Origin of the sequence: Bradyrhizobium liaoningense, assembly GCF_018130785.1 — a bacterium.
GTDB classification, from domain to species: Bacteria; Pseudomonadota; Alphaproteobacteria; order Rhizobiales; family Xanthobacteraceae; genus Bradyrhizobium; species Bradyrhizobium liaoningense_A.
On record NZ_JAFCJT010000001.1, the window covers coordinates 399,346 to 456,309 of the forward strand.

Below are 56,964 nucleotides of genomic sequence, written 5' to 3' on the forward strand. Positions count from 1 at the left end.
CCATCGGGCCGATATGATCCAGCGTCGCCGCAAGCTCGAATGCGCCGTAGCGGCTGACGCGTCCCCAAGTCGGCTTGAGCCCGGTGACGCCGTTAGCCGCGGACGGAAAGCGGATTGATCCGCCCGTATCGGTGCCGAGCGAGCCGAAGCAGAGGCCCGCCGCAGTAGCAACGCCAGAGCCGCTCGAGGATGCGCCAGACCAGAGATCCGCGTTCCACGGGTTCTTCGGCGGGTCGATCTTCGGGTGATGATCGGCGTAGGCGCCCTCGGTTTGCTGCAACTTGCCGAGGATGATGGCGCCGGCATCTTTCAACCGCGCGACGACGGTCGCATCCTCGGCGGGGCGGAAATCGCGATGAATCGTCATGCCGTGCGCCGCCGGTGCGCCCTTGGCCCAGCAGAGGTCCTTGACCGCAACCGGAACGCCATGCAGCGGTCCCTTGACCTTGCCCGATGCGATTTCCTTCTCGGCCGCGGCCGCTTGTGCCAGGGCCGAGTCCGCCATCAGATAGGCGTAGCTCTTGAGTTCTACGTCGAGCTGTTCGATCCGCCCGAGCATCGCCTTGGTAACTTCGACCGGCGACAGCTTTTTGGCTTGAATCTGCTGTCCGACCTCGACGAGCCCGAGATAATGAAGATCTGTCATCGCCATCGTCTCCCCACGTTTTGGCCGACGCAAGCGCAGGCATGGCAATGGTCGCGCGCGCCATCGGCTTGGCGACGCGGACGCATCGCCAATTTTCTTAGCGGCAAAACGAAAAAAGCCACCCGTCCCTCGCGAATGAGGTGACGAATGGCTCAAATGCCGCGTCTATGATCTATCGCATCGGATCCGGAATCGAACGAAGCACTTTGTGCAGAGACCAGGACGTCATCGGCCAGATCAACGCACGCAGGGTTCGAGTGGAAGCCCGTAGTACAAAATTCTAAGGATGTGCGTAGCACCTTGTCAACGAGGCCGGTTGCACAAATTTCGCAATGTGCATGCGCAGCAAATCAGCAACCCCTCTTGCACCAACATCAGTCATGATGGTTTCCTGACGCGTCGCGTCGCCGAAAGCCATAGATGACAAAGCCGTCCGTTCCCGTTGGTATCATCTGTTCGCAGTCCGGGCCCTATCAGGCCATGGGCCGCGAGATCCTCAAGAGCGCCATGATGGCGGTCGACGAGATCAACAACCAAGCCGAGTTCGACTTCTCGATCGCCGCTCATGTCCGCGATCCTCGCGGCATCATCTCGGAATACCACACGGTCTGCGACGATCTCATCCGCAATGTCGGCGTCGAGCACATCATCGGCTGCTATACCTCGGCATCGCGCAAGCAGGTCTTGCCGATCGTGGAGCGTACCGATCGCCTGCTTTGGTATCCTGCGCGCTACGAGGGCTTCGAGTGCTCCGACAACGTCATCTATGTCGGAGCATCGCCCAATCACAACGTCCTGCCGCTCGTCCGTTACGTGCTCGACAATCTGTCGCGCGAGATTTTCTGCGTCGGCTCCAACTACGTTTGGACATGGGAGACCAATCGCGTCACCCGCGAATTGGTGAGTGCAGCAGAAGGCCACATCCTGGCCGAACGGCTGCTCGAACTCGGCGAAAGCGCCGTCGGGCATATCGTCGACGAGATCATCCGCCGCAAGCCGCCGATCGTGTTCAACACGTTGGTCGGAAGCTCGAGCTACGACTTCATCCGCGCCTTCCGCGCTGCCGCCGAAACTGCGAGCCTCGACATTCCGATGTTGAGCTGCAGCTTGTGCGAACCGGAACTCGCAATCGTCGGACCGGCCTCGGCGGGCTGCATTACATCATCGGCCTACTTCGAAAGCATACAACTGTCCGAGAACCGTGCATTCGTCGCACGTTGGAAAGCGCGCTACGGCGAGGACAGCAGCCCCTCCGTCGACGGACAATCTGCCTATGTCGCCGTCTATCTGCTGGCCCGCGCGCTGCAGCGGGCCGGCACGTCTGACATCGGCGAGGTCAGGCGCGCCGCGGCCGGTTATCGCTACAATTCGCCGCAAGGACCGGTCTGGATCGACGGCAGCAACAATCATTGCGTCCTTACGCCGCGACTGGCAGTCTCCAATGCACGGGGACAGTTTGACATCTTCTGGGAAGCCGACGCGCCCGTTAAGCCTGATCCTTACCTGACGCAGCTCGACGTCGCCGCCCCCACCTTCAGGGAGACCTCAAAGGGGGGCACATCGCCGAATGCGCCGCATTTGCGGGTGGTGAAATGAGCAAGCTGTCTTCATTCTCGCTGCGCGGACGCAAAGCACTCGTCGCCATCAAGGACGAACGCGACGCATCGATCGTGCGACGCCAGTTTGAACGTCTCGGGATCGACAGCACTGCATGGGCGCCCGGCCAGGCGATTGACTTCGCGCCTGACGTGACATTGATCGACGATGAACTTCTTCCGCTTGAAGCCCCGTTCCTGGGGCACTGTCCGGTCATCGCTCTGCTCGGCACGGAGACGCCGAGCCGCTTGAAGCTCGTCTTCGACCTCGATCCGGCGTCGTTCTTGGTCAAGCCGCTACGCTCGGCCGGCATCTATGCGGCAGTCGTCATGGCATTCGAGCGAAACGAACGCACCAACGACTTGAAGCAGCAGATCCTCAAACTGGAGCAGCGTCTGCGATCCCGCCGCATCGTGCTTGCCGCCGTTCTTCAGGTGATGCACTCGCATGCGCTCGCCGAGCCCGCCGCTTTTGCGTTGATCCGCAGAGCCGCCATGGAACAGCGCAAGACGATCGAAGAGCTATCGGCGGAGATTGCAGCGAAGGGCATTCCCCCACGCGCAGCTACGAACACCTTGTAGGCAGCTGATCGAACACCCAGTCCGGTCTCTGCAGACTGCACAAGACCTGAGCGGAGTCCATTCACGAGCTTGCCGGTCGAAATAGTGCCCTCTCCCGAACGGGGCGCGTCAGGGAGAGCCTGTTTCGGCCGATGGCAGACTGATGATCCGCGGCGGGCCGACCTCGCGGGACAATGGGGCGCCGAGCACAAGTGAGAGCCGATACGAGGCGTCGGTCAACCGGGACGCCAGTGCCTGGAGGTCGGCCTGACGGATCCGTTCGATGGGGCCGCTCACGGTCATGGCGCCCACCAGCGCTCCGTCGTGGCCGAAAACGGCGGTGGAGAGCGAGGCCGTCACAGCGTCGTAGATTCCGGAACTGACGAAGACCTGCACGCCGTCATCCGTGCGGTCTGCCCAGCGCGCCGTCCGCAGCACTTGTCCCGTCGAGGTCAAATCGAGTGGCGCGAGATTTGTGGGCCGCGCGACGTCGCGCACGAGCTGCGGCGAATCCACCCGAAACAGACAGAGCCGATTATCGCGTTCACGCACGTGGAACGCACTGCTCTCCAACGTCTCCTGGCTTAGCCGCTGAAGGACCGGCAGCACGTGCTGTTCGAGATTGAAATTGGCCCGATAGGTGGTGCCGAGCTGGAATGTCTTTGCGCCGAGCGCGTAGCGGCCGTCGCTGAGGCGGACGACGTAGCCGGCTTCATCCAGCGACACCAGCGAGCGCATCACGGTCGGTTTCGCCAAGCCCGTGATCTTGGCGATGTCGGCCAGGCTCCGCGACCCGGCTCCAGCGAAGGTATCCAGGATCGCCAACGCCCGTTGCACGGCGGCGACCCCTTGCGTCTTGGGCATCGAAAATCCCTGTCCTGCCGATTTTCGGTTGACCTCGGCTCGTCACCGTTACACTATGCGTAACGGCGTTCCATTTTCAATGGGGTTGATATGGCCGTAGGGTTCAGGATCCTTTCCCGCAAGCGTGTTGTCGCAGGCGAATGGGTCGAACGGGCTCGCGCCCTTCCGGTCGCCAACATCAGCGATGTGATGTCGCGCATGGCCGCGGGCGGCGCCACGCTCCGGCCGATGCATGCGGCTGGCGGCATGGCCGGTCCCGCTTTGACCGTGAAGACGCGCCCCGGCGACAATCTGATGGTCCACAAGGCGCTCGATATCGCGGTTGCCGGCGACGTCATCGTGGTCGATGCGGGCGGCGACCTCAGCAACGCAATCTTCGGCGAGATGATGCTCGCGCAGGCCGCCCGGCGCGGCGTCGCAGGCATCGTTATCCATGGCGCGATCCGCGATGCCGCTGCGATCCGGGCAAACCCCCTTCCCGTTTTCGCGGCGGGGGTCACCCATCGCGGTCCGTACAAGGACGGTCCGGGCGAGATCAACGGACCGATCGCGATCGGTGGCATGGTCATCCAGTCCGGCGACTTGGTGCTGGGCGACGACGACGGCGTGCTGGCCGTCGCCATCGACGATTGCCGAGCGGTGATCGAGGCAGCCGAAGCCAAGCAGGCTGCCGAGACCAAGCAAATGGCGGCGATCGAAGCCGGTACGCTCGATCGTAGCTGGGTCGACGCCTCGCTCTGCCGTCTCGGCTGCGAGATGCCAGAGGTCTAGCGATGGCCGGGCGCACGATCTCCGAAAAGATCCTCGCTCGAAAATCCGGGCAGGATGCGCACGCCGGGGACCTGGTGGTCTGCGAGGTCGATTGCGCGCTCGGCACCGACGGTTCGGTTCCGATGGCGCTCGACTATTTCAAGGCGATGGGCGGAGAGAACGTGCGCGATGCCGCCCGATTGGTCTTTGCGCTCGACCATTACGTGCCGCCGACAAGCCCGCAGACGATCGCGCTGCACCGCGTGATGCGGGACTTCGCCAAGCGGTTCAGCGTCACGCTGCATGAAGCTGGCGAAGGAATCGGTCACCAGCTCATCGTGGAGACGGGCCGCGCTCTGCCGGGTGGTCTGGTCGTCGGAGCCGACAGCCATGCCGTGACATACGGGGCACTGAATTGCTTTGCGACCGGGATCGGCTCGTCCGATCTCGCCGCGGTCATGCTGTGTGGCCGGATCTGGCTGCGCGTGCCGGATTCGATCCGCGTCGTCCTGACCGGACAACTGCCGGGCGGCGTCTATGCGAAGGACATCGCACTGGCCCTCGCGGGCATGCTCGGCGCCGACGGTGCCGCCTATCAGGCACTCGAATTCGCGGGACCGGGTGTCGCCACCCTCACGCTGGAGGACCGCCTCGTCCTGAGCAATCTTGCAGTCGAGATGGGCGCGAAGACCGGCATCTTCCCGGCCGATGCTGAAACCGTCGCCTATCTGCAGGACCGCACCGGCCAGGCTTTCGAACCGGTCGCAGCGGATCCGGATGCGCACTACAGCCAGACCGTGGAGATCGCGCTCGACGCTCTCACGCCGCGGATCGCGTTGCCGCATCTGGTGGATCAGGTCGTGGCGCTCGAGGATGCCGCCGGCACGCCGGTACAGATGGTCTATCTCGGCACCTGCACGGGCGGCAGGTTACGCGACTTCCATCAGGCTCTAGCCGTGCTCGAGGCGGGTGGAGGCGTTGCACCCGGCGTGCAGCTCGTGGTCACGCCGGCATCGCGCGAGGTCCGCGACGCCATGACGGCCGATGGCACACTCGACGCCCTGGTCGGCTTCGGCGCCACCGTGGTCGAGCCGGGCTGCGGCTCCTGCTGCGGGACCTGCGGGGTGATCCCCGGAGACGGGGTTTCGGTGATCTCGACCGCCAACCGCAACTTCAAGGGCCGCATGGGCAACGCCAAGGCATCGATCTACCTCGCCTCCCCGGCTGCTTGCGCGGCCGCCGCGACGCGCGGTGCCGTAACCGATCCTCGCGAGGTGTCGCGATGACAGCTCTGCGAGGTCGCGCGCGACTGTTCGGCGACGACGTCAACACCGACTCCATCATCAGTTCGACCCGCAAGCGTGAGAGCCTCGACCCCGCCGTTCTCAGGCAATTCCTGTTCGAGCATGTCGACCCGACCTTTGCAGCCTCTGTGCAGCCCGGAGACATCCTGGTGGCGGGCAAGAATTTCGGTTGCGGCTCGGCGATGGAGGTTGCGGTCACGACCGTGCTCGGGGCCGGCATTCCGGCGGTGATGGCGCGGAGCTTCTCGCGCACCTACTACCGCAACGCGATCAACAACGGCCTGCTGCCGCTTGTCTGCGAAACCGACGGGATTCGCGAGGGCGACATCCTGATCTCCGACGGCACCGGCGCGATCCGCAACGAACGCAGCGGTGAGACGCTCATCCCGGAGCCGCTGCCGCCGATCATGCTGGCGATCCTGCGCGCGGGCGGCCTTGTTCCCTACATGCGTCAGAACGGTGACTTCAAGCTATGACGATCACAGACACTCCGAGCGCCATTGCTTCGACGGGATACCGTCTTCGGCTGCCCGGTCCAACCGAAGTGCCCGAGCGGGTGCGGCAGGCGATGGCTCGGGTGATGGTCAACCATCGCGGACCCGAATGCCGGACTGCAATCGGCGAGGCGGAGGAGATGATCCGCCCGATTCTGGGCACGACGAACCGCGTCCTGTTTTTTGCGAGCTCCGGGACCGGCGTTATGGAGGCTGCGCTCGTCAACGTGGCCGGACCGGGCCATCGGATCCTCGTAGTCGAGCATGGTCAATTCGGTGAGCGTTTCACCACGATCGCCAAGGCCATGAACATCACCGTCGACACGGCCGCGATCGAATGGGGCCAGGCGATCGATGTCGCCGCGGTGGAAGCCCGATTGCGCGAGCACTCCTATCGCGCCGTCGTCGTCGTGCACAATGAAAGCTCGACCGGGATCGTGGCCGATCTCGCGGCGCTCGGCGCACTGGTGCGCGACCGGCCAACGCTGCTCATCGCAGACTCCGTCAGCGGTCTCGGCGGCATCGCGATGCGGCAGGACGAATGGGGCGTCGACATCGTTGTCTCGGCCTCGCAAAAGGCCTTGATGTGCCCGCCCGGCCTCGCACTTGCCAGCGTCAGCGCCAAGGCGTGGCGCGTGATCGGGCAGGACGAGCAGCGATCGGCCTTCTATTGGGATTTCCGTCGCGCGCTGAAATCCGCGGAGCAGAACGAGACCGCGTTCACGGCACCGGTGAGCCTCATCTATGGCCTGCGTGAGGCCTTGACGATGATGCACGAGGAAGGCTTCGCCAATGTGCTCGCGCGCCACAAGAAGCTCTCCGCCGCGCTGCGCGCCGGCGGCGCAGCGCTCGGACTCGCAGATTTTTGCCACGATGAGCCACGCTCGAACACGGTCGTGGTTTTCAAGGTCCCCGACGGGCTCGAAGGCGGTGCCATCGTGCGGCAGCTCTACCAGGATCACCGCACGGTCATCGCAGGCGCCCGCAACCGTCTCTCCGGCCGTGTCATCCGATTTGGCACGATGGGTGCTTTGAGCGCGGGGACCATTCTGACCGACCTTCTGCATCTCGAGGACGCACTCACGAAGTTCGGCCTGCCGATCGAACCCGGCGCCGGGCTCAAGGCGGCCACCGAGTACCTCGCCGCAACCGCATGAGCAATCGCTGAACCCACGAGGGCGAACCACGATGAGATCTCCTGCCTCCATCCTCGCCCGAGTCGTGACGCTCGCGGCATCGCTGTTTGCAGCCGGGCTGGCCTCGGCCCAGCAGAGCGTCGTGCTCTATTCGGCCAACGACGACACCGTGAACAAGCTTGTAGCCGAAGGCTTCGCCAAGGCGACCGGGATCAAGGTCGATGTGGTCTCGACTGGATCAGGTGTGCTGGTGCGCCGCGTCGCGTCCGAGGCCGCCAATCCGCAGGGCGACGTGATCTGGGGCGTCAGTGCGACGCTGTTGCGGCTCGCGAGCCCGCACCTTCAGGCTTACGCGGCGAAGGGCCGCGAAGCCGTGCCGGCGCAATTTCGCGATCCAAACGACCTTTGGCTGGGCACCAACATCCAGGTCGTTGTGATCGGCCAGAACACCAAGGCGATCGACAAGGCCGGCGGGCCCAAAGCCTGGGCGGACCTCCTCGATCCGAAATGGAAAGGCAAGCTCGCCTTTACCGACCCTGCCAATTCCGGATTCTCATACGCGGCCGCGACCACGCTCCTCTCGCTGTGGGGCGCGGACGACGCAGCCTGGACCAAGATGGACGGGCTGCTTGCGAATGCGAAGGTGCTCAACCGCTCGACCCAGGTCTTCGACGGGATTGGCAGCGGCGAATATCCGCTTGGCATCACGCTCGAATATGCCGGCTTCCTGTGGGCCCATAACGGTGCGCCGGTGAGCGTCGCCTATCCGGCCGAGGGCACCTATGCGGGCGTCGAGGGCGCGGCCATCCTGAAAGGCGGACCGAACCCCGAGTCTGCCAAACGGCTGGTCGACTATCTGGCCAGCAAGGAAGTCCAGGAGATGTTGCTGAAGGCGACGTTCCGGCGCCCTGCCCGTCAGGATATCGAGCTCGAGGCGGTCGCACCCGGGATGCTGCCGTTCTCGGCGATCAAGGTGCTACCCTATGACGACGGCAAATGGGAAGCGGCCCGTCGCGACACCCTCGCGCGGCTGAAGACCACGATCCAGAACACGCGCTGATCCGATGACCGCGATCCGGATTGAAAACCTGACCCGCACCTTCGGCGCGGTGCGGGCCGTGGACGACATCTCGCTCGACATCAGGCATGGCGAGCTGTTCACGCTGCTTGGGCCGTCAGGCTGCGGAAAGACGACGTTGCTGCGCATGATCGCAGGCTTCGTCGATGTCGAATCCGGCTCCATTTGCTTCGACGGTCGGCGCATCGATGCTCTGCCCGCGCATCGCCGCGACACCGGCATGGTGTTTCAGAACTACGCGATCTTCCCGAACCACACCGTCGCCGAAAACGTGGCCTACGGGCTGAGGGCCAGGAAGGTTCCGGCTGCCGAGATCGCATCGCGCGTCGACAAGGCGCTCGAGCGGGTACGCCTTGCAGGTTACGGTCCGCGGTCACCACACCAGCTCTCCGGCGGTCAGCTGCAACGCGTGGCGATCGCCCGCGCGCTCGTGATCGAGCCCGCCGTGCTCCTGTTCGACGAGCCGCTGTCCAACCTCGACGCGCAGTTGCGCACCGAAATGCGGATCGAGGTCCGACAGCTGCAGCAGGCGCTCGGCCTGACTGCGATCTACGTGACGCATGATCAGGAGGAGGCACTCGCCATCTCCGACCGCATCGCGGTCTTGCGTCGCGGCAAGATCGAGCAAGTGGACACGCCGGAGCGCATCTATCGGATGCCGCAGACTGCCTTCGTCGCCGAATTCCTCGGCTCGACCAATATGGTGCCGGGCATCGCAGGAGCTTTCGACGGCCGTAACACGCCTGTCGCAGCAGCCGGAACGGAATTCACGGTCAGAGGCGAGGTCGCAGCGCCGGGCGCGCCGGTGTTGCTGTCGGTCAGGCCGGAGGCCCTGCGGCTGCGAGATGGTTCCGGTGGCTCGCTTGTGCATGCGCGTCTGGCGCTTCGTGAATTTCTCGGCCCGGTACAACGCCTCCACGCAACCCTGCCGGACGGCACCCAGATTCGGATCTCGGCGCTCGGCGGCCAGGCGCTCGATCTCTTGCCCGGCGCGCCGCTCTCCCTTGCCTACGATCCTGCCCAGATCACGGCGTATCCTGCGCCATGAAACGCTTCGCCACCATCGTGACGCTGGCGGCCCTGGTGCTGCTCGCGGTGTTTCTGCTCTACCCGCTGGCGCTCGTCCTGGATGCAAGCTTTCGGATCGACGGCACGGGCGGCCTGACACTTGGGAACTACGCAGCGATTGTGAAGAGCCGCTACTATCTCGGCAGCATCGGCAACAGTCTTTTCTGCGCCGCGCTCGCGACGGCCTTCGCATGCGCGATCGGCATCCCGCTCGCCTTCTGCCTTGCCCGGATCGACATACCGGGCCGCGCGCTGCTGCTGACGCTTGCGTCCTTGCCGCTGGTCCTGCCCTCGTTCGTCAGCGCCTACGCCCTCGTGCTGCTGTTCGGCCATGCTGGCGTCGTCACCACCACTCTGCGCGGGATCGGCATTCCGATCGGATCGATCTACGGCGTGCCCGGCATCGTCATCGTGTTCACGTTGACGCTCTATCCATACGTCGTCATGCCCGTGCTGGCCGGATTCCAGGCAGTCGACGCCTCGATGGAAGAGGCAGCCCGCAATCTCGGCGGCTCACGGCCCTATGTGATCCGCACCGTGCTGCTGCCCATCGTGATGCCGGCGATCCTTGCGGGCGGATTATTGGTGTTCATTGAGGCACTGGAGAATTTCGGCGTGCCAGCGGTGCTGGCTGAGGACCGGCCGTTCCTGGCCGTCGACATCTTCAAGCTGTTCGCCGGCGAATCTGATGCCAACCCGGCCGCGGCGGGCGCACTCAGCGTGCTCCTGATCGCCTGCACGGCGATCGCGCTGCTCGTTCAGCGGCACTACCTCGGCAAGCGCCGGTTTTCGACCAATGCCCGCAGCGCGCCCGCGAAGCTGCCTCTGACGCCCGGACTGCGGCTCACGGCCACGATCGTGAGTTGGGGCATTGTGATTGCCTCGCTGCTGCCGTTCACGGCCGTGTTGATGATCTCCCTCCTGCGCTTTCGCGGCCCTGTCCTGACCTGGGAGTTCGGATTGGGCAATTACGCCACCCTATTGTCCGGCTCCTATCGGCCGCTGCTCAACACGCTGACGCTCGCCAGCATCGCGGCCGTCGCCACCATGCTGATCGGCGCTCCGATCGGCTATGTCGTGGCCCGGCACCGCTCGCGCCTGTCGGGATTGCTCGATTTCGTCGGCATGGTGCCGTTTGCGGTCTCGGGCACGATCCTGGCGATCGGGCTCATCATCGCGTTCAACAGCGGTCCCTTGATTCTGACCGGCGGCTGGCTGATCCTGGTCATCGCCTATGTCGTCCGCAAGCTCCCCTTCGCGATCCGGTCGTCCTCGGCAATCGTGCACCAGCTCGATCCCTCGCTCGAGGAAGCCTCGATCAATCTCGGGGTCACGCCAAGCAAAACCTTCGCGACCCTGACCGTGCCGTTGATGGCCAGCGGCCTTGTCGGCGGGCTGGTGCTGGTCTGGATCACTGCGGCATCCGAGTTGAGCGCGACCATTGTGCTCTATGCCAGCGGCTGGGTCACCACGACCGTCGTGATGTACCATGCCATCGAGGGCACCGGCGCGGGTCTAGCGGCCGCCGCGGCCGCGGTGCTTATCCTCGTCACCGCGATCCCGTTGCTCCTGATCAATCGGCGCATCAACAAGCAGGAATCAACCGTGATATGACGGCAGGACAGGACGTATGAACGACGCAGCCCCGACGCTCCCGAATTTCCGCAGCGACAATGTCGCGCCGGTCAGCCCCGAGATTCTGCGAGCGATCGCCGAGGCCAATCGCGGCCCGGCCGCCGCTTATGGCGACGACGATTATTCGAGATTGTTGAATGCGCGCTTCTCGGAGCTGTTCGAGACCGCGGTCACCGTGTTCCCGGTCTCGACCGGTACGGCGGCCAACGCCTTGTCACTCGCAAGCTGCGCGCGGCCCTATGGCGCCATCTATTGTCACGAAGAGGCGCATATCCACACCGCGGAAGGCGGCGCGACCGAAGCCTTCACAGGCGGCGCGAAGCTCGTCGCCATGTCCGGCCGAAACTTTCGGATCGAGCCGTCGAGCCTGAGCGAAGCGCTGGGCCGGGCGGCCTGGGGAGTCCGCAACCGCTCCCAGCCCGATGCCGTGTCGATCACCCAGGCCAGCGAGTATGGAACAATCTATCCCCTCGCCGAGATCGCCGAAATCGGAGCAGTCGCCCACGACAGGAATCTGTCGCTGCACATGGATGGCGCCCGGTTCGCCAACGCGCTGGCGCGGCTCGATTGCAGCCCGGCCGACATGACATGGCGCGCTGGCGTCGACATCCTGTCCTTCGGGGCGACCAAGAACGGGGCGATGTCGGCGGATGCGATCGTGGTGTTCGACCAGGATCTCGTCGAATCCCTGTCCTATCGGCTTCGCCGCGCCGGCCAGACCTCGTCGAAGATGCGCTTTGCGTCGGCACAGCTGCTCGCCTACGTCGAGGATCGCCTGTACCTGCGGCTCGCGGCGAAGGCCAATGCCGTGGCCGCGCGTCTTGGAGCGGGTCTCGCTGCGCTGCCCGACGTTCAGCTCATTGCGCCAGTGGAAGCCAATCTGGTTTTCATCAACCTGCCCGCTTTGGCCATCAACCGTCTTGCAGCGAGCGGGCTGCAATTCGCGCGACGGGGCCAGGACGTAATCCGGTTCGTGGCTCGCTTTGACAGCACCGAACAGGAAGCCGACGATGTCATCGCGCTCGTCCATCGCGCAATTGCAGGAGGCTGAGAGCGATCATTCCTTAACCGGATCATTCTGCAGATAGTTGCCCCGCCCACCGTCACCCGCGCGCCTACAGTCTTCCAATTTTCGATTGCAGCTCCTGCGCAACAAGAGCATCGCCTGGCAAGGGACACACGCTCAACCAACTGCCACGCCCGTTAGCTGTACTGATCTTCTTTGATCTCCCGGTGCACACGTCGCGCACACGCCGCCTTCTAACCGCTTGAAAAACTTGAACTCTCGGTCCAATCCATTATCGGGACAGCGAAAAAGCGAAAGTCTCCTAATTTCAATAGCTTACCCTACACTCTTAATAGGATGAAGCATGAAGCTGCTGCACTCCAAACTAGCCGAAATTTGCGCATTTTGTACCCGTTTGCCCCCTCGATGCATGGAGTGCACACGGCCATGGCCAGCTTCACTCAATTGCCCTCCGGGAACTGGCCCGTCCAGGTCCGCCGCAAGAACCGCTATGTGTCAGAGACCGTTCGCCGTCGCAAGGACGGCGAAGATTGGGCGCTCGACCGAGAACCACTCGGTTAGGCGCGAACAAGGCCGCAACGCGGATTTCCTTTGAAGTCGCCCAGCGCGCGGAGCCGAAGGTCGTCACCAACTGGCTTCGCCGCGCACGCCTCACCGAGTTGACGATCGCAGATAGAGCGCCAGCTGCTTCAAATTTGTCGGTGTTCGGCAAGCCGCAATCGTCCGACATCACCCGGACGATGCCGCGTTCATCCGGCATGTAGGGCCCCCTTTGCCCGAAGACAACGTTTGTTCGCAGCCGGACATTCTGTATGATCGTTCGCGAGCCTGTTTGCCTGGAGGATCGCGATGAAGGCTTTCATGCTGGCCTGCGTTGCAACGATTGCGATCGCAGCAGTTGCAGTTGCAGTGCTGAACAGCGTACAGCAACCCGTCGCACAAGCCTTTGCTACGACGGGCGTGCGTCTGTAAATCAAGTCGGGGTTTCGACGGGGCTACTCCGCCGGGGAAGCGGCGCGGCGGCGTTGCGGCTGTGAGTCACCAGGACCGGTTCGTGCCGTCTGCTCATCCATCCACAGGCTGTGGTGCTCGCGCGCCCAGTTGACGTCCACTTCACCTGAACCCATCGCCTCGAAGGCACCTTCCATGCCGATCGTGCCGATATAGATGTGCGCGAGCATCGCGGCGATGAACAGCACCCCAACGATGGAGTGAACGATCTGGGCCATCTGCATCCCCTCGATCCCCGTCCCGTAGAACGGAAACATGAGCACGTAGCCCGTCCCGGCCACAAGTCCGCCACCGATCACGACGATCCAGTAGATCGCCTTCTGGCCGGCGTTGAATCGATAGGCCGGCGGATGATCATGACCGATCAATCCGCCTCCCCGCTTGGTCCACTCCACATCGACCTTGTTCGGGATATTGCCGCCGATCCACATCAGGAAAATCAGAACGACGCCGATGGTGAACGGGAAGCTCAGGTAGTTGTGGGCATACTTCGCCCATTGCGACCATTCGGAAAAGGCCTCAAAGCCGATCAGCGGCAACAGCAGCGGTCGCCCGAAGGTGATGTTCAGACCGGAGACCGCCAGAATGATAAAGCAGGTCGCAGTCATCCAGTGCACGAAACGCTCAAAGGTGTTGAAGCGCACGATGGTGCGGCCGGATCGTCCGCTTTCCAGCCGAACCATGCCGACGGCAAGATAGAAGACGACCAGCACCGCCAGCATTCCGACGATAGCGACACCGCCGATCCAACGCAGCAAGACGTTGCGGAATTCACGCCACTCGCGGCCTTGCGGCTGGACAAGCACGCTGGAACGCTGGTCGGGGATGCTGACGCGGCCCTGGATCCGGTCCAACTCTTGGAGCAACTGCCGTTCATTGACCGCGTCCGCGGTCGGGTTGATCTGCTGGCCCATTGACGGCGTAGGTGTCGCCGCGATCAACAGAAGCAATGCCCACGCGCCGATAGCGAGGCGAATGAACCTTCCAAATGACGGCATAAGTTCCTCCCGGCATTCGAGCCGCGCGGATCGCGGCCTCCTTCAGGACTCGATCGTCTCGCGATAAGCGGTCTTCCAGCCCCATGCCCCCGAGCCATAGCCACGCTTCAACACGCGTTCCTTGTAGATGCTGGCGATGATCTCGCCATCACCGGCGAGCAGCGACTTGGTCGAGCACATTTCGGCGCACAGGGGCAGCTTGCCTTCGGCGAGACGGTTCGCGCCGTACTTTTCGTATTCCTCCTTGCTGCCGTCGGCCTCGGGACCGCCGGCGCAGTAGGTACATTTGTCCATCTTGCCGCGCGAGCCGAAATTGCCGACCTTCGGATATTGCGGCGCGCCGAATGGGCAGGCGTAGAAGCAGTAGCCGCAACCGATGCAGAGGTCCTTGGAGTGCAGCACCACGCCGTCGGCGGTGGTGTAGAAGCAATTGACCGGGCACACCGCAGCGCAGGGTGCATCGGTGCAGTGCATGCACGCCATCGAGACCGAACGTTCGCCCGGCTTGCCGTCATTGATGGTGACGACACGGCGCCGGTTGATGCCCCAGGGAACCTCGTGCTCGTTCTTGCAGGCTGTCACGCAGGCGTTGCACTCGATGCAACGGTCGGCGTCGCAGAGAAACTTCATACGTGCCATCGTCGTTGCTCCTTATGCCGCCGCGATCTGGCAAAGAGTGACTTTGGTCTCCTGCATGTTCGTCGCGGGATCGTACCCGTAGGTCGTGATCGTGTTCGCGCTTTCGCCGAGCACGATCGGATCGGTACCCTTGGGGTAATTGCTGCGAAGATCCTTGCCCGCGAGCCAACCGCCGAAGTGGAAAGGCATCCAGGCAACGCCCTTGCCGACCCGCTCGGTGACCAGCGCCTTCATCCTGGCCTTGGAGTTATTCTCCGCGCCGGTCACCCAGACCCAGCCGCCGTCCTTGACGCCGCGCTCGGCGGCATCGGCCGGATTGATCTCGATGAACATGTCCTGCTGCAATTCGGCGAGCCAGGGATTGGTCCGCGTCTCCTCGCCGCCGCCTTCGTACTCGACCAGACGGCCAGACGACAGGATGAGCGGAAACTGTTTTGCAATTCCCTTCTCCATCGCAGCCTTCTGCACGGAGAAGCCGATATTGGGCACCCGGAACTGCTTGGCATCTGGCAGCGTCGGATATTTGGCGACCAGGTCGACGCGCGGCGTATAGATCGGCTCGCGGTGGACCGGAATGGGATCGGGCAAGCCGAACGCATTCATGCGCGCCTTGCCGTTGCCGTAGGGAACGCAGCCATGCGCGAGCGCGACGCGCTGGATGCCGCCCGAGAGATCGAGCGACCACGACACCGCGTCCGGAGTGGCCGGATTGATCTTGTTGATCGTCGCCATCTCCGCTTCCGTGAGCTCCGTGTCCCAGCCGAGCTTCTTCAGGACCGCCAGAGTGAATTCCGGATAGCCGTCCTCGATTCCCGAACCCTTCGAGTACGAGCCGTCCGCGAGCAGGCTTACTTTCCGCGTCGTGCCGTCCGGCAGCTTCTCTTCGCGCTCCACGCCGAAACGCGGCCGGAACGTGCCGCCACCGTCCATCACGTGCAGGTTGGTGTTGTAGAGCAGCGGCGTGCCGGGATGCTTGACCTCGGGCGATCCCCAGCACGGCCAGGGTAGACCGTAATAGTCGCCGCCCACTTCAGGATCGTCCTTGGGCGCTCGCATCGTCAGCATGTCGAACTTCGCCTGGTTCTTCATATGCGCCTTGAGGCGCTCGGGCGATTGCCCGCAATAGCCGGTCGACCAGCTGCCGCGGTTCATCTCCCGCAACAGATCCTCCGCCTCAGGCAGATTGTTCTCGATCTTGATGTTCTTGAACATCTTGTCGGCGAAACCGAACTTTTTCGCGAATAGATAGATGATCTCGAGATCGTCCTTCGATTCGAAGATCGGCTTCACGATCTGCTCGCCCCATTGAAGCGAGCGGTTGGAGGCAACGCGCGAACCCTTGCACTCGAACTGCGTGGCGACTGGGAGAATGTAGACGCCATCCTTGCGTCCCGCCTCGACTGCGAGCGAGGCCCAGGTCGTCGGATGCGGGTCAGCGATGACGAGCAGCTCGAGCGCCTTCAGGCCGTTCAGGGATTCGGGAATTCGGGTGATGCTGTTGGAAGCGTGTCCCTGCACGAACACCGCCCGCACATTGTCTTTCTGCGCGACCTGATCTTTCGGCAGCGTCACCGCTTCGAACCAGCGGGTCAGCGGGATGCCGGGGGTCTCCATGATCTGCTTGGAATCGAAGCGCGACTTCAGGAAATCATAGTCGACCTCCCACACCCGAGACCAGTGCTTCCACGCGCCTTCGGCAAGCCCGTAGTAGAACGGCAGCGTGACGATATCGAGCCCGACGTCGGTCGCGCCTTGCACGTTGTCGTGGCCACGGAAGATGTTGGCGCCCATGCCCGCTCCGCCGACATTGCCGGTCATCAGCAGCAGGATGCAACTGGCGCGCACGTTGGCGGTGCCGACGGTCTTCTGGGTCTGGCCCATGGCCCAGATCAGCGTGGCCGGCTTCTCGGTGGCAAACATCTTGGCGACGCGCTTGAGCTGCTCGCCAGGAATGCCGGTGACGCGCTCGACTTCTTCCGGATTCCACTTCTCCACCTCTTTTCGGAGATCGTCGAATCCATACACCCGCTGTCGGATGAACTCCTTGTCTTCCCAACCGTTCTGGAGGATGTGCCACATCATGCCGTACAGCACCGGGATGTCGGTGCCGGGCCGCATCCGCACATATTCGGTCGCATGTGCCGCGGTTCGCGTCAGGCGCGGGTCGATGACGACAAAGTTGGCCTTTTGCAGCTCCTTGCCTTCGAGCAGGTGCTGCAACGAGACCGGATGCGCCTCGGCGGGGTTGCCGCCTAAAACGACCTGCGTCTTGGCATTACGAATGTCATTGTAGCTGTTGGTCATCGCGCCGTAGCCCCAGGTGTTGGCGACGCCGGTGACGGTGGTCGAATGGCAGATGCGGGCCTGGTGATCGGTGTTGTTGGTTCCCCAGAACGCGCCGAGCTTGCGGAACAGGTAAGCGCCTTCGTTCGTCATCTTGGCCGAGCCGAGCCAATAGACGGAGTCAGGGCCCGACTTCTCGCGCACGACCTGAAGCTTGTCTCCAATCTCGTTGATCGCGGTATCCCAGGAGACGCGAGTCCATTGCCCGCCGACCAGCTTCATCGGATAGCGTAGCCGCCGCTCGCTGTGCACGAGTTCGCGGACAGAGGCGCCCTTGGCACAATGCGATCCGCGATTGATCGGGGAATCCCAGCTGGGCTCCTGGCCGATCCACACCCCGTTCAACACCTCCGCCGTCACGGTGCAGCCGACAGAACAATGCGTGCAGATGCTCTTGCGGACGGTGGCGCCCGCGGTGAGCGGCCCCGCGGCGGCCGCCTCAGCCTTGCGCACGCCGCCGACAGAGATGGTGCCGAGCGCTGCGAGCGCGCCGCCGGCAAGACCGGATTTGCGCAGGAAGCTGCGACGGTCGAGGCCGCTGGCCTGACCTGCAAGGGTGTCTGCGACGGAGCCGCGGCGCAGGGAATGCTGGTGTGTTCGCTTGATGAGCACGGTCGCCTCCCTCTCAGGTCGGATAGCGATTGACGCGGTAATAGGCCTTCACGTGATCGGATTCCTTGTAGCGCGCCTTGCGCTTCTCATCGTTGCTCTCGCTGTCGGCCTGCGCAGACCCGACGAGCGGTGTCGCGAGTGTGGCGCCGGCGCCAACCGTGCCGATGCCGACCTTGCGAAGGAAATCGCGGCGCCCGACCGCGGCTTTGTTGTCTTCACTCATCGCTTCCCTCCCGGACCAGCACGCGCTCGTCAGTTGGCGAACGTGAATGCTTCCGTCTCGATCTCGATAAACAGGCGGCCCAGTGCGCCGACCGCACGGTAGAAGCTGGCGTTGTCCGCACTCTCGATGTCGGCGAACAGGCGGCCCATCCAGGACCCAACATGCTTCTCGAAGAAGGCATGCTGCGCCTCGCCGGTCGCCTCGAACCGCCCGCTTGCAAAACCCGACATGATCTCGCACAGGATCGCCGCGTGATCTTCAGGCTCGAAATTGTTGGCAACACGCTCGATGCCGAGCGCGGCGAGGTCTGCGCGCAGGCGCGACAGCGGACGCTCGTTGAGAAAGCCGGTGAGATAGTAGGAGGCATAGGGCAAGAATTCGCCGCGCCCGAGCCCCACGAAGAGGTCGAAATATTCGCGTTCGAGCTCAGCCGGGACCGCGCGAGAGGCAGCTTCCGCGAGTGCAGCATGCGCGCGTCCAAGCGGCGTCGCATCCGCACCCACGGCAGCAAGTTGATCAAGCAGCCTCTTCGATGGCGCTGCGGACACGAGCATCGCAAGCAGCGCGTATTCCTGCGCACGTGCGGCATCAATGGGGTCGATCGGCTCGACGTAAAGATCGGGCCGCAACTGATCGCGTGACACGCCCGTTGCAGCTTCGACTGCAATCACCCGTTGTGCGGGCACCTTGACCCAGTTCGAAACGGACGGCTGGCTGACGCCGATTTTACGCGCAAGCTCCGCAACGCCGCCGACGGCGTCAATGGCGCGATCAAGCCCTTCGTCACGCATGTGGGGTCTCCCATCAGAGTCCCGTCTGCCCGATTATTGCTTTTGTTACAAAGAACTAGCGCAGCGTAGTCCCGGTTCCGCGGATGGTCAACGCGGCAGCATAGCCGGAGGCTATGGCTTTTAGTCGTGCATCTAGGATGGCAGCGCGCCGCCATGTGTGCGCCGCCGCATGGCAGCGCGTTCGCCTTCCGTGTCTGTGGCCACCGCCGGTTGCGGTGCCGCAGACACGGGCATGGATTCCGTTCCGGCAGATTTGTCCTTCGCGGCCGCAACCGTTGCAGGTTCCGCCTGCGGCAATTCCGGAGAAGAATCATCGGTTTCGAGGCGTGCATCCGACAGCGATTGGGCCGCCTTGCGCGCCCCGCCAACGATGCGGTCAACCAGTGCGGACAGCTCTCCTTCGGAACAATCCAGCGGTCCAAAGCCCGGCATCGCGTTCGGGTCGTTGAAGTCCCAGGCGTTCTCGGCGAGGCCGACGAAGTCGCGAATGGCGGGATCGGCGCTCCAGGCGCGACGAAGCGCCGCGCGCGTCAGCTCTTGTGGGATTCCCTTGCGCAGGAATGCGGTCATGTCCGTTGCTGAGGTGATCTGATCAATCGACGGCAGGCTCGATAGATCAAACTCGGGCGCGTTTTCCTCGGCGGCGGGCCGCGGCATCGACGGCACCTCGTCGTGCATTCCCGGTTCAGGAGGCGTTGCGCTCGTCTTTGCCTGCTGCTTGCGGCGGGACCAGCGCGCCAGGAATCTGTCCTCGCTCATTCGTGTCCGCCTTCATGCTGTCGGCGCGCAAGCGCCTCGGGATCGGTTCGCCGTCTCTCGCGCTTGAAGAACTCGCGCTCGACATGGTGCTCGGTGATGAAACTTTCAATCGCCTCGCGCAGCATCTCCGGCATGGCGACTGCTTCGACCAGATTGGCGCCGGCCTCGGTAAACGCTTCCCCTTCCGCGGGATCCGCGGTGGCGGCAGCCACCGAATAGGGCCAGGCACCATCTGCAGGCGCCAGAACGATCCAGATGCCCGGACTGCGCGATGCGAGATTGTCGCGATAGCGCGCAGTCTCGGACGGATAGAGATCGACCGTGGCACTGCCGGCATAGAACAAGGTCGTCCCGTCTTCCTCGCGAAGGACCGTCCAGGGCTTTGTGTCCGGCTCGTCCGGCAGGACAGCGACGCCGCGCCAGACGAAGTCGACCCATGGTGAGTCCGCCTTGGACCGCTCGACGACGACGCCGACGAGAATGCGCACCAATGGCAGCGTGGTGGGGTTCACATCACCATCTCCAGCCGTTTGATCGGCAGCCCGGTCAGCAGATTGTGCGGCTTCATCCGGAGTTTCTGGTCAGGCGTCATCGCCAGGATAAGATAGACAGGCTCCCCCCGCATCTCCTTTGTCACCTGCTCCCCATCCGCAATTGTCAGCCGAAACAGCGCGAGCACGCGGCCGGCGCTGCGCTCGTCGAGTTCCTCGCCAGACCAGAGACGGTCGCCGAGCCCGGTGGCATCGGCATCGAGCCCGACATACCAGGTGAGCCGCACCTCGTGCATCTCGCGCAGCGGCGAGATGGTCACGTCGGTCCCGAGCAGATGGGAGATCCAACGCGCCATTGCCTGAGCCAGCGCCGCCGGCCCTCGACCGCCAGCCGTGAGGTCGAACGCCATGTCGAACCCGTCGCTCCGCTGCCAATAGCCGTCGGCGGTCTCCTCGCTCAGGACATCGAGCTGGGCATCATGCGTGGCGCCCAGCATCGACATCAGCGAGAGCACCGGCGTTGGGTGTCGTCCCCCGACGAACTCTTCGTCCCCGAGCAGCAAGGCCTGCTCGTGCGGAAGAATCCGTTGCGGGCGGAAGAACAATTCCGCGGCGCGCAGCACGAATGGATCGTCACAGGCATCGAGCGCGTTGCGCAGGATCACGTGAACCATCTGGTTGACGAACAGCGGCGGCAAGTCGCTTCTGCGTGAGCGGACAATTTCAAGATAGGCAGCTTCCAGCGTCGGATGTCGCAACAAGAGATCGCGAAAGGCCATCACGAACTGCCAATTCTCCTTCGCATCCTGGTCGGCGATTCCGGCAAGTTCGCCGACGCCCACCGGAAGGCGCGGATTGGCGAGCAGCTGCCGGTGCAACCGGCGCTCGAGCGGGCACGCATCGTCCGGCGGCATCAGCTCGGGACGAGCAAAGTATGCCTTCAGGAATTCGTCTGTCACGCAGAGCCCACCGCTCTCGTCGCGATCGAGCAGATGGTGGCCGCAGGTGATCCAGAAATCGTTCATCGGCGCCGCAACTCCCTGCTCAAATCCACGAGGTTGAGATCGCCGTCCGGCTCGGCGTCATTCTCGATCTCCATGAATGAGAAGGCCCTGCCGTGCCCCTGCCCCTCCCGCAACTGCAGCCTCCTGAAAGTCTCGCGGATTTCGCCGTGAGCCGTGGTGCGGTGCACAGCAATGAGCGAACTGATCGGATGCGTGCAGAGCGATTGTGCAAAGACAATTTCCTCTTCCGCGGCCGCCCGCGCGGTCGCGATGTCCGGCGCACCAAGGCGGTCGATCAATTGCGCAGCAAGGAGGTCGACCAGCGTCCGACGATCGGCCTCCGTCGCTGGAACGATCTGCACCAGCGTCGACCAGCCCCAGGATTGCACACCGAGAAAGCCGCCGCGGAGGGCCGCACGTGCCTTTCCGCCCAGCGTCGCCGGATCCTGGTCGCAGAAACGGAAGGCGCCGGACACGGCCCATTCGCCAGGCTCGGCCGGCACATCGAACACAAAGGTGTCGGACGGATCGAGCGCGATGGTGCGCAACAGTTTCACGAGCTTGGCCCTCCGAGCTTCGGGTCAAGCCAAGCCGGCGCTGCGAGAGCTTTCACGAGTTCCCGCCGCTCAATCCTGTTCGTGCCAATGCGGCGCGTCACGAGGTCCCCGCGATCATCGATCCGCTGAAGCGCTTGCCGTTCGCGTGGCACCCGGCTGAGATAGTCGTGAGCGATGCTGTCGAAACCCTCCACTCGCCAACCATCGATCGCCCGCATCAGGTGACGGGCAAAACTCTCGGTCACCTGTACGGCGCCCGCCTCGCCAAAGCCTTCCTGGTCCAGCGCCGCGGCCAACGGATGAATGCTCGGTTCCTGATCCGTCATCGCAACGGTCCGGATCATGGCGCCGAACACAAGCCAGGCGGGCGGCTCGTCCTCGCCTCCGGACGATGGCCATCCCATTCGCCCGCCACCGACCAGTCCCCCGTCGATCCTGACCGCATCAGGCCAATCGATCGCCACCGCCTTGTTCGGCGGCGCATAGGCGCGAAGCGCGTCGGTAAGCGCCACCATGCCGGCGTAGAAGGCGCGGCGCGCGCCGCGCAAGGGCTCGACCGGCTCAAGCACCACGGCGAACTCGGCGAGGTCGAACCGACCGACATAGACCAGCGTGCCTGCGCCACTTTCGGGTGCAATGCGGCAAGCATGGGCAAAGGCATCACCGCTCTCGCGAAGCCGAACGAGCGTGAACGGCGGCGGCAGACGGATCGGTTCCGCGAGGGAAACGTCACTGGTTGGGATTGACGGCAGGCCGTCCTCCACATTCCATTTCTTCCCGATTGGTAATATCTATACGAGGCGATGGATCGGCGCGAGTCCGCCATCATTGTGGGAGAGGCTAACCTGGAGCAACCAGCGAAGACCGTCCTGATCTGCTCGTGCGAAGACACGATGCACCTCGACACGGCTGCGATCCGGCGTGGCTGTCCCAGCTGCGATATCAGAAGCTTTCGCCATCTCTGCGGCGCCGAGATCGATCACTTCCGCAGCGCCGCAAAGGCAGGTGGTCCGCTGACGGTGGCTTGCACGCAGCAGGCCGCGCAGTTTTCCGGCGAGGCCTGCGAACGGCCTGACGGGATCACCTTCGCCAACATCCGCGAGACCGCAGGCTGGGCGCGCGACGGCGCGCAAGCGGGACCGAAGATGGCGGCGCTGCTCGCCGCAGCGTCCGTCGCCATTCCGGACTATCCGCTCGTCACCCTGTCGAGCGACGGCGTCATCCTAATCTATGGGCGAGACGAGGCGGCGATCGAGGCGGGCCAGCTGCTCGCCGACCATCTCGACGTGACGGTCATGTTGAAGCAGCCGCAAGGCGTTACGCCGTCCGCGGCGACGGTCTTCCCGATCGTGAAAGGCACGATCCGCAACGCCAAGGGCCATTTCGGCGCCTTCGAGCTCACGATCGACGACTACGCCCGCCCGCACCCTTCCTCGCGCGATCGCTTCATCTTCGAGACGCCACGCAATGGTGCGCTATCCCGCTGCGACCTCGTACTGGATCTATCCGGTGGCATGCCTCTATTTCCTGCCCATGACCTGCGGGACGGCTACCTGCGCGCGGATCCTGGCGATCCGGCCGCCATGCTTCGCGCCGTGCTGAAAGCGCGCGATCTCGTAGGAAGCTTCGACAAGCCGAAATACGTCAACTTCACTGCCGCGCTCTGTGCGCATTCGCGTTCAGAGCGTATCGGCTGCCATCGGTGCCTGGATTTGTGCCCGACGGGAGCGATCACGCCGGCCGGCGATCATGTCACCGTCAACGCGGAAGTCTGCGCCGGATGCGGTCAGTGTGCTGCGGCCTGCCCGACCGGCGCGGCCGCTTATGCCCTACCGCCCGCCGACACCCAGTTGCACCGGCTCCGCGCGATGCTGCTGACCTATCATGACGCCGGCGGCACCCAGCCGGTGCTGCTGTTTCATGACGGACAGCACGGCGACGCGCTGATCGATGCGCTGGCCCGCCATGGTGACGGTTTACCGGCGAATGTGCTGCCTTGCGCCGTGAACGAAGTGACACAACTCGGCCTTGAGGCCGTCGTGGCAGCCTTTGCCTATGGCGCGGCCGCCGTCCGCTTCCTGTTGCGGGCCAGGCCGCTGCACGATTTGACAGGACTTTCGCAGACCATTGCCATGGCGGGTGCCGTTCTCACCGGCCTCGGATTTGCCGGGCGCCGCGTCGCGACCATAGAGGCGGACGACCCCGGCGCATTAGATGCAGCGCTGCGGGCGATCGAGCCGCTCGCGACCGTCGGTCAACCCGCAACCTTTAGGACCGTCGGCAAGCGGCGCGATCTGCTTCGATTTGCCCTTGGCGAACTGCACCGCGCCGCCCCGAGCCCGACGGACGTGATTGCACTGCCCCAGGGCGCTCCCCTTGGCGCCGTCAGCGTCAACATCGAGGGCTGCACGTTGTGCCTGTCCTGTGTTTCCGTCTGTCCGACCGGCGCGTTGCGCGATGATCCCGAGCGTCCTGTGCTCAAATTCGTCGAGGATGCCTGCGTGCAATGCGGCTTGTGCCAAAGCACCTGCCCGGAAAGAGTGATCACGTTGACGCCGCAGATCGACTTTCGCGCCTCCCGCGCCCCGGCCCGGGTGATCAAAGAGGAGGAGCCCGCGCTATGCGTCCGATGCGGCAAGCCGTTCGGCGTCAAGAGCACGATCGACCGTGTCACGGCGAAGCTCGAGGGTCGGCACTGGATGTATCCAGCCGGCGACAAGCGGCTCGATGCGCTCAGGATGTGTGCCGACTGCCGTGTCATCACCATGAACGAGCAGCAGTTCGATCCATTCGCCGGCACCACCGAACGAGCGCCGCCACGGACCACCGACGATTATTTGCGCCAGCGAGACAGCAAGAGCTAAGGCGGCGCATTCGCGCTCGCTATTTCACGGTCGCGCGGGCCAGAAAATCCGTGAGCACCCGGCGATCTTCGGCAGAGCCGATCCGCTGCTCCGGCATCTTGGTGCCGGGCGTATAGGCATTCGGACCGATCTCGAACAGTCTCGCGACCGTCTCGGGCGTCCAGACGATGTCCATCGCCCTGAGTGCATCGGAAAAGCGATAGCCCGGCAGCGAGGCGATCCTTCGGCCGTATAATCCCGCCAATGTCGGCCCCGCACGCTGCGTTTCCTTCTCCGACAACGTGTGGCAAGCCACGCAGGCGCGAAACACCTCGGCGCCGGGGTCGCCGGCATAGGCCGCCATGGGATCGGCCGGAGCGCCCGGCAGATTCGAGCCGACCGGTTCGCCGGTGCGCGCATTCCAGCGCCGGATCTTTCCGTCGGCACCGCCGGTCAGGAGGGTTTCGCCATCAGGCAGGAATGCAACCGACCAGACCGGCCCGACCAGTCCCACCACCCTGCGCAACACGGCACGAGCTGTGCGATCGATGATCGTCACCGCGCCACCCACGCTCGCAGCCGCGATCAATGCACCATTGTTGGAGATGGCAAGAGCCACGATCGGCGAGGCCCCGGCGCCGACCTCGCCAAGATCCTTGCCCTCGGCGCTCAGCATGCGCAGCCTGCCGTCGGCCGCCCCGACGACGATTTCACCGTCGCCCGCGATGACGACGGCATTCAATGGGGCCGGCAGCGCAATCGTTTCGACGGTCGCACCCGGGAGGCGCCAGATCCGGAGCGTGAGATCGTAGCCGACGCTGACGAGCGACTTGCCGTCGGGCGCGAAAGCAACGCCGTTGACGTTCTGCGAATGACCTTCCAGCACGCGGTGCGTGCCGTCGGTCAGTGACCAGAGCCGCACCGAGTGATCCCAGGATCCCGAAGCGATCATCCCGCCGTCGGGCGAGATCGCCAATGCGACGACAGGCGCCTGATGTCCCTGCAGCACCGCGTCAGGCTGTTGTTGACCGGCCGTCCAGATCGCGATGCGCGCGTCCGCGCCGGCGGTCACCATCCGCCGGTCGGCGAGGAAACCGACCGCGTTCACCGCCTCCGAATGAAACCGCAACACCTGCTCCGCGGATTCGCTTGCAAGCGACCATCTGATGGCGGCGGTGTCGAACCCGCCAGACAAGAGGCTCTTGCCATCGGCCGAAACAGCAATGGTCCTTACTGGCCCGCCGTGTCCCATCATTTGCGCACGAGCTGTCTGCACCGGGATGAAGAGCGAGGCGATGACGATCAACGGGACGAAACGTGAGGAATTCATCAGCGATCCGAAGCTGCGCCGAACGAACCAGAACCGCTTCTTATTCTGCCTGAATTCGCGCTTCACACAAACGCGTCACTTGTCCGGCGCGACGACAGTCTTGTTCGATCCGTCCGGAGCGGCTTGCATGCCGGGCGGGCTCTGTCCTTGCGGACTCTCAGCGGGCGCACCACCCGATCGGGTGTCGACCGGGCCGGTCCAGCCTTGCGGCTGCAACTGACCTTTATCCTCAGGAGCAGTTCGCCCCGCACCAACAGTGGCCGGATCCTTGATGCGTTGGTCCGTTTGGGCAAGCGCCAGTCCGTAGCTTGAGCACGCCGCCACACATACAAGGATCGCGAATCGCCACATGAGCAGACCCATTCAATTTGATTCAGCTCAACGACTGGCGGTCCGCCCCGTTCCATGATGCACAATGACACACCCGCTTGAACGGCGGCATGCCGGGTTCTAGATTTGTATTTGAGGCTGCGAGGGCCTCAGTCATGCAAATGCTATCCAAAGGGTATTTGCTGGTAATTTCGCACTTGCGAGGCCTGCGTGCCTTGCTGTCTTCAACCGACGATCCGGCGACTAGAGAGCCCTCGTCGATACTCATCTTCGTCGCGGTCGTGCTGGCCCTGCTACTGGCGATACTGGAAGTCGACCAGCACAGCGCAGCCCTCCACTCCCTGGGACTGCTCAGCGACCCGACCGCTACCCAACCCGGTCTCAGTCTCATGGGCCCTTGACGGGTCAGGGATGCTTTCGGATCAATCCATCGAAGCCCCCTCGGAAACCTCCGGCAGCCTCCTTCCTCGCATGGCGGGGCTTGGCCGCTCCGCAAGTAAAGGCCCATTCCATTGCTCGACTAGCGTGGCATCGACTCGCGCGGAAACACCAGCGAACGATCATCGAAATCCTGCACCGGGAGTTTGTCCGCCTGCACTCCGGCTTGCATGCCGCCAGGTCGGGCCGCTCCAATGGTCCCATTGATTGACGATACGTGTGATCGCGGCAGGGTTGTTGCGGCAACGAGCGATGCGACGGCAATCAGTCCGCAAAGCATCAGGCGCTTCATGGCAATCTCCTTGGCTGATACGTGACCCGGAGGCCTGATTAGCGTCCCATGCGAGGCGCCGATGTGCGCTGCCTCACACTCTCGTATCAGTGATCGGAGTTCCACTCCTTCGCGCGCGCTCTTGTCAGCGCGGGACGACGGCAGTTGCTTCGACCACCTGCACGAGCGCCATGCCGGGGTAGTGGGTGCGGATTTGGTCTGCCCTCATAAGGCTCACTTCATGGAAATCGTGATCGTGCTGAGATTGGCGGCGAATTCCACCCCGGCCTTCGGGCCCTGCAGCACGATTGTCACGCCCTTTTCGTTGCGTAGGTGGACGCCATTGATGCCGCCGACCAAGGCAGCGCCGCCCCCGACCGAACTATAGGTCCCCGCGAAGTCGCCGACCTCGTGGATGCCCGAGGCCCGGCCATCGAGTCGACCGACAGTCGCGCCGGCCGTGATGCCAAAACTTACGCCGGACACGTTGAACGGATAGTCACGACCACGATAGGTTAGCACGCCGGTGCCGGTGCCGCCGCCGATCAGCAGGCCCGCCTTCACGATCTTGACCCGGACCTGGCCGCTGGCCTGTGCATGCGACGGCGTCGACGGAATGGCGACCGCGAGCAGCCCGATCGTCATCAGGCAAGCGGCGATCGCGCGTGCGGAAGCTCGCCAGCTCTCACGGTTTCGCGGCATCGACCTTCTTCCAGGTCTGGTCCGGATCGAACAGCGTGGTGCGCTGGGCGATAAGCTCGGTGCGCTTGCCGAGATCCTTCTGGTAGACGACGCCGTCATGATTGACCAGGAAGGTCATGATGCCGGAATTGCCGTATTCAGCGGGCCACGCGATCAGCCCGAAGCCGCCGATCATCTTGCCCTTGACGACATAGTTGACCGCGCCGCCCGGCGCATCGCGGCCCTGCCCCTTGAGGATGTGAAAGTAGTAGCCGTGATACGGCGCGGGGCCGACATCGCCGCCGCGGTAACCTTCCTTCGAGGCCTCCGCCACCAGCGCACCAAGCGGGCTCGGATCTTTGTCGTCGCGCCAGAACAGGCCATCCTTCTTGCCGGGCGAGGAGACGATGCGCTGCGCATAGACGCCGGCGCCCTCGCCGCGGTCCTTGTCGGCATATTCGTTCTGCGCGTCGACGAAAGCGAGCGCGGTCTGGATCGCATCGAGCTCGTTGCGGCCGATGCGACGGCGCAGCACCTCGATGCGGCCCTCGGCAGTGTCGAATTCCCAGCCGGCCTTGGTGTTGACCAACGGAATCGGAAACGCGAAGTCATCCGGGCCCAGCATCAGCGTCGCGGTCTTATTGCCCTCCGCCTTGATGCCGTGCTTGACGTCATACATCGAGGTGAAGCGCTGACGGATGTCCTTGTCGGCGATCTCGTCGCCGGACGAGACGATGTCGTCGGCGGCACGGCCGAGCACTTTCAGGATGTCGTCCGGCCCGCTCTTGACCGCGGCCGCGAGTGCGGCGGCCGCGTCTTCCGGTGTCTTGTAGGCCTGCTGCGCCCGCGACGCAGTGCCGAGCAGCGCCAGCGCCATCAGGCCCGGCAACACCGCACGGCGGAACGATTTCAGACCGGTCATGGCGTCACCTCCGCGGGAATCTTCGCGCCGCCGGCGACCCAGTCGCGATAGGTGCGGAAGGTCAGTCCGAGCTTTTCGTAATAAACGCGCAGATAGCCGTCGCTGCCGCGGGTCACGGCATCGGGCATCACCTGCTCGACTTCCTGCGCCATTACGCCGACATAGGCCTTGTCGTTGCCAATGTAGCTGAAGCGATAATAGCCGAGGCCGTTCGAGAGATGGCCGAGCAGCACGACATCGTGCTTCAGCGCGATGTCGGAGCGCCGGCCTCCGCCACCCCCGCGGCCGCCTCCGCCGCCGCCACCACGGAAGCCGCCGCCGCCACCGCCGTGCATCGCCATGCCACCGCCGCCGCCGCGACCGGCCATGGCCGCTCCACCGCCGCCACCGCGCGGCATGCTCGCCATGCTGGCGCGTCCGCGCGCCGATGCCGCGGCAGCCGACCGGCCGGACGAGACATTCATCGCGCCGCCGCGATTGCCGCCACCGCCACGATTGGCCGCGGCACCACCGCCGGCACGGTTCGCGGCCTTGGCGCGATCGCCGCCGCCTTTGTTGCCACCCTTCGCACGATCACCGCCGCCCTTGGCGCGATCTGCAGCACCCGCGCGATCGCCGCCACCGGGACGATCGCCGCGATTGCCGGCACGGTCACCCGCGCGATCGCCGGCGCGATCTCCTGCTCGATCTCCTGCACGGTCACCCGGACCGCCACGATCACCAGCACGGTCGCCTGCACGATCTCCCGCGCGATCTCCTGCCCTATCTCCCGGGCCCCCCTGGTTCGGACGCAGCACCTGGTTGCCGTCACGGCCGCGGAAATCCATCCGGTCGGACGCGCCGGCCCTGACGTTGTTGTTGCCGAAACGCTGCTGCACGTTGACGTTGTTGTAGCGCACACCGCCGCGATGCGCCGGATTATGCTGCCAGCCGTTGGCGATGTTGGTGGTGCGATGATTGACGTAGACGTTGCGGTTGCCCCAGTTGCAGCCGCCGCCCCAGTAATTGCCCCAGCGTCCGATCGCCCAGGCGGTGCCGAAGGCGAGGCCCGCCGCGACCACGCCGGCGCCGATATAGGACGGATAGCCCCAATAATACGGCGGATATTCCGCATAGGGCCAGCTGCCATAGACCGTCGCCGGATCGTAATAGGGCACATACATCTCCGCGGGATCGGCCTGCTGGATCACGACGACCTGCTTGCCTTCCTGCGACTGGACGCTGACCTTCTGCTGCTTGGTGGTGACGAGCTTCTTGTTGTCATAGGCCTTGTTGCGCAGGCGCTGGATCGCATCCATCACATCAGGCTGCTGCGCGAGAAAGGCATCGCCCAGCTTCTTGGTCCAGTCCAGCTGGTCGCTCATCATGGTCAGGACGTCGGCGGTGCTGGCAAGTGCCTTGGTACTGTCGTCCCAACTCTGCTTCTCCACCTCTGTCCTGAGCGCATCGCCCTTGAGGCCCTTGTGCTCCTTCAGCCAGCGGTCGGCCTGCACCACTTCGAGCGGATAGGTGGAGGCCGCCAGCACATTGGCAAGGAGCTCATCGGGATAGAGTGCGATCGGCGCGACCAAGGCCTCAAGCTGCTCAGGCTTCAGAAGCTCGGCCGTCGGCGCAGGCGGGCTCGCAGGCTGCGCCTGCGGAGTTGGGGCCGCAGGTGTCGTCGTGGTCTGCGCCGTTGCAGCGCACGACGTCGCCAATATGAACGCAAGCGCCATCAGGGTCTTGCCGCAGCGAAACATCACATCCCTCCCTCGGACTTCCAGTGGGAGAAGATCGGGTCGGGGCACGCGCGTTTGTTGATCGAGATCAACGAAACGAGGTCATCGCGACTGCTGCAACGCGGGAGCCGCGCGTTATTCGATCAGCTCGGCGTCCATCAGAAGCCGGTTTGGGACCGTCAGGCCAAGGGCGTTGGCCGCCTTCATGTTGATGACCAGCTCGAACCGCGTAGCGAACTGCACCGGGAGGGTGCGAATCTCGGCGCCCCGCAGGATGCGATCGACATAGCCGGCGCCGTCACGAAACTGCTGGGTGAGATCGGCGCCGTAGGACATGAGCCCACCGTTCACTGCGTAGAAGCGAACGGCAAAGATCGCAGGCACGCGGCGCTGCATCAGCAATGCGATCGTCATCCCGCTCTGGGTCCCGAAGAAGCCGCCATCCGGCAGCACGACAAGGCCGCCGCCGGTTTGCGCCGCAGTCTCGATCACAGCTGCGATTTCGGCGCCACTGCGCACGCCGGCACCGGTGACCTTGAGGCCGAGACGGCCTTCCATCTGATGCGCGGTCTGAAGATAGAACGGCGCATAGGGCGAGGACTCCGGATTGAACAGGAGCGCCGCACTGCTCATGCTCGGTGCCATGTCCTTCAACAGGCTGAGCCACTTCCCGCTCATCGAGTGTTCGTAGAGCGAGAAGCCGGTGAGATTGTCGGTCGGCCGCGCCAGATTGGCGACGAGCCCGGTCCCGACCGGATCGGACAGCCCAACGAAGACGATCGGAATTCTCTGTGTCGCCTCGCGCAGGGCCCGGGTCGTTCCTGTGCTGGTCGACAACAGCACATCCGGCGCGCCAGCGACGAGTTCGAGCGCCTCCAATTGCTGTCGCGCGGGATTTGGACCCGGCCAGCGCACCTCGAACCGGTAGTTCTGATTGGCGATCCAGCCGCGATCGGCGAGCCCTTGCCGAAAGGCATCGACACGCATCAGCGCGCCGGGGTCGCCGGCGACATTGCCGGTCAGGACGCCGACGGACGGTAATCTGTCCTGGGCCCTCGCCAGGACCGGGACCACAGCCGCTGCGCCCGCCAGCGACAAGAACTCACGCCGTCCTATGGCCACCCACCACTCCCAAACTCGAACCGCGCCCCCGCCCCGCCATGACGCAACTGCGAAAGGAAACCGCCTCGCTGCAACTGAAGGCTTGATCGAAACCAAGACATCGGCTGTCAGCGGAGAAGCGGCAGCCGGATCGTGAACCGTGCCCCGCCCGCCGGCTGGTTCGTCGCACTGATCGTGCCGTGATGGGCCTCGACGATGGTTTTGGCGATCGCGAGCCCCATCCCCATGCCTTGCGGCTTGGTCGTGAAGAACGGATCGAAGACGTTGGCGAGATCGGACGCTGCCATTCCGGGTCCGGTATCGACGACATTGACTTCGGCCTCGTTGCCGACACGCACCGTCCAGACGCTAACCTCGCGTTTCCTCGCGTCCGAAATCGCATCCATCGCGTTGATGATCAGGTTGAGAACTACCTGCTGAAGCTGGACCGGATCGCCCTTGACGCGCAGGTCGGCCAGCACGGGCGTGTAGGTCAGCGTGATCCGGCGACCTTCGGCGACGGCCCGCACCAGACCGATCGCCTCCCGCACCGTGTCGTTGAGCTCGATGTTCGCGATCTCGAACGGCGTCTTCTTCAGGATACTGCGCAGCCTGCGGATCACCTCGCTCGCGCGCTGATCGTCGCGCCTGATGTCGGCGAGAATCTGCCGGATTTCGTCGAGATCCGGCGAGGCACCCTTAAGCATGAGCTCCGCCGTTTCCGCATTGGTCAGGATCGAGCCGAGCGGCTGATTCAGCTCGTGGGCAATCGACGTCGTCATTTCTCCCAGGGCCGAATAGCGATTGACGTGAGCGAGCTCGGCAAGGCGCTGGCGCGACTCGACCTCGGCGCCACGGCGACGCTGCCGCTCATGCAGCAGCCCGCTGATCAGAGCAGCCTGCACCAGGATCACTGCTGCGATCAGCAGCATCTGCCAGCGATATTGCGCCCAGACGGGCGGCTCGCGAAACAGGATTTCACTATCAGGCGGCAGACGGCTCTCGCTGATCCCCCAGCGCTGCAATTCTCGCCAATCATATTTTGGCGGTGCAAATCCGATCGGATCGTACTTGATGCCTGCTGGCTTTTCTCCGCCGAGAATGCGGATGGCGGCGCCGACGGTCTTGGCGCTGGTCTCGGCGACCGAGTGCATCGGGCCGCCGACGGAGTTGCCGCCGAAGAATGGTTCCTGATAGGAAAAGATTGGCGCATTCGCGACCGCATGCAGTCTGCGCAAGGCAAAGTCGCCTTCATGAACGATGCCGGCAGCATCCACCGACATCAGTCCCCAGAACAGCGCCGTGTGCGGCGGTAGCGTCGCCCCCCGCTTCAGTATCTCCTCGAACGAGAGATCCGAATACCAGGTGAGCGCGAGGCGGCCTTCCAGCGGTTTCAGCTCGCGCCTCACCTCGTCGATCCAGAACTTCTCGAGCGGCGAGGCGCCGATCACGACGGCGACGTTCTTGGTGTCAGGCATCACCTGAAGAATGTTCTCGAACGCGGCCATGAAATCGTTGCGGACCGCGACGACCACGTCGTTGTCGGTGAGCTCGAAACGATTGACCAGCCGCTGCTCGACGACAGTCAGGACCATCGGCGTGCCCGGAAAAAGTTTCTGCCGATATCGCTGCACGAACCGCGCTGCGGGCGCGCCGATGCTCACGACGATGTCAGGCAGTGCCCCTTGGTAGACCGAGTGCAAATACTCGACAAAGGGCGCCTCCGGACCCGGATTGTTGAAGCGCGCCATGAGCAGCGTGTGCTCCTGGACGTCCAGCGGCCATGGCGATTGTCGTTCCAGCTCGGCCTTGATGCTTCGCGCATATTCGCTCCAGGGCCGGAATTCCCGCCCAAACGAGTGCAGCACCAGCACGCGCTTGAGTTCGCGATAGCGGGCTTCGCCAAGCTGGACAGCGCCGGCCGGCCGGCACGGGATGCACGTTGCGAGCAGCAGGACGAGACAAAACCACGCGGCCGCAACCTGCCACGGCCTGACCGAAACGATGGTCATGCGCCCGCTCATCCGCCTCCACCGACGAACTGTCTAGCCATTGGCGGCAATTCTAGCGGGAAATGCACCGCTTCAACAGGCCCTGGGGATGCAGTCACGGGTGCTCAGTGCCCGCTCAACACCAGCGTCTGGATCGGCAGCAGCAACGCCTGGATGCGCAGCAGCAGGGCATGGACCAGGCCGACGCCGTCGACGACGTGCAGCGCGATCTTACGGCTGGTCGGGGTGTCCTTGGCGGAAATCTCTTCATGATTGCTGGTGTAGGCGTTGACGATACAGCTCGAGCCCGGCGTCACGCCCTCGAGGCCGCCTTTGTAGAGCGGCTCCAGGAACACCAGGATCGTGCCGGGCCGAACGGCGTTCTGTGCTTCCAGTAACTGCTCGCCGGAGCGGAATTGGCCGGCGGCGATGTAGTCCTGCACAGTCGTGATCACCATCGGGATGATGACCCACGGCTTCGAGATGCAGGTCGCCTCCGCCACCATGCCGGTCTTCATCACCTGGGCCTCGATCTGACCGAAGCCGGCCTGAAGGAACGTTCGGCCGGCCTCCGTCGGAATCAGGATTCCCGCCGGCCGCATCAACTGGTTGACGACGTCGCCGGAGCGGACAAGGAACTGCTCGACGCGCCCGTCGACGCCGGCACGGACTTGTGTCTTGTCGAGATCGACCTGGGCCTGATCAAGCGCCGCCTCGGCACTCGCCTTCTGCGCTGGAAGCGAGGTCGAGACCTGCAAGGCCGCCGACTGCCGCGCGGCCGTCGCGGCATCGATGCCGGACTGGCGCTGGTCGACCAGTACCTGAAGCTTTTCGATATCGCGCTGCGGCACGATGCCGGGATTTCGGCGCTGCAGCTCGGTCTTGACGTCGAGCTCGTCCTTGGCCTGCTGGTAATTCGCCTTCGCTTCGCCGATCTGCGCCTCGGCCTTGACCACGTCAGCTTGTGCCGTCTGCATGGCGGCATCGACTTCGGCAATCTTGCGCCTGGCGGTCTCGACCGCGGCCTGCTGCTTCGAGGCGTCGAGCGTGAACAGCACGTCGCCCTTCTTCACCGGCGCGCTGAATCCGAACTTGACCTCGGCCACGCGCCCCGAGCCTTCAGGCAGGATCGGCACGGTGCGAAAATAAAGCGTCGCGCTGGATGTCGACGGATGGAAATAGAAGATCATGGTGATCAGCGACACCGTCAGCATCAGGCAGCCGGTAATGCCCCAGCGCAGCTCGTACCAGACGGAGAAGAAGGTGATCTCCTTGCCAAAGCGCTTGCCCTGGACGTAGCGGCGGTAGAGATAGTCGGGCAGGATCGTCAGCAGCGAGCAGAACATCAGCTCAAACATGGCTGTGCTCCTTCTCCTTCGCGGGCCCCGGCTTTTCTGGAGGCGGCGTGTCGCCACCTGTCGGTCGCGGGCTGGCCTGCGTGGCCGCGTCGCTGTCTTCGGGCGCCGCATCCGCGATTTTCTCCACGGAATCGGCGATGCTGCGCAGCGGACCGCCGAAGTCGGGAATGTCGATCATGGCCAGCAGCAGGCCTGCGATCCAGAAGATGTGCATATGGGTAAAGAGCGAGATCAGGCCCAGCACGGCGACAAACTCGAATTGCAGCTTCTGCGACTTGTGCGCCATCCGCTCGGGCAGGCTGTGCAGTTTCCAATAGAGGGTTCCGACCCAGAGCAGGGTGCCGATCAGGAATATACCCATCACCACCATCAGCGGATCCACGCCGCTTCCCGGCGCGAGATAGAATGGCAGGTGATGCGGTGCCATCGGATGAAGCTGCTCGTTCAACGTTATCTCCCGATCAGGCGCGTGTCTGACTGAATACTTCGAACGCAGTGTCGGTATCGGGTTGCTCAATTGCTTGATCTGGATCAACGAGCCTGGAACGGCCCCACCTAGCGTCCGCTGGAAGCTGACGCACAACAGCCAAACAGGAGCCGCCTGTCATGCCCGGCATCGATGATCTCATCCCCAGTGCCACGCAGATCCGCAAGGAAGCAGCCCTCAAGGAGGCCGAGAAAGCGGACGCATATGCCCGCCTCGCCGCCGCCGCCGAAGCCGAGAAACATGCCCTGATTGAACGCCTCAGCAAGCCCTCTGGCAAGACCGAGGACGAGAAGATCAAGCTCGCCTCGACCATCATCCAGCGTGCGGTGCGAAATGGCTTGACCGAGGTTCAGGTCTACCGCTTCCCCAACACGCTGTGCACCGACAAGGGCCGCGCCATCAACCAACTGGAAAAGGGCTGGGAGAACACCCTGACCGGGATTCCGAAAGAAATCTTCCAGCTCTGGACCGACTATCTCAAACCGCGCGGCTATCGCATTGCCTATCAAATCATCGATTTCCCGGGCGGCGTGCCGGGCGACATCGGCATTACGATTTCCTGGGGTGATTGAGTACGGCTCTGTCCCATGAGACCCGACACAGCGAAAAGGCATGGCCAATGAAAGGCCTGCCGAGCGGCTGAAGCGGAAGGACTACGAGGAGGAACTGGAGAAACTCCAGGTCGAGCTGGGACGAGCAGGAGCGCCGCTTCAAGACGCGCATCGACGATCCGGTCCGGCAATGGAAGCTGAGCCCGATGGACCTGGAATTCTACCGGCGCTGGTACGACTATTCACGGGCGCGCGACCCGATGCTCAGAAAGACGAGCACGAAGCACGCCCCCTGGTACATCATCCGCTCCGACGACAAGCGCCGGGCGCGGCTAAACTGCATCTCCGATCTCCTGAAGGCCATCCCGCACAAGTGCATCAAGAAAGAAGCCGAAGCGGTCCGACAACGACGTTACAACGACGCGGCAGGCTTGCGCAGGATGAACTGCGTCACCGAGCGATACTGACGAGGATCGGGCCGCGTCATGACGCGACCCGATCTCCAATGTCTACTTCAAGCGGATCGTGACGCCACCGACCGCGGCCGAAACCTCCGCGCCGACCCTGGGGCCGCTGAGCTGAAGGATCACGCCATTGGCGTTCTGCAACTGCACGGCTCCGGCCCCCGCGGCGACGGCGCCGCCGGCGCCGCCCACCGCGTAAGAGCCTTCGATCGACTGCGGCCCCCTCAGATTGAGGGCGCGGCCGACAAACTTGGTCGTCGAGGCTCCGATCGTGAGACCGACGCTCATGCCTGACACGGTGAAGGGGTATTTCTTGCCCCGCAACACCAAAACACCCTCGCCACCACCAACGCCGACGACGAAGCCGCCCTTGGTAAAGACGACGGCGACCTGCCCGGTCTCGGCACGCGACGGCGTGCTGAAACCGGCGGCGGCCGCAAACGAGATCATCAAGGCGACGGCGATGGCAGATTTCCTCATGACGTTCATTCTCCTTTGGGTTGATATCGGAGTGATCCGGATCGACCGGCACTCCCATTGGTTCGCGTTACTTCGAGCGGCCCTCGGCCGCCTCGTAGGCGTCCCGATAGCCACGCGCAATGCTGCGAACACCCCGTCCAATATCGTCGTAGACATCGTCCGGAAGGTTTGCCAGCGACACGCGCAGCGACCATTCGGGCGCATCGAAACCGCCGCCGTTCAGCAACACAATGCCGTGGGCTTCGGCCAGTCGAAACGCGAGATCGAGCGGATGAACGTTCTTCTTCAGGTAGTCGACGGCCTTGTCGCCAATGTTCTTCCGCGCCCAGAATTCAAAATCGATCAGGCCGTAATATGCATCATAATTGGGGTTGGGGGTGAGCTTGTCGGCGAGACCGAGGCCGTCGAGCAGCGACCACAGCCGCTTGTTGACGATTTCCATGCAGGCGGCCTGATAGGCCTTTTTGTTATCCAGCATCTCCGAAAGGGAGAAGAGGCTCATCATCACCTGCTGCGGCAGCGATAGGCCGGCGGTGTGATTGAGCGCGACATCCCGGCTATCGGCGACGATGCGGTCGATGAGCTTGAGCTTGCGCGGCTCCAGCGTCAGGGGGCCGTAACGCTTGTCGAGCGCCTTCACCGCGGCATCCGGCAACTTCGCGATCATCTTGTCAAAGATGTTGTCCTCGTGAATGGCGATGGCGCCGAGCCGCCATCCCGTGCAGCCGAAATATTTCGAATAGGAGTAGACGCCGATCGTATTGTGCGGGAGCTCGCCGAGCAGCGAGCGGAAGCCGTGCACGAAGGTTCCGTAGACGTCGTCGGTCAGGAGCATCAGATCGGGACGCTTGGTCTTGACCAGGGTCGTCAGCTTCGCGATCGTCTCCGGGCTAACCCCCATGCCCGAGGGATTGGCAGGATTGACGATGAAGAAGGCCTTGATCTTCGGGTCTTCCAGCTTCTTGATTTCCTCGTCCGTGAACTGGAAGCGGTTTTCCTGCGGAGCCTTGATCTCGACCATCTTGAGGTCGTAGTCCTCAAGGTGCGTCATCTCGATATACGGCGTGAAGATCGGCGTTCCCAGCGCGATGGTGTCACCCGGCAGCAGCAGGCGATTGGCCTTCAGCGATTTGAAGATGTAGCACATCGCGGCAGTGCCACCCTCGACCGCGTAGATGTCGAACTTGCCCGATGGCCGTGGCTCGCCGCACACGGCCCACATCAGATATTCGTGCACGATCTTCTCGTTGTGCACCAGCATGCGGTCAGGCACGGGATAATTGTCGCCGATGATGGAATCGACGAGCTCGTGGACGAAGGCATCCGGCTCGAAGCCGAACTTCTTGACCGCAAAGGGCAGCATCTCCGACAGGAAGCTCGCGCCCGGCATATCGGCGTGCTGGGCGAGCCAGGCCTCGTAGCGTGCAGCAATGCCCTTGGCCTGGGGCATGCCGCCGATCCCGGCGGGGTGGTCCATGACCCGCTTGCTCTCGGTGATCGCGAACTGTCCGAGCAGGAAGAAGCCTTCGCGCGGCGTGGTGGCCACCCAGTTCGGATTGCCGCGGCCGGCGTTCAGGAACGCGGACTGCGTCCGTTTCGACGTCGCCTTGGCGAGATTGATCAGCTCGTCCTTGATCTCGAACGGGCTCAGCGCCTCGAATTTCTTCAGCGTCAAGATATCAGCCATATGACACTCCCGAACGGTGCGATCTGTGGGAACGAGGTGGGACAGGCTCCGCGCCTGCGTCGTCGTGTTCAGGATGAGTGGCGGCCGATGGCGACTCTTGATCTAGCTCAAAGGTCTTGTGACGCGCCGCCGTTCCGCAACGCAGCGAGCTGATGTTGTTAGCGCCGCTCGCCGAGAACGCCGCAAGGCTCGGCCATTGACATAAATCAACATGTCGGATGCGGGCCATCGCCTCATGTTGATCGATACGGCTACAGATCTCGTTATCGGGATCTTCGCATCCGACGTGGCGCGGAGCGAGTTGGGCGCATGCCGATGCATGTAGGGGTGACATCATGATCGACTGGTTCTTTCAGACGCTCAAGAGCTATCCGGAAATCGCAATCTTCATATCCTTGGCCCTGGGCTACTATTTCGGCTCCTTCACCTACAAGGGCCTCGGGCTCGGTGCCGTCACCGCGACGCTGATCGCTGCCGTGATCATCGGCCAGATCGGGATCACGGTGACGGGTCCGCTCAAGCCGTTCTTCTTCCTGATGTTCCTGTTTGCCATCGGCTACGGCGTCGGGCCGCAATTCGTGCGCGGCATCGCGCAGGACGGCGTCCCGCAGGCGATCTTCGCGGCCGTTGTGTGCGTGTTCTGCCTGATCGCGGCGTATGTTGGAGCAAAGCTTGCAGGCTACGATGTCGGTTCGGCCGCCGGACTTTATGCCGGCTCGCAGACGATCTCGGCATCCATGGGCCTAGCGACCGATGCCATCAACCGGCTCGGCCTGTCGCCGGAAGAGACCAAGAAGATTCTCGACGGCATGCCGGTCGCCTACGCGGTCACCTATATCTTCGGCACGGTCGGATCCGCGATCGTCCTGGCTCTGCTTGGTCCGGCACTGCTCGGCATCGACCTCGAGACGGCCTGCAAGAAATATGAGGAGGAGCACGGGGGCAAGAAGCAGACGGGCGGTCCGGGAACGGCCTGGCACCAGTTCGATGTGCGCGCTTTTCGTGTCAATGAGCGGGGTCCGGTGGTTGGAAAGACCGTGCAGCAGGCAGAAGCATTACTACCCGACCATCGGGTGTTCGTCCTGCGGATCAGGCAGGACGGCAAGATCACGGATGCCACCGCCGATGCCGTCATTCACGCAGGCGCCGTCGTCGCTGTGGCCGGCCGACGCGACGTTCTCGTCAGTCTGATCGGCGAGCAAGCGGAAGAGGTCGACGATCGCGAGTTGCTAGCGATGCCGATCGAGGGCGTCGATGTCTACGTGACCAGTAAGGACGTCGACGGAAAGACGCTGGAGGAGTTGTCGCGAACGGCAGGCGCTCGCGGCGTGTTCCTCCGCAAGATCACCCGGGGTGCGATCGCCGTTGATATCCCTATCCTGCCGAACACGAAGATCAATCGCGGCGACATCGTCACCATCGTGGGACGCACGCCGGATGTGGCGGCCGCGACAAAGATGCTCGGCCGCCCGGATCGCGCGACCGATGTGGCCGACGTCGCCTTCATCGGAGCCGCAATCGCGATCGGCGCGCTGATCGGCGCCATCGTCTACAAGATCGGCAGCGTGCCGTTGACGCTGTCCACGTCAGGTGGCGCCTTGATCTCAGGCCTGTTCTTCGGCTGGCTCCGCTCCGTTCACCCGACCTTCGGCCGGATTCCTTCACCGACCGTTTGGTTCATGAACTCGGTCGGCCTGAACGTCTTCATTGCGATCGTCGGCATCTCGTCGGGACCGGGCTTCGTGGCCGGCCTCAAGGCGCAGGGCATCGGCCTGTTCCTCTGGGGCGTCGGCGTGACGACCGTGCCGCTGATCCTCGCAATGTATGTCGGAAAATACGTGTTCCGCTTCCATGACGCCATCGTGCTCGGATGCTGCTCCGGCGCACGCACCACCACTGCTTCGCTCGGCATGATCAACGACCGCGCCAAGAGCCAGATTCCGGGTCTTGGCTATACCGTCACCTACGCGGTCGGAAACACACTGCTGACGATCTGGGGCATGGTGCTCGTTATGCTGATGACGTAGAGATCGGGCCGCCCAGAGATGCTGACTTGGCTGGAGCAGTTTCTCGTCCGTTATCCCGAGCTCGCGCTCTTCCTCGTGATCGCCGCGGGTTACTGGATCGGAAGCTTCAAGATCGGTACGTTCAGCCTGGGCCCGGTCACGGGTGCGCTGTTCGCCGGATTGGCGGTCGGGGATTTCGCGCACGTCCCCGTTTCCAGCATGACCAAGTCGTTCCTCTTCTTGCTGTTCCTGTTTGGGGTCGGCTATCTGGTCGGGCCGCAATTCGCACAATCGATGAAGCGCGACGGGCTGAAGCCGATGCTACTCGCCATCGTCGTATGCTTGACAGGACTTGCGACCTCCATTGCCGTTGCGAAGGTTTTGCGACTCGATCCCGGCTACGCGTCGGGCCTTATGTCGGGCGCACTTAGCCAGAGCGCGGCAATGGGAACAGCGACCGACGCAATCAACGGACTCGCCATCCCCGAGGCGCAGCGCACGCTTTTCGTCTCCCACATCGCGGTGGCGGACGCAGTCTGCTACATCTTCGGTTATGCAGGCGTCATCCTCTTCGTCACTCAGATTGCACCCGCCCTCCTGAAAATCGATCTGCCGGCGGAGGCGCTTAAGCTCGAGCAGGCATTGGGCGTCACGCGCACCAAGCCGGGCCTGGCGTCTGCCTGGCGCAAATTCGAGTTGCGCGCCTATCGACTGGACGAACGCTCCGCCCTCGTCGGGGTGACGGTCGCAGCCGCGGAAGCCCGCATTCCGGATTACCGGCTGTTCATTCACCGGATCCGCCGCGGAGAACACCTTCTCGAAGCGGATCCCAGCACGGTTCTGGCGGCCGGCGACCTTGTTGCCTTATCCGCACCGCGGCAGGTCATCGTCGAATGGATCGGCCCTCGCGCCGAAGAAGTCGAGGACAGGGAACTCCTCGACATTCCCCTGATCTCTGCCGATGTCATCCTGATCAATCCGAAGCTCGCAGGCATGACACTGGAAGCTGCCTCGCGAGAGAGCTGGACCCGCTCCCTCTATCTGCGCTCGCTGAGCCGGGGGAGTCAGCAGATTCCTGTGGGAGCCGGCGTCGTCCTGCAACGCGGCGACCTGCTCCGGATCGTCGGGCCCGAGCCGACCGTGCGAACCGCAGCCAAGAGCATCGGTGCCATCGTCGCTCCGAGCACCAGCATCGATTTCATCGTGTTGGGCCTTGCGATCTTCTGCGGCGGCCTCATTGGCACTCTTCTCAGTTTCTCCGTCGGCGGCGTCAATATCTCGCTCAGTACGAGCGTTGGCACCTTGCTCGCCGGGCTTTTTGTCGGGGCTCTCCGCACACGTTACCCGCTGTTCGGACAAATTCCCGACGGCGCCATCAGCTTGATGACCTCGCTCGGACTGGCAGCTTTCGTCGGGCTGACCGGCATCCATGCAGGGCCGATCTTCCTGTCGGCCCTGCGCGAAACCGGCCTCAGCCTCCTGCTGGGAGGAATGGCCGTTACCCTGCTGCCGCAGATCGTCGGATTCTGCTTTGGCCATTTCGTGTTGCGGATGAACCCGATCCTCCTGCTCGGCGGATTGACCGGGGCTCAGACCGTGACGGCTGCAATGGCCGCGCTCCAGGAACGTGCCGGCAGCCCTGTCCCGGTTCTGGGCTATACGCCAGCCTACCCGGTCGCCAACATCCTGTTGACGACCTGGGGCTCGGTCATGGTGGTCGTCTTCGCCACCTAAATATTCTGCCCCGTACTATGACGCGGCCTTCAGCTTCGGCTGTGCGCCGGGCTTGGGCTTGCCGAGCTTCGCCAGCGCTTCGACGCGTACGAGCTTCAGGCCTTCCTTGGCGTCGTAGCCATGGATCTCCTTCACATCGAGCTTGCGCATGAAGTCGATGGTCTCCTGGGTGATCACCTGACCCGGCACCATGATCGGGAAGCCCGGCGGATAGGGAATCACGAAGCTGGCGGAGACGAGGTCAGGGCCGGCTTTCAGGCGGCGGTCGATCTCGGGATCGGCGAGCCTGATATATTCGCATCCCGCCGCGTCGTAGGCCGCGTAAAATCCACTGCGGATATCACCCTCATTGGTCTTGGCGCCGGCATCGCCACGGAAGCTCTGGTGGAAGTGCGAGAAGTTCGGCAAATCGGGCACGTCGGTCATCAGGCTCTTCACCCGTGCCTCGAAGGTCTTCTTCGCATTGGCACCGCCTTGGGCGAGGCCGCGATCCACCTCGCCCGCGATCTCGGCCAAAACCCTGACAAGATGCGCCACGTCGCTGCGGGTGTTGTTGATGTTGGACTGGAGCAGCACCGAATTGCGCGAGGTCTTGTTGACCTGGATGTTGTAGTCGTTCGCCAGGATGCCCTTGAACTGGGTGCCGTCGTAACCGGCGGTGCCGCACACCAGTGTCATGCGGGTCGGATCGAGACAGAACTCATCCTCGTCCAGACTTTTCAGAGCGCTCGCCCAGTTCGCGCCGGCCGCCAGATAATCGGTGAACCCGCTTTGGCGATATTGCGCCGGCACCATTGCGTCGGCGCTGAGGATACGGAAATATTTCGAGAGCAGCGGATTGGTGTTGACGGCGTGACGGATGGCGAGCGCGATCTCGATCGCATTGGCCACCAGACCATACCCTTCCAGCTCCATCTGGCGCCGCGAGACGTCGAGGCTCGCGATCAACTGCTGGTTCGGACTCGTGGAGGCATGGGTAAAGACAGCCTCCTTGAACTGCTGCTCGACCGTGTGGAATTCGACGTCCTTGACCGAGAGCATCGAGCCCTGACGGATCGCCGACATCGACTTGTGGGTCGAATTGGTCTGATAGACGCGCAAGCGGATCTGGCGCGGATCGGGGATCAGCCGGGTCTTGAGCAGCACCTCGTTCGAGGGATTCTTGCCGAGCGTGGCTTGTTGGGCTTCGTAAGCTGCGATCGATCTCGGATCGCGCATCCAGGCCTCGATCTCGTTGGCGGCGCCCATCGCGGTGCGCCGCCGCAGGAACGGCGAGAAGCGCGCAAAGCCGAACCAGGCCTCGTCCCACAGGAAGATCAGGTCGGGCTTGATGGCAAGGCATTCCTCCATGACCCGGCGGGTGTTGTAGATGTGGCCGTCGAAGGTGCAGTTGGTGAGGTCCAGCAGCTTGACGCGATCGAGCCGGCCATCGGCCTTGGCGTTCAGAAGGGCCTGCTTGATGGTCTTCAGCGGCACGGCGCCGTACATCGAATATTCCGTCATCGGGAAGGCTTCGACATAGAGCGGCTGCGCGCCGGCCAGCACCATGCCGTAATGATGCGACTTGTGGCAGTTGCGATCAACGATCGCGATGTCGCCCGGCGCGAGCAGCGCCTGCACCGCCATCTTGTTCGAGGTCGAGGTGCCGTTGGTGACGAAGAAGACGCGATCGGCGCCAAGTGCGCGTGCTGCCTTGTCCTGCGCCTTCTTGATATTGCCGGTGGGCTCCAGCAGACTATCCAGGCCGCCGGTGGTCGCGCTGCTTTCGGCCAGGAACAGGTTCAAGCCGTAGAATTCGCCCATGTCGCGGATCCAGTCCGACTTGAAGACCGATTTGCCGCGCGCGATCGGCAGCGCATGGAACGTTCCGATCGGACGCTGTGCATATTTCTTCAGATTGTCGAAGAACGGCGTGTCGTAGCGATCCTGCACCCCTTCAAGGATCGAGAGATGCAGCTCGAGCAGTTCCTCGACCGAATAGAAGATGCGGCGGACGACATCGGCCTCGGGATTTCCGGCCATCGCCTCCACGTCGCGATTGGACATCAGGTAGAGGTCGAGCTCGGGACGGACCCGCTTGATGACGTGGGCGAGCCGCAGCGCCGAGGCATCGGACTCGTCGTTCAACCCGGCCGACGAGGTCATCGTGCGGAGCACGGGCGCGTCGTGGCGTGAGCGCAGCGCAAAGCCCTCGTTGATGACGACGGCTGCGAGATTGGGATTCAGGATGGCGGCGCAGAAGGCATCTTCGAGGCTGCCGACGATAACCGGCTCATAGACGAATGGATCGACCGGCCGCCGCAGCTTGCGCCATTCGTTGGCGAGCGCGGGCCAGTTGCCGGACGAGAGGCCGGTGACGATCAGCGTCTCGAAATAGGGTCGGCGCGCACCATGCCGCCCGGACATCTGCGGCACCAGATCGGGGGTGTCGCCGTTGCCCTCGTCATTGGCGCTCCCGTCGCCGGCATGTTGGCGAAACGACCTCGTCGTCAAGGCCTGCATCATCCGTGTCGCAAGGGCGAGTGAGCCCGCCGCATCGCCGGCCGCAGCCGCGTCCCGCAGGGCTGCCATGAGGTGAAGGCCGGGATAACCGTGAAATTCCTCCGTTATTGAGAGATCGGCCAGCGCAGCGTCATATTTGGCGCGATCTCCGCTACGCACCCACGCCTTTGCGGCCTCCACCAGATCGCGCCAGTTGTCCGCCCGTCCGCCGGGCCCGGAGAAGAACTGATCGATGCGCTTTTGCGCGGGCTTGGCTTCTTTGGACATGCGGCTCTCCCGATCCCATAGGCAAGGTGACGCGGGATCGTGAGTGCGGGGCCGGTCGCTCCATTGATCCAAATCAACGGTGGCGCATTCTGATCGGGCGGACGGACAGGACGATGCTCTTTGCGTCGCAATACCGGGGCGTCAGACCCTTCGTTGCGCCGTATTGGCTGGATCGTCGCCCAGGACGCTGTCGAGCGACCGCAGCCACTGGCCGCTGTCGGTTTTCTCCGCCAGCCCTTCGGCACGCAGCAGGTCGCGCAGCTGCGCATGCGCGCCGACGATGCAAAAGCTGACTTCGCGGACGGCCAGTTCGTCGTAGAGCTCGTGCAGCATGCGCGCGCCGGCGAGATCGATGTAGGGCGACGCCGAAAGGTCGCAGGCCACCAGCCGGATGCCTGGCGACCTCCGGAGCGCGATCAGGACCGTCTCCAGGATCGTCTCAGCATTGATGTAGAGCAGCGATGCTTCGGGACGGAATGCGATGACGCCGGCCAGTGGCTCCACGTCCTCGTGCCTGGCGCTGTCGGAATAGCGGCCGCTGCCGGGCAATCGGCCAAGGAACGCGACATTCGGCCGCGAGGCGCGCGCCAGCAGCAGGAAGATCGACGCAATCGCAGCCAGCAGGACGCCCTGGAGAATACCGAGCAGCAGCACCGATACCAAGGCAATCGCCGCCGCGTAGAAGTCGATCCGGCTGACCCGCCACATCCGCAGCAGCGCACGCACGTCCACGAGCTTATAGACCGCGGCAAAGACGATGGCCGCGAGCACCCCCTTGGGCAGGTTGGTCAAGAGACCGGTAAAGAACAGAAGGCACAGCCCCAGCATCACGGAGCAAATCACCAGCGCCAGCGGCGTCCGTGCGCCGGCGCTGTCGTTGACGGCCGATTGCGACAGGCCGCCGGCGACGGGATAGCCATGGCCAAAGGCGGCCGCGAGGTTCGCGGCGCCAAGACCCAAAAACTCCTGTCGGACGTCGAGCGGGTCGCCGTGCTTGGCGGCAAAGCTGCGGGCCGCCGAGACGCCTTCGATATAGGCCAGCAGCACGCAACCGGCGGCAAGCGGAAACAGATCGTCGAATTCGAGCAGGCCGAAGGTCGGCATCGCCAAAGCCGGCAACCCCTCGGGTATCTTCCCGGTGACGGGCACACCGAGAGACGGGAGACCCAGCACCGTCGCCACGACGATCGCGAGTGCGACGACGGTGATGCCGACCGGTTTTCCCGGCAGCAGCCGCTCGCCGAGCAAGAGCAGCAGTAGCGCGACCGCGCCGATCGCGAGCACAATCGGATCGATGGTACCGAGCTGCCCGGCGAGCTTGATGGCGCGGTCGAAGAAATTGTGGCCGCCGCCGGCAACGCCGAGCAGGCTCGGCAACTGGCTCATGATGATGGTGAGCCCTGCCCCGGCCTTGAAGCCAACCAATATGCTGTCGCTGACGAGGCGAACGAGAACGCTGAGCTTGAACAGCCACGAGATGAAGCACAGAACCGCGACCGCAAAGGCGGCCAGGCTTGCAATTTGCGCATAGCGTAGTGGGTCGCCTGCGGCGAGCGAGCCGACAGTGCCGGCGATCATCAGCGAGATCGCCGAGGTCGGGCCGACTGCAAGCTGGCGTGATGAGCCGAACAGGGCATAGCCGATGCCGCCGAGCAGGTAGCCGTAGATACCGACCTGCGGCGGTAAGCCGGCCAGCGCAGCGTAGGCGAGCGACACAGGAATTGCGTAAGCGGCGAGTGTAACGCCGGCGATCGCATCCGACGGCAACCACGCCCCACGATACGTGGCGAGCCAGTTCCAAGGCGGGAAGAGCCGCAGCCAGCTCGCTCGCTGCCCGGGCGGCGCGCTCACGTGCGGGCCTCGCTGCGTGCCACTTCGCAGCGCAGCAACACGATCAGCAAGGCGACCACGGGAATGCCGAGCGCAAGGTTCGGAAAGGACTTTGTCGCGAAGGCCCCGACGGCTGCTCCGACACCGAACATGATGCACAACATTGCAAACATGCCCGAGCGGCGCAGCGATCCCGGCCGATCGCCGCCCGCGATCGCAGCAAACGCGCCCTCGACCGCCTGCCGCATATTGCCCGTGATCATCACCGAGCTATAGACCACACCTTCGACTTTGGTGAAGATCGCGGTCTGCGTTGCGGCGACGAAAGAGATGCCCAGCGTCCCCGCAAGATCCGGCAGCCGATTGTGCAGGATGCCGATGGCGATCAGGAGCAGGATCTCGATCAGGGTGCTGATCACGCAGGCCGGTCCCCCGTCATGCCTCGCAGCCACCCCGCGACCACGATGCCGGCGGCAGATGCGAGGATCGGCGGCACGAAGTGAAGCGCCTTCACCCAATTGCCCGCCGAGCCATAGACCCAGAGCAGAACGAGATTGGCGGTCTGCGCATTGGCCATGACGCCGTGGATGATCCAGGTATAGGCATCGAGGTAGCCACCAGCGAACGCGAGCAACAGCGCGACCTCAAGCGATTCATCGCGGCGCAGCGATGCGCTGGCAGCAATATCCAGAGCGCTCATTCCGCAAACGTCGGCTGTCGTATTTCGTGCATGGCCCCTAGACCGCCGTCAAGACGACAGCCGGGGATTGATCTGGATCAAGCCTCACCCGGTTCCTGGGACTCAACTCGTATCGATCGATGCGCCCGGGGAATTGCCACCATGGACACCGTCAGGTGGATCATCGCCACCGCTCCGGAAATCTTCCTGCTGCTTGCGGTTGCCTTGGGCACCATTCTGGGGCGCCTCAAGCTCGCCGGCTTCGCGATCGGTACCACGGCCTGCATCCTGATCGTGTCCGTTTTGATCGGGCAACTCGGCAGCTTTAGTTTTCCGGCGCTGCTCAGGGTGGTTTTATTCAGCCTGTTCGTGTTCACGATCGGCTACAAGTCAGGACCGGAATTCTTTGCCTCCTTGAATATTCGTACCCTCGCCCAGGTCGCGATGGCGCTTGTGCTCGGTGGGACCGGCCTCATCACCGTGCTGGCTTTTGCCTTTGCTTTCAAACTCGATCCCGGCACTGCATCCGGACTTGCTGCCGGCGCGCTGACACAATCCTCGGTGATCGGCACGGCCTCAGGTGCGCTGACGCAGCTTGGATTGCCGAAGACCGTGCTGGAACAGCAGGAGGCGAACATTGCGGCGGGCTATGCCGTCACTTACGTGCTCGGCTACATCCTGACCCTGCTCTACGTTCCCTTCGTCGCGCCGAGGCTGATGGGGATCAATCTCAAGGACGAGGCGAAGAAGCTCGAGATCGAGCTTTCGGGTGGCACGCCGCCGAAAGCCGAGAACCTCTCCTATCGCAAGTTCCAGGCTCGCGCCTACCGCGTCTCGGTAGCGGCTGGCCGAACCGTCAGGGCGATCGAGGAGGAGATCGGCAGCCGCACCGTGGTCGAACGGATCGTGCGCCAGGGCGCGGACATCGAGCCGCATCTGGACACCGTGATCGAGGCCGGCGACGATATCGTCATCGCCGGACGAACGGCCGTACTCGTCGCGGCCAAGCCCATCATCGGTACCGAGATCGACGCCGACGAGATATTGAAGGCGATCCCCGGCAACGTAGTCGACGTGCTGGTCGACAACCGCAAGCTCCATGGCCGTTCCATCCAGGAGGTCGCCGAGCGCGTCGGCGGCAACGCGCGCGGTGTGTTCCTCCGCGCGCTGACGCGGCATGGGCGCGAAGTGCCGTTGAGCGCGGATACCCGCGTCTATGTCGGTGACGTCATGACGCTGGTCGGCAGCACCGACAGCGTCGAGGGCGCCGCCAAACACGTCGGGCAGATCCTGCGCGCCGGCGACCGCACCGACATTGCCTTCCTTGCGGCCGGCATTGCCGTGGGCCTGTTGGCCGGCCTCGTCAGCTTCAAGGTCGGCGGCATCGCCCTGACGCTCGGCGGCGGCGGCGGTGCGCTGATCGCGGGCCTGTTCTGTGGCTGGCTGCGTTCGCGCAGGCCGACCATGGGCGCCATGCCGCCGGCCGCACAGCAGACCCTGAGCGATCTCGGCCTCGGCGGATTCATCGCAGCGATCGGCTTGGGCAACGGTCACGCGGCCTGGGTCGCGATCCAGGCGCATGGGCTGCTCCTGGTCGGCATGGGCCTGGTGGTCACGCTGGTGCCGCTGATTGTCGCGACGTTGTTTGCCTACCACATCCTGCGGATGAACCCGGTTATCACTTGCGGCGCGCTGGCTGGCGCCATGACCGTCGATGCCGCCGTGACCGGAGCCTGCGAAGTCGCCGAGAGCCAGACGCCGGTCCTCGGCGTCGCCGTGCCGTACGCGGTCGGCAACGTCATCCTGACCGTGCTCGGCCCGATCATCGTGGCCTGCACCTTTTCGGGCTGAAGGGAGATGTCGATGCGATCTGCCTTGCGCTGGCTCACGGCAACGCTGCTCATCCTTGTCGGCCTGGGCACGCCGGCACGCGCCGATGACAAGGACGCCCCCATCCGCATCCAGGAGGAGATCTGGGCGCTGCCGCTGCCGCTGTTTGCCTATCTGGTGCGTCTATCGAGGCGCATGCATGACGCCTTCACTGCCGCCGGCGGGAAAGCCGAGTACCATCTGCTGCCGCCGTTCGGAAACGAGCGGCATTTCTTCATCGGCTCTCCGGACGCCATTTCGATCTGGTCGCCGCTGGTGACGAAGTTTCTTGACGCGCCGCGTTAGGCGGACGGGCGGATGTTTGGAGGCGCAACCATGGTCGATGCACGACACTGCCTGTTCGGCGTTCTGGTAGCAGTCACCGCTGGCGCAACGTCGCCGCCGGTTGCCGCGGCGCCGCAGAATTCACACCCGGCGAAGCCCGCCGAGGTCGCGCCCCGGGGCCAGCGCGAAGCAAAGGACATCAGCTACGGGGATTGGCGCAAACTCTGCTTCAAGGCGGGCGGCGCCAAGATGCTGTGCCGGACTTCGATCACCGGCACCTTCCCAACCGGTCAAACCGCCGTGCGCGTGGACCTCATCGAGCGCGAAGGCGACCGCACTGCCCGACTGCAATTGCTTGTCCCCGTCGGCATGTATTTGCAACATCCCATCAAGCTAACCGTGGATCAAGGACGCCCTTACCCGCTGCCCTATAGCTGGTGCGTCACCAATGCGTGCATTGCCGCCGATGTCGCCGATCCCAGGATCGTCAAGGAGCTGGAATCCGGAAAAACGCTGGCCCTGGAACTCGTCGATTCCAACCTTCTGTCGCTGAAGACGTCCCTGCCACTGGCGCAATTCGGCGCCGTGCACAAAGGCACACCGGCGCAGACTCTTGAGCAGTATGTCGATCAATGAGCTGATTGTTGGCGCTAAACGGCCCCGGCGCAGGCCCGCTCTATCGGCTCGATAAGTGAGCACGCCAGGAACGGCTTGGTCAGGTAGGCGATACATCCCGATGCGATCGCGGCCGCGCGGTTGGCCGCGCTGTCGTTGCCGGTGATGTAGACGACGGGCGCCGTGACGCCTTCGTGCGCAAGCCGCCTGCGCAACGCGATGCCGGATTGATCACTCAGATCGATGTCGATGATAATACAAGCGGCGCTCTCGAAATCCCCGTGATCGAATAGCGCCTCGGCCGAGGCAAACAGCAGCGCACCAAAGCCGTGCTCACGCAGCAGTCGCTTGATGCTCACGCGCATCGAGAAATCATCATCGACGACGAAGACGGCTTTATGGATCGGCAACATGGTCGCCTTTTCGGTGCGAATGGAAGACCGGAACACCGTCAAGATCTACGGCTTGCAATATCTGCGGCTTGTTCGAGAGTTCCGTATTGCTTTCGCAGCCGACGATCTCGGCATCATTGCGTGCCTTCGGCGGCAGGCTGTCAACAATCTATGTTATCGTACATGATTGTACCAACGTACAGGTCCGCCTTGCGCGGACCTGACAACGGACTCGAAGTGCTGCTAGTTGGGCGAGTTGTTGTTCGGATCAAGCATTCCAAGGCGTTCTGCAACCGAAACGAGCTCCGCAAACGAACGCACCTCCATTTTCTCCATCACTTGGTGCCGGTGCGCCTTCACGGTGCGCTCGGTCGTTCCGAGCTCGTAGGCAATCTGCTTGTTGATCTTGCCACGTACGATCAGCTCGAACACCTGACGTTCCCGCGGCGTCAGCGACGCGACGAGGGTACGAAGCGAATCGAGCTTCCTGTGCCGGCTGCGCACAGCCTCCTGACGCGCCATGGCGCGCTCGATCGCGTCGATCAATTCCTCTGACGACACCGGCTTGGTCAAGAAATCCTCGGCGCCGGCCTTGATGGCCCGCACGGTTGTCGGCGTATCGGCGTGTCCGGTAAGGAAGACGATCGGCAGCGTCGAACCGAGCTCGAGCAGACGGGCTTGCAGTTGTGGCCCAGTTAAGCCCGGTATCCGCACGTCCAGCAGGACACACGCCGGCTTTTCGTCGTCGGGCAGCAGATCGAGCAGATCCTGTGCCGATGCATAGGACTTGACATCATAGCCTGCAAGCTTCAGCCGGCGCTCCATCGCCGTTCGGAATGATGCGTCGTCATCTACGACGTGAATGAGGCCGGGCAATTTCACCTCTTAGCCGCAATGATGGCCGCGTGACTTCGAATAGCCAAGTCAGGGGAAAACGTCGTCCGTCCAGTCAGCTCTATGAATGGTACCGGGCATAGCGAAACATCCACTAGTTGAAGCAAGGACAAAAATCCACTCCGCAGCGCCGAACTTTTCTCATTTCGCGCATCATTGCGCGGCAAGATATTTCCGAACTGTCCCTTGGTACAATGGCCCTGGAGACAGTGGCTAGAAATGCTTCCTTCGTCGTAAATTGACCTTAGCAGGAGTGGGACGGCGCGGCACATTCCTCGCAATGAAAAATTCGACTGAGAGACCAATTCAGCGATCCACGTTGAGGAGTTGGGCCCATGTTTGTGCGCAAAAGGACTGACCCGCAGCCCCGCCCCAATTCGCTCCACGACTTCGGAATGAGAAGTGATTCAAATCCAATCGTCAGTTTAAATGAATTTACATACAAAAAAAGCACGGAAATCTATGGCGAGAGTGAGCCTGCCAACTACGTCTATCAGGTCAAGTCTGGTGCAGTGCGAAGCTATAAGCTGTTATCAGACGGACGCCGCCAGATCGGCGCATTCCATCTCGTCGGCGACATTTTCGGGCTCGAGAACGGCAGCGAGCATCGGTTCACCGCCGAGGCGATCGTGGATACGACGGTCCGGCTGATCAAGTGGCACAGCCTGGAATTGGTGGCCGAGAGCGACGCGATGGTCGCGCGAAACCTGCTCAGCATGACGACGACAAATCTGCAGCACGCGGAAGACCATATGCTTCTGCTCGGCCGCAAGACCTCGCTAGAGCGCGTCGCAGCCTTCCTGCTTGAAATGGACAAGCGGCTGGCCGCGGCCGACGTCATGGCACTGCCGATGTCCCGGCGCGATATCGCCGATTATCTCGGGCTGACCTTGGAGACCGTCTCGCGCGCAATATCGCACCTGCATGATCTCGGTGTCCTCGGCTTCATCGGCAACACCCAGCGCCAGATCGTGCTCCTGGACCGTCAGCAGCTCGCTAATCTCGACCTGCAGCCTTAAGCGACCGACAGCGAGCAGCTCCCTGCGCCTTGGCTGGTGGATAGCCGCCTTGTCGGTGAGTGGCACAAACTGCACATCACACTAGCTTCCGCCGATGTTACTGTCCATCCATGAGGAACGAGATCGCATTTCGGATTGCAGTTGTTGTTTTTGGGACGCTGCCAGTCGCGCTCATAACCATTGTTCTTTTCCTGGGATGAGTCCGCCTCTTCCGGATGCCATTCGTCAGCGCCAGATCACCTGACGCCGACGCCTTGGTCACTCCGAGATCGTCGAGCGTCTTGCGCAACACCTCGAAAAGGACGGCAGCCGACCAGCCAAACATCAGGATACCGTTCATCGCGGTCATCGGACCCTGCAGCCGCCATTCCTGCACAGGCGTGATGTCGCCATAGCCGAGGGTGGTGTAGTTGACGAAGGCGAAATAGAGCAGATCGCCGCCGACCGGCGCTGCACCGACTACGGCATAGGCCAGGGCCCAGACCAGAACCTCGATTGTGTGCGCCACCATCAGGACCGCCGCTGTCGCGATCATCACGGCCATCAGATGCAACCGCGTTCGCGCGGGGTGCCGCAGACCAGCGGCGCGGGCAATGCCGACGGCTCCGACGGTCACCAAAGCGTGGGCCATGATGTTGATCGCGCTGACGATCGAGCCGAAGGAATTGGACCGTCATTGTGCTCAGACAGGCAAGGCGGGCGGCAGCTCATCGCCTCACGCCGGGTTTCAGGTCATTCAGTTTTTCGGCGTGAACGCACCCGTGGCCGCCTTCATGGACGACTCGCCCACGCTCCTGGCCTGATCGGTCAAGGCCTGCATCTGGCCGTTAAAGAATTCGGACTGAATCTTGAAGGCGTCCTGAACATCCTTGGCTTCGATGAGCTTCTCGCCAAAGTCGAACGTCGCATTGGCGTTGCGTTGCATGAAACTGCAGAACTGCTTGGCCTGGTCCGCGATCGGCAGCGGCGAGGAACCGAGGCCCCTTTCCAGCAGCTCAAAATACTCCGCATTGGCCTTGCGCAACCGGCCAAGGGCTTCGGTGAGCATCGCGCGGATGTTCTCGGCGGATGAGCTGATTTCTGCCATGTCGTTACTCCTTGTGATTATTCCGCAAGCCCCCGAACCAGGCGCCGAAATAGCCGGCATAGAGGGCCGGCGCTTCCAGGTTCATCGAATGTCCGATGCGCGGCACCACCACGAGCCGGCAATCCGGCATCGCCTCGGCCATGACACGCAGATCGGTGGGTGGGATCCAACCGTCCCATTCGCCCCACAGCACCAAATGCGGATGCCGGATTTCCGACATCCGCCGCTCCAATTCTCTGTTCGCCCGCTCGCGGGTGAGATTGACCGGAGTTCCGATCCAGATGCCTTCGGGGACGCCAAACGTCTGCTCGATGATCCGGTCAAACAGAGCCGGGATTTCGCCGAGCCCTTCGCGGAAGCGGGGGATCGCGTTCGGGGCCAAGCTTTCCGGCACGAACAGCGAGGACGCAGCGGTCGCCATCACCGTCCGCGTCAGCTCCTTGCTTGCCATCATCGCCCGGAAGAGGTCGATCTGGTCGGCGTTGAAGGACATTCCAAGCGGCGTGACCGGATCGAGCGCGAACACCCTCCCGAAACGTCGCGGCTGCATCAACAGCATGCGGGCCGCGATGATGCCGCCGGTCGAGTGTGTTGCCAAATGGCAAAATCTGATCTCAAGCGCATCGAGCGCTGCCAGCATGTCCTGCGCATGCTGCTGCATCGAGTAGTTGGAATAATTGGTGGCGGGCGTTGGACGGTCGCTTTCGCCGCAGCCGCGCCAGTCGATCCCGATCACCCGCAGCCCGCTCGGGAACATTGGTGCGGCAAGCTCGATCCAGTCCTTGCTGGCGAGATTGCCGTGGATGAAGACGACGGTGACGTCGCCCTGCCCCCACTCCCGCCAGCCCAGCTGGACTTCGCCCGCCTGCACTTTTGGCATGGACCGGCCCTATTTGTTGAGGCCGGCCGTCGGCGCCGCACCGGGCGGCGTCGGCGCCACCGGCAGGGCCGACACTACTGAGCCCTTGATCATGCGGTCGGTGCCGAGCGGTGAGGACGTGTCGACCGTTCCCTTTGTGACGAAGTCCACTACGTCGGCAGAGAATTCAACCGGATTGTCCGTGTGGATGAAGTGCCCGGTCTCCGGATAGATCTTGAGCAACGGCCGGTTGCCGGCATTCGTCATCCGCGTCATGAAGGGCGTGATGACGTCACGTCCGAGGTCGGTCAGTCCGTTGAACGCGGGAGTCGGAATGAACGGCTCCTTGTCACCGAACGACAGGAAGATCGGCGCCTTGATCTGGGTAACGCGCTCGTAGAGGTTCTTCGGATCGTCCTGCTGGAGCTCGGCGCCGATGGTGTAGATGTCGAAGATGAAGACGTTGCACCACTGTTCGAGTTCCTTCGGATTTCCTTTGATCAATCCAACGCGCTGTTCGGTGTGGAAGCGGGCATACTCGCTGTCGCTGAAGAAGTAGCCGCTCTTTGCCGCCGACACCACGCCGGTGCCGGGATCGCGCTTCTTGAAGTAGAAGAAGTCGCGGATGTTCTGCTCGTCGCGCGCCTTTTCCGCGGCGAGGATTCCGGTCTGGTCCCAGACTTGCTTCCATTTGTCGAAGTCGCGCCCGAGGCCCGGATCAAACAGAGGCGCTTTCTTGTCTTTCGCGATGGTGATCTCGCGCGGATATTCTTCGAGACCGGACGGCGCTTCCAAAGCCAGGCCCTGCACTGCGTCCGGCCAAGTCAGGGCGTAACCAACCACGAACTGACCACCGAGGGAGTGACCGAGGTAATAGGCCTTCTTGACGCCGAGCTGGTTGACGACGAGGTCGTAGATCACCTCGCGCATGTCTTGCATCGTGCGCGCCGGGCTCTTGTCGAGATTGCCGGGCCCGGACATGCCGTAATGCGGCAGGTCCGGCACGATCACGCGCAAGCCGTTGCGCAGCGCGTATTGCATGATGTTGCCGTAGTGCCCGCCGAACGCGCCCTTGCCATGAACGATGACGATCGCCTTCGGATCCCTGTCGGTGCCCGCGTACTCGTCCATGTATCCGATCTGCCAGGCATTTCCGCTCTTGTCCTTGGCATTCGCGTACTTGACCGGATAGGGATAGGTCACAAAATCCTTCCAGAAGGATTTTTTCGAATCGATATCTTCGGCGACGCCCGGCACGCGGTAGTTCTTGTCGACGAATTTCTGCGCGCGATCGAGGGCCGCCACGTCGTCCATGAAGGCGACGAACTTCGGATCGTTCTTGCGCTGGTTGATGATCGGGAACACGCCGTAGTGGGCGACCGGGCTCTCCTGCGCGATCAGATCTGCGCCAGGTACGCGATCGACCGCCTTCTGAGCCAGCTTGAAGTTCAGCCAGAGGTCATTGGTGATGTGCATCACCAATGTGCGTGCCTGGATGCGACCGAGATAGGGATTGATATTGTGGGTCTCGCCGACCCGGTTTCGCCAAACGAGGTCGACGGCGTCATAGAGCTTGGCGCGATTGATGACGTTCAGCCCCGCCTTCTCGTTCGGCGGATCCCAGTAGAAGATTTCAGGCTGGACCGCGGTCCAGTTCTGCGTCGTGCGGAAGCCGAAGTCATAGCCCGTCATGCCCAGGATCGACCAGCCGAACGCGACGCCCGGCACCGGATGCTTTTCCTTGGGCAGCTTATAATAGTCGCCCTTGGTTGCCTGCCAGACCGGATCGGACTCAATCGCAGCCGTCATCATCTGGAACGTCCAGTTGCCGACGGGGTCCTCGCCATCCGACTGCGTGGTGCCGCCGATCGGCATCAGCGCATTGATATACTCCGGATGCATCACGCCCCAGACATAGGTCTGCGTGCCGCCCATGGAGACGCCGGTCACCAGCGCGACGCGCGCGACCTTCAGTTCGTCGCGCAGCAGCCGGTAGTTGGCCTGCACCATGTCGTAGTAACTGTACTGCGGAAACTTGATGCCGAGGCCGTCCGAAGGCTTGCTCGCACCCCAGGTGCCGAGCGGGTCGACCATAATGACGTAGTAGCGGTCGGTATCGATCGGACGGCCCGGACCAATGATCGGCACGCCGCCCGACAGCGCGGCACCCTTGACCCACTGCTCATACATGTCGGTCGAATCGCCGGAATAGTAGGAATTGATCACGATGGCGTTGGTGATCTCGCCGGCTGCATTGCGCCGTGCGTTGCCGATCGCGATGTAGCCGGTGCGCAGCTTGCCGCCGCCGAGAGATTCGAGCGTGACGCCGCCCTCCCCGCCGTTCTCCCATTTCGCCGGCGCGGATAGATCGTACTTTCCGCCGAGACGGAAGTTGGCGATCTCATAGGTTTTCTTCAGGCCATCGTGCTGAACCTGCGACGAGCGTCGGGTGAAAGGTTGTGCAACTGCGAGAGCTGTGCCGACCAGCAACACGAGCAGGCTGATGAAGCAACGCTTTGCAACGTCTCCCCCGGTCGTCATGGCATAATTCTCCTGGCGGTGTTTTGCCAAAACGCTAGGGAAGACGACCGCGGGACCTTTGATCTAACTCAAGGGAATCCGCTCCCGGCGGCCGAGGATCGCAACGTCCGAATGTCTCCGGTTTCGCAATGCCCTTCCTCAGCCACG

Annotated in this window: 51 protein-coding genes and 3 pseudogenes (2 of these 54 cut by a window edge); 21 read left to right on the top strand and 33 right to left on the bottom strand. The window is 63.3% G+C overall.

Translation table 11 applies throughout. The features are described from left to right. Positions 1 to 652, bottom strand: the 5' end (the start) of a protein-coding gene (locus JQ627_RS01830; RefSeq protein ID WP_212482442.1) for an amidase. 749 nt of this gene lie to the left of the window's left edge; 652 of the gene's 1,401 nt are visible here — the first part of the coding sequence; it begins with the start codon at positions 650 to 652; its stop codon lies off the left edge, out of view. A gap of 414 nt (positions 653 to 1,066) precedes the next feature. Between JQ627_RS01830 and JQ627_RS01835 the strand changes: the two genes are divergently transcribed. Together JQ627_RS01835 and JQ627_RS01840 are read left to right on the top strand one after the other, a co-directional pair. Further along, positions 1,067 to 2,242 (top strand): transporter substrate-binding domain-containing protein, encoded by a 1,176-nt coding sequence (locus JQ627_RS01835; protein ID WP_212482443.1) that lies wholly within the window; start codon positions 1,067 to 1,069, stop codon positions 2,240 to 2,242. After that, positions 2,239 to 2,823, top strand: a complete 585-nt coding sequence (locus tag JQ627_RS01840; protein WP_212482444.1) for an ANTAR domain-containing response regulator — start codon at positions 2,239 to 2,241, stop codon at positions 2,821 to 2,823. The genes JQ627_RS01835 and JQ627_RS01840 overlap by 4 nt, the downstream gene beginning before the upstream one ends. 108 nt (positions 2,824 to 2,931) lie before the next feature. On the opposite strand, the gene JQ627_RS01845 is transcribed toward JQ627_RS01840, so the two are convergent. After that, positions 2,932 to 3,666: an IclR family transcriptional regulator gene (locus JQ627_RS01845; protein ID WP_212482445.1), complete on the bottom strand. Its 735-nt coding sequence runs from the start codon at positions 3,664 to 3,666 to the stop codon at positions 2,932 to 2,934. A gap of 90 nt (positions 3,667 to 3,756) precedes the next feature. On the opposite strand from JQ627_RS01845, the gene JQ627_RS01850 reads away from it, so the two are divergent. The 9 genes from JQ627_RS01850 to JQ627_RS39510 all read left to right on the top strand — a co-directional run bounded on the left by JQ627_RS01850 (position 3,757) and on the right by JQ627_RS39510 (position 13,130). Beyond that, positions 3,757 to 4,437: an RraA family protein gene (locus JQ627_RS01850; protein WP_212482446.1), complete on the top strand. Its 681-nt coding sequence runs from the start codon at positions 3,757 to 3,759 to the stop codon at positions 4,435 to 4,437. Positions 4,438 to 4,439: 2 nt separating this feature from the next. Beyond that, complete coding sequence (locus JQ627_RS01855) at positions 4,440 to 5,702, top strand: aconitase/3-isopropylmalate dehydratase large subunit family protein (protein ID WP_212482447.1); 1,263 nt, start codon at positions 4,440 to 4,442, stop codon at positions 5,700 to 5,702. Further along, complete coding sequence (locus tag JQ627_RS01860) at positions 5,699 to 6,196, top strand: alpha-IPM isomerase (RefSeq protein ID WP_212482448.1); 498 nt, start codon at positions 5,699 to 5,701, stop codon at positions 6,194 to 6,196. The genes JQ627_RS01855 and JQ627_RS01860 overlap by 4 nt, the downstream gene beginning before the upstream one ends. 104 nt (positions 6,197 to 6,300) lie before the next feature. Then, a complete protein-coding gene (locus JQ627_RS01865) occupies positions 6,301 to 7,371 on the top strand; it encodes an alanine--glyoxylate aminotransferase family protein (RefSeq protein ID WP_249142876.1) in 1,071 nt (356 codons plus the stop codon). Positions 7,372 to 7,402: 31 nt separating this feature from the next. Next, positions 7,403 to 8,410, top strand: a complete 1,008-nt coding sequence (locus tag JQ627_RS01870; RefSeq protein WP_212482450.1) for an extracellular solute-binding protein — start codon at positions 7,403 to 7,405, stop codon at positions 8,408 to 8,410. Between the two features lie 4 nt (positions 8,411 to 8,414). Next, positions 8,415 to 9,476, top strand: a complete 1,062-nt coding sequence (locus JQ627_RS01875) for an ABC transporter ATP-binding protein (RefSeq protein WP_212482451.1) — start codon at positions 8,415 to 8,417, stop codon at positions 9,474 to 9,476. Beyond that, positions 9,473 to 11,110, top strand: a complete 1,638-nt coding sequence (locus tag JQ627_RS01880; RefSeq protein ID WP_212482452.1) for an iron ABC transporter permease — start codon at positions 9,473 to 9,475, stop codon at positions 11,108 to 11,110. Before JQ627_RS01875 ends, JQ627_RS01880 begins: the two co-directional genes overlap by 4 nt. Before the next feature lie 16 nt (positions 11,111 to 11,126). Continuing rightward, a complete protein-coding gene (locus JQ627_RS01885; protein ID WP_212482453.1) occupies positions 11,127 to 12,182 on the top strand; it encodes a low specificity L-threonine aldolase in 1,056 nt (351 codons plus the stop codon). A gap of 825 nt (positions 12,183 to 13,007) precedes the next feature. Continuing rightward, on the top strand, positions 13,008 to 13,130 hold the full coding sequence (locus JQ627_RS39510; RefSeq protein ID WP_283817065.1) for a hypothetical protein: 123 nt from the start codon (positions 13,008 to 13,010) through the stop codon (positions 13,128 to 13,130). A 23-nt stretch (positions 13,131 to 13,153) separates the two neighbouring features. On the opposite strand, the gene JQ627_RS01890 is transcribed toward JQ627_RS39510, so the two are convergent. The 10 genes from JQ627_RS01890 to JQ627_RS01935 all read right to left on the bottom strand — a co-directional run bounded on the left by JQ627_RS01890 (position 13,154) and on the right by JQ627_RS01935 (position 22,350). Beyond that, positions 13,154 to 14,167, bottom strand: coding sequence for a formate dehydrogenase subunit gamma (locus JQ627_RS01890; RefSeq protein WP_212482454.1), 1,014 nt, complete (start codon positions 14,165 to 14,167; stop codon positions 13,154 to 13,156). 42 nt (positions 14,168 to 14,209) lie between these two features. Next, positions 14,210 to 14,806 (bottom strand): formate dehydrogenase FDH3 subunit beta, encoded by a 597-nt coding sequence (gene fdh3B / locus JQ627_RS01895; protein ID WP_212482455.1) that lies wholly within the window; start codon positions 14,804 to 14,806, stop codon positions 14,210 to 14,212. Positions 14,807 to 14,818: 12 nt separating this feature from the next. Beyond that, positions 14,819 to 17,761, bottom strand: coding sequence for a formate dehydrogenase subunit alpha (locus JQ627_RS01900; protein WP_212482456.1), 2,943 nt, complete (start codon positions 17,759 to 17,761; stop codon positions 14,819 to 14,821). A gap of 13 nt (positions 17,762 to 17,774) precedes the next feature. After that, positions 17,775 to 17,984, bottom strand: a complete 210-nt coding sequence (locus tag JQ627_RS01905; protein ID WP_212482457.1) for a twin-arginine translocation signal domain-containing protein — start codon at positions 17,982 to 17,984, stop codon at positions 17,775 to 17,777. A gap of 29 nt (positions 17,985 to 18,013) precedes the next feature. Beyond that, the gene (locus JQ627_RS01910; protein WP_212482458.1) at positions 18,014 to 18,775 is read right to left on the bottom strand and encodes a molecular chaperone TorD family protein; all 762 of its coding nucleotides are present in this window, start codon (positions 18,773 to 18,775) and stop codon (positions 18,014 to 18,016) included. Between the two features lie 132 nt (positions 18,776 to 18,907). Next, positions 18,908 to 19,534, bottom strand: a complete 627-nt coding sequence (locus JQ627_RS01915; RefSeq protein WP_212482459.1) for a DUF3306 domain-containing protein — start codon at positions 19,532 to 19,534, stop codon at positions 18,908 to 18,910. Further along, positions 19,531 to 20,046 (bottom strand): DUF3305 domain-containing protein, encoded by a 516-nt coding sequence (locus tag JQ627_RS01920; RefSeq protein ID WP_212482460.1) that lies wholly within the window; start codon positions 20,044 to 20,046, stop codon positions 19,531 to 19,533. The genes JQ627_RS01915 and JQ627_RS01920 overlap by 4 nt, the downstream gene beginning before the upstream one ends. Continuing rightward, entirely contained in the window at positions 20,043 to 21,050 is a 1,008-nt protein-coding gene (locus tag JQ627_RS01925) for a DUF6352 family protein (protein ID WP_212482461.1), read from the bottom strand. The genes JQ627_RS01920 and JQ627_RS01925 overlap by 4 nt, the downstream gene beginning before the upstream one ends. Further along, positions 21,047 to 21,586, bottom strand: a complete 540-nt coding sequence (locus JQ627_RS01930; RefSeq protein WP_212482462.1) for a DUF6505 family protein — start codon at positions 21,584 to 21,586, stop codon at positions 21,047 to 21,049. The genes JQ627_RS01925 and JQ627_RS01930 overlap by 4 nt, the downstream gene beginning before the upstream one ends. Further along, positions 21,583 to 22,350 (bottom strand): biotin/lipoate--protein ligase family protein, encoded by a 768-nt coding sequence (locus JQ627_RS01935; RefSeq protein WP_312015722.1) that lies wholly within the window; start codon positions 22,348 to 22,350, stop codon positions 21,583 to 21,585. Before JQ627_RS01935 ends, JQ627_RS01930 begins: the two co-directional genes overlap by 4 nt. 129 nt (positions 22,351 to 22,479) lie before the next feature. Between JQ627_RS01935 and JQ627_RS01940 the strand changes: the two genes are divergently transcribed. Further along, positions 22,480 to 24,450, top strand: coding sequence for a 4Fe-4S binding protein (locus JQ627_RS01940; RefSeq protein WP_212482463.1), 1,971 nt, complete (start codon positions 22,480 to 22,482; stop codon positions 24,448 to 24,450). Positions 24,451 to 24,469: 19 nt separating this feature from the next. On the opposite strand, the gene JQ627_RS01945 is transcribed toward JQ627_RS01940, so the two are convergent. The 9 genes from JQ627_RS01945 to JQ627_RS01985 all read right to left on the bottom strand — a co-directional run bounded on the left by JQ627_RS01945 (position 24,470) and on the right by JQ627_RS01985 (position 34,996). Beyond that, a complete protein-coding gene (locus tag JQ627_RS01945; protein WP_249142827.1) occupies positions 24,470 to 25,759 on the bottom strand; it encodes a c-type cytochrome in 1,290 nt (429 codons plus the stop codon). 850 nt (positions 25,760 to 26,609) lie between these two features. Beyond that, positions 26,610 to 26,819: a hypothetical protein gene (locus JQ627_RS01950; RefSeq protein ID WP_212482464.1), complete on the bottom strand. Its 210-nt coding sequence runs from the start codon at positions 26,817 to 26,819 to the stop codon at positions 26,610 to 26,612. Positions 26,820 to 27,032: 213 nt separating this feature from the next. After that, a complete protein-coding gene (locus tag JQ627_RS01955) occupies positions 27,033 to 27,500 on the bottom strand; it encodes a hypothetical protein (protein WP_212482465.1) in 468 nt (155 codons plus the stop codon). Further along, complete coding sequence (locus tag JQ627_RS01960; protein ID WP_212482466.1) at positions 27,484 to 28,401, bottom strand: DUF2950 domain-containing protein; 918 nt, start codon at positions 28,399 to 28,401, stop codon at positions 27,484 to 27,486. The genes JQ627_RS01955 and JQ627_RS01960 overlap by 17 nt, the downstream gene beginning before the upstream one ends. After that, a complete protein-coding gene (locus JQ627_RS01965) occupies positions 28,398 to 30,140 on the bottom strand; it encodes a DUF3300 domain-containing protein (protein ID WP_212482467.1) in 1,743 nt (580 codons plus the stop codon). Before JQ627_RS01965 ends, JQ627_RS01960 begins: the two co-directional genes overlap by 4 nt. A 114-nt stretch (positions 30,141 to 30,254) precedes the next feature. Further along, positions 30,255 to 31,241: an ABC transporter substrate-binding protein gene (locus tag JQ627_RS01970; RefSeq protein ID WP_312015723.1), complete on the bottom strand. Its 987-nt coding sequence runs from the start codon at positions 31,239 to 31,241 to the stop codon at positions 30,255 to 30,257. A 107-nt stretch (positions 31,242 to 31,348) separates the two neighbouring features. After that, entirely contained in the window at positions 31,349 to 33,244 is a 1,896-nt protein-coding gene (locus tag JQ627_RS01975; protein ID WP_212482468.1) for a HAMP domain-containing sensor histidine kinase, read from the bottom strand. 92 nt (positions 33,245 to 33,336) lie between these two features. Beyond that, positions 33,337 to 34,569: an HlyD family secretion protein gene (locus tag JQ627_RS01980; protein ID WP_212482469.1), complete on the bottom strand. Its 1,233-nt coding sequence runs from the start codon at positions 34,567 to 34,569 to the stop codon at positions 33,337 to 33,339. Further along, the gene (locus JQ627_RS01985) at positions 34,562 to 34,996 is read right to left on the bottom strand and encodes a hypothetical protein (protein ID WP_212483142.1); all 435 of its coding nucleotides are present in this window, start codon (positions 34,994 to 34,996) and stop codon (positions 34,562 to 34,564) included. Before JQ627_RS01985 ends, JQ627_RS01980 begins: the two co-directional genes overlap by 8 nt. 179 nt (positions 34,997 to 35,175) lie before the next feature. On the opposite strand from JQ627_RS01985, the gene JQ627_RS01990 reads away from it, so the two are divergent. Further along, positions 35,176 to 35,628 carry a hypothetical protein gene (locus JQ627_RS01990; protein ID WP_212482470.1) on the top strand — a complete coding sequence of 151 codons (453 nt, stop codon included), beginning with the start codon at positions 35,176 to 35,178 and terminating at the stop codon, positions 35,626 to 35,628. A 119-nt stretch (positions 35,629 to 35,747) separates the two neighbouring features. Further along, a pseudogene (locus JQ627_RS01995) lies at positions 35,748 to 36,074 on the top strand (polyphosphate kinase 2); the annotation flags it as partial. Positions 36,075 to 36,116: 42 nt separating this feature from the next. On the opposite strand, the gene JQ627_RS02000 reads toward JQ627_RS01995, so the two are convergent. Further along, positions 36,117 to 36,551, bottom strand: coding sequence for a hypothetical protein (locus JQ627_RS02000; protein ID WP_212482471.1), 435 nt, complete (start codon positions 36,549 to 36,551; stop codon positions 36,117 to 36,119). A gap of 67 nt (positions 36,552 to 36,618) precedes the next feature. Further along, positions 36,619 to 38,238 carry an aspartate 4-decarboxylase gene (aspD, locus tag JQ627_RS02005; protein ID WP_212482472.1) on the bottom strand — a complete coding sequence of 540 codons (1,620 nt, stop codon included), beginning with the start codon at positions 38,236 to 38,238 and terminating at the stop codon, positions 36,619 to 36,621. Between the two features lie 335 nt (positions 38,239 to 38,573). On the opposite strand from aspD, the gene aspT (JQ627_RS02010) reads away from it, so the two are divergent. Next, on the top strand, positions 38,574 to 40,265 hold the full coding sequence (gene aspT / locus JQ627_RS02010; protein WP_212482473.1) for an aspartate-alanine antiporter: 1,692 nt from the start codon (positions 38,574 to 38,576) through the stop codon (positions 40,263 to 40,265). Between the two features lie 18 nt (positions 40,266 to 40,283). Next, positions 40,284 to 41,978, top strand: coding sequence for an aspartate-alanine antiporter (aspT, locus tag JQ627_RS02015; protein WP_212482474.1), 1,695 nt, complete (start codon positions 40,284 to 40,286; stop codon positions 41,976 to 41,978). A 15-nt stretch (positions 41,979 to 41,993) separates the two neighbouring features. Here aspT (JQ627_RS02015) and JQ627_RS02020 read toward each other — a convergent pair whose 3' ends face one another. The 4 genes from JQ627_RS02020 to JQ627_RS39590 form a co-directional block, all read right to left on the bottom strand. Further along, on the bottom strand, positions 41,994 to 44,747 hold the full coding sequence (locus tag JQ627_RS02020; protein ID WP_212482475.1) for a decarboxylase: 2,754 nt from the start codon (positions 44,745 to 44,747) through the stop codon (positions 41,994 to 41,996). Positions 44,748 to 44,888: 141 nt separating this feature from the next. Continuing rightward, positions 44,889 to 46,598 (bottom strand): SulP family inorganic anion transporter, encoded by a 1,710-nt coding sequence (locus JQ627_RS02025; RefSeq protein ID WP_212482476.1) that lies wholly within the window; start codon positions 46,596 to 46,598, stop codon positions 44,889 to 44,891. Then, the gene (locus JQ627_RS39585) at positions 46,595 to 46,996 is read right to left on the bottom strand and encodes a YoaK family protein (protein WP_312015724.1); all 402 of its coding nucleotides are present in this window, start codon (positions 46,994 to 46,996) and stop codon (positions 46,595 to 46,597) included. Before JQ627_RS39585 ends, JQ627_RS02025 begins: the two co-directional genes overlap by 4 nt. Further along, a complete protein-coding gene (locus tag JQ627_RS39590) occupies positions 46,993 to 47,277 on the bottom strand; it encodes a YoaK family protein (RefSeq protein WP_312015725.1) in 285 nt (94 codons plus the stop codon). Before JQ627_RS39590 ends, JQ627_RS39585 begins: the two co-directional genes overlap by 4 nt. 141 nt (positions 47,278 to 47,418) lie before the next feature. Here JQ627_RS39590 and JQ627_RS02035 point away from each other — a divergent pair, with 141 nt between their 5' ends. From JQ627_RS02035 to JQ627_RS02045, 3 genes and pseudogenes are all read left to right on the top strand, one after another. Further along, positions 47,419 to 49,107: an aspartate:alanine exchanger family transporter gene (locus JQ627_RS02035; RefSeq protein ID WP_212482477.1), complete on the top strand. Its 1,689-nt coding sequence runs from the start codon at positions 47,419 to 47,421 to the stop codon at positions 49,105 to 49,107. Between the two features lie 162 nt (positions 49,108 to 49,269). Next, positions 49,270 to 49,431: pseudogene (locus tag JQ627_RS02040) on the top strand (dienelactone hydrolase); the annotation flags it as partial. Positions 49,432 to 49,461: 30 nt separating this feature from the next. Then, positions 49,462 to 50,046, top strand: a complete 585-nt coding sequence (locus tag JQ627_RS02045) for an invasion associated locus B family protein (protein ID WP_212482478.1) — start codon at positions 49,462 to 49,464, stop codon at positions 50,044 to 50,046. A 14-nt stretch (positions 50,047 to 50,060) separates the two neighbouring features. On the opposite strand, the gene JQ627_RS02050 is transcribed toward JQ627_RS02045, so the two are convergent. Both JQ627_RS02050 and JQ627_RS02055 read right to left on the bottom strand, forming a co-directional pair. Further along, positions 50,061 to 50,438, bottom strand: coding sequence for a response regulator transcription factor (locus JQ627_RS02050; protein ID WP_212482479.1), 378 nt, complete (start codon positions 50,436 to 50,438; stop codon positions 50,061 to 50,063). A 222-nt stretch (positions 50,439 to 50,660) separates the two neighbouring features. Further along, positions 50,661 to 51,293 carry a response regulator transcription factor gene (locus JQ627_RS02055; RefSeq protein WP_212482480.1) on the bottom strand — a complete coding sequence of 211 codons (633 nt, stop codon included), beginning with the start codon at positions 51,291 to 51,293 and terminating at the stop codon, positions 50,661 to 50,663. 353 nt (positions 51,294 to 51,646) lie between these two features. On the opposite strand from JQ627_RS02055, the gene JQ627_RS02060 reads away from it, so the two are divergent. Further along, on the top strand, positions 51,647 to 52,330 hold the full coding sequence (locus tag JQ627_RS02060; protein WP_212482481.1) for a helix-turn-helix domain-containing protein: 684 nt from the start codon (positions 51,647 to 51,649) through the stop codon (positions 52,328 to 52,330). Between the two features lie 250 nt (positions 52,331 to 52,580). Here JQ627_RS02060 and JQ627_RS02065 read toward each other — a convergent pair. From JQ627_RS02065 to JQ627_RS02080, 4 genes and pseudogenes are all read right to left on the bottom strand, one after another. Then, a pseudogene (locus tag JQ627_RS02065) lies at positions 52,581 to 53,007 on the bottom strand (potassium channel family protein); the annotation flags it as partial. Between the two features lie 59 nt (positions 53,008 to 53,066). Then, complete coding sequence (locus JQ627_RS02070; RefSeq protein WP_212482483.1) at positions 53,067 to 53,417, bottom strand: phasin; 351 nt, start codon at positions 53,415 to 53,417, stop codon at positions 53,067 to 53,069. 4 nt (positions 53,418 to 53,421) lie between these two features. Next, on the bottom strand, positions 53,422 to 54,297 hold the full coding sequence (locus JQ627_RS02075; RefSeq protein WP_212482484.1) for an alpha/beta fold hydrolase: 876 nt from the start codon (positions 54,295 to 54,297) through the stop codon (positions 53,422 to 53,424). A gap of 9 nt (positions 54,298 to 54,306) precedes the next feature. Then, positions 54,307 to 56,817 (bottom strand): alpha/beta hydrolase, encoded by a 2,511-nt coding sequence (locus JQ627_RS02080; RefSeq protein WP_212482485.1) that lies wholly within the window; start codon positions 56,815 to 56,817, stop codon positions 54,307 to 54,309. Between the two features lie 128 nt (positions 56,818 to 56,945). On the opposite strand from JQ627_RS02080, the gene JQ627_RS02085 reads away from it, so the two are divergent. Next, positions 56,946 to 56,964: the 5' portion of an alpha/beta fold hydrolase gene (locus tag JQ627_RS02085; protein WP_212482486.1), read on the top strand. The gene runs 908 nt beyond the window's last position; only the first 19 of its 927 coding nucleotides appear in the window; its start codon is at positions 56,946 to 56,948; the stop codon falls past the right edge of the window.

What these genes read in the sequence shown, in the direction of transcription:
- JQ627_RS39590 (WP_312015725.1), bottom strand. Translation starts at nt 47,277, where the DNA reads ATGAGCGCTCTGGATATTGCTGCCAGCGCATCGCTGCGCCGCGATGAA.
- JQ627_RS01890 (WP_212482454.1), bottom strand. Translation starts at nt 14,167, where the DNA reads ATGCCGTCATTTGGAAGGTTCATTCGCCTCGCTATCGGCGCGTGGGCA.
- JQ627_RS01860 (WP_212482448.1), top strand. Translation starts at nt 5,699, where the DNA reads ATGACAGCTCTGCGAGGTCGCGCGCGACTGTTCGGCGACGACGTCAAC.
- JQ627_RS02060 (WP_212482481.1), top strand. Translation starts at nt 51,647, where the DNA reads ATGTTTGTGCGCAAAAGGACTGACCCGCAGCCCCGCCCCAATTCGCTC.
- JQ627_RS01840 (WP_212482444.1), top strand. Translation starts at nt 2,239, where the DNA reads ATGAGCAAGCTGTCTTCATTCTCGCTGCGCGGACGCAAAGCACTCGTC.
- JQ627_RS01845 (WP_212482445.1), bottom strand. Translation starts at nt 3,666, where the DNA reads ATGCCCAAGACGCAAGGGGTCGCCGCCGTGCAACGGGCGTTGGCGATC.
- JQ627_RS02080 (WP_212482485.1), bottom strand. Translation starts at nt 56,817, where the DNA reads ATGACGACCGGGGGAGACGTTGCAAAGCGTTGCTTCATCAGCCTGCTC.
- JQ627_RS39510 (WP_283817065.1), top strand. Translation starts at nt 13,008, where the DNA reads ATGAAGGCTTTCATGCTGGCCTGCGTTGCAACGATTGCGATCGCAGCA.
- JQ627_RS01865 (WP_249142876.1), top strand. Translation starts at nt 6,301, where the DNA reads ATGGTCAACCATCGCGGACCCGAATGCCGGACTGCAATCGGCGAGGCG.
- JQ627_RS02045 (WP_212482478.1), top strand. Translation starts at nt 49,462, where the DNA reads ATGGTCGATGCACGACACTGCCTGTTCGGCGTTCTGGTAGCAGTCACC.
- JQ627_RS01950 (WP_212482464.1), bottom strand. Translation starts at nt 26,819, where the DNA reads ATGAAGCGCCTGATGCTTTGCGGACTGATTGCCGTCGCATCGCTCGTT.
- JQ627_RS01915 (WP_212482459.1), bottom strand. Translation starts at nt 19,534, where the DNA reads ATGAGCGAGGACAGATTCCTGGCGCGCTGGTCCCGCCGCAAGCAGCAG.
- JQ627_RS02075 (WP_212482484.1), bottom strand. Translation starts at nt 54,297, where the DNA reads ATGCCAAAAGTGCAGGCGGGCGAAGTCCAGCTGGGCTGGCGGGAGTGG.
- JQ627_RS01940 (WP_212482463.1), top strand. Translation starts at nt 22,480, where the DNA reads ATGCACCTCGACACGGCTGCGATCCGGCGTGGCTGTCCCAGCTGCGAT.
- JQ627_RS01855 (WP_212482447.1), top strand. Translation starts at nt 4,440, where the DNA reads ATGGCCGGGCGCACGATCTCCGAAAAGATCCTCGCTCGAAAATCCGGG.
- JQ627_RS01910 (WP_212482458.1), bottom strand. Translation starts at nt 18,775, where the DNA reads ATGCGTGACGAAGGGCTTGATCGCGCCATTGACGCCGTCGGCGGCGTT.
- JQ627_RS01990 (WP_212482470.1), top strand. Translation starts at nt 35,176, where the DNA reads ATGCCCGGCATCGATGATCTCATCCCCAGTGCCACGCAGATCCGCAAG.
- JQ627_RS01870 (WP_212482450.1), top strand. Translation starts at nt 7,403, where the DNA reads ATGAGATCTCCTGCCTCCATCCTCGCCCGAGTCGTGACGCTCGCGGCA.
- JQ627_RS01965 (WP_212482467.1), bottom strand. Translation starts at nt 30,140, where the DNA reads ATGTTTCGCTGCGGCAAGACCCTGATGGCGCTTGCGTTCATATTGGCG.
- aspT (WP_212482473.1), top strand. Translation starts at nt 38,574, where the DNA reads ATGATCGACTGGTTCTTTCAGACGCTCAAGAGCTATCCGGAAATCGCA.
- JQ627_RS01885 (WP_212482453.1), top strand. Translation starts at nt 11,127, where the DNA reads ATGAACGACGCAGCCCCGACGCTCCCGAATTTCCGCAGCGACAATGTC.
- fdh3B (WP_212482455.1), bottom strand. Translation starts at nt 14,806, where the DNA reads ATGGCACGTATGAAGTTTCTCTGCGACGCCGACCGTTGCATCGAGTGC.
- JQ627_RS02070 (WP_212482483.1), bottom strand. Translation starts at nt 53,417, where the DNA reads ATGGCAGAAATCAGCTCATCCGCCGAGAACATCCGCGCGATGCTCACC.
- JQ627_RS02050 (WP_212482479.1), bottom strand. Translation starts at nt 50,438, where the DNA reads ATGTTGCCGATCCATAAAGCCGTCTTCGTCGTCGATGATGATTTCTCG.
- aspD (WP_212482472.1), bottom strand. Translation starts at nt 38,238, where the DNA reads ATGGCTGATATCTTGACGCTGAAGAAATTCGAGGCGCTGAGCCCGTTC.
- aspT (WP_212482474.1), top strand. Translation starts at nt 40,284, where the DNA reads ATGCTGACTTGGCTGGAGCAGTTTCTCGTCCGTTATCCCGAGCTCGCG.
- JQ627_RS02020 (WP_212482475.1), bottom strand. Translation starts at nt 44,747, where the DNA reads ATGTCCAAAGAAGCCAAGCCCGCGCAAAAGCGCATCGATCAGTTCTTC.
- JQ627_RS01985 (WP_212483142.1), bottom strand. Translation starts at nt 34,996, where the DNA reads ATGGCACCGCATCACCTGCCATTCTATCTCGCGCCGGGAAGCGGCGTG.
- JQ627_RS01960 (WP_212482466.1), bottom strand. Translation starts at nt 28,401, where the DNA reads ATGACCGGTCTGAAATCGTTCCGCCGTGCGGTGTTGCCGGGCCTGATG.
- JQ627_RS01850 (WP_212482446.1), top strand. Translation starts at nt 3,757, where the DNA reads ATGGCCGTAGGGTTCAGGATCCTTTCCCGCAAGCGTGTTGTCGCAGGC.
- JQ627_RS01975 (WP_212482468.1), bottom strand. Translation starts at nt 33,244, where the DNA reads ATGAGCGGGCGCATGACCATCGTTTCGGTCAGGCCGTGGCAGGTTGCG.
- JQ627_RS01925 (WP_212482461.1), bottom strand. Translation starts at nt 21,050, where the DNA reads ATGAACGATTTCTGGATCACCTGCGGCCACCATCTGCTCGATCGCGAC.
- JQ627_RS01835 (WP_212482443.1), top strand. Translation starts at nt 1,067, where the DNA reads ATGACAAAGCCGTCCGTTCCCGTTGGTATCATCTGTTCGCAGTCCGGG.
- JQ627_RS02035 (WP_212482477.1), top strand. Translation starts at nt 47,419, where the DNA reads ATGGACACCGTCAGGTGGATCATCGCCACCGCTCCGGAAATCTTCCTG.
- JQ627_RS01905 (WP_212482457.1), bottom strand. Translation starts at nt 17,984, where the DNA reads ATGAGTGAAGACAACAAAGCCGCGGTCGGGCGCCGCGATTTCCTTCGC.
- JQ627_RS01875 (WP_212482451.1), top strand. Translation starts at nt 8,415, where the DNA reads ATGACCGCGATCCGGATTGAAAACCTGACCCGCACCTTCGGCGCGGTG.
- JQ627_RS01945 (WP_249142827.1), bottom strand. Translation starts at nt 25,759, where the DNA reads ATGAATTCCTCACGTTTCGTCCCGTTGATCGTCATCGCCTCGCTCTTC.
- JQ627_RS02000 (WP_212482471.1), bottom strand. Translation starts at nt 36,551, where the DNA reads ATGAGGAAATCTGCCATCGCCGTCGCCTTGATGATCTCGTTTGCGGCC.
- JQ627_RS01980 (WP_212482469.1), bottom strand. Translation starts at nt 34,569, where the DNA reads ATGTTTGAGCTGATGTTCTGCTCGCTGCTGACGATCCTGCCCGACTAT.
- JQ627_RS01880 (WP_212482452.1), top strand. Translation starts at nt 9,473, where the DNA reads ATGAAACGCTTCGCCACCATCGTGACGCTGGCGGCCCTGGTGCTGCTC.
- JQ627_RS01955 (WP_212482465.1), bottom strand. Translation starts at nt 27,500, where the DNA reads ATGCCGCGAAACCGTGAGAGCTGGCGAGCTTCCGCACGCGCGATCGCC.